At 63.7% G+C, this 57,671-nt stretch carries 44 protein-coding genes, 1 tRNA gene and 3 pseudogenes (2 of these 48 cut by a window edge); 27 read left to right on the top strand and 21 right to left on the bottom strand.

The window, feature by feature from the left end; translation table 11 throughout:
* Both P6U24_RS08985 and P6U24_RS08980 read left to right on the top strand, forming a co-directional pair.
* Window positions 1-761, top strand: the 3' portion of a protein-coding gene (locus tag P6U24_RS08985; RefSeq protein WP_407158773.1) for a glycosyltransferase. 262 nt of this gene lie to the left of the window's left edge; the window shows 761 of its 1,023 coding nt (coding positions 263-1,023); its start codon lies beyond the left edge, outside the window; its stop codon occupies window positions 759-761.
* 564 nt (window positions 762-1,325) lie between these two features.
* Window positions 1,326-1,700, top strand: a complete 375-nt coding sequence (locus P6U24_RS08980) for an H-NS family nucleoid-associated regulatory protein (RefSeq protein WP_407158772.1) — start codon at window positions 1,326-1,328, stop codon at window positions 1,698-1,700.
* Between the two features lie 424 nt (window positions 1,701-2,124).
* On the opposite strand, the gene P6U24_RS08975 is transcribed toward P6U24_RS08980, so the two are convergent.
* The 4 genes from P6U24_RS08975 to P6U24_RS08960 all read right to left on the bottom strand — a co-directional run bounded on the left by P6U24_RS08975 (window position 2,125) and on the right by P6U24_RS08960 (window position 10,345).
* Window positions 2,125-2,199, bottom strand: a tRNA-Thr gene (locus tag P6U24_RS08975).
* Window positions 2,200-2,387: 188 nt separating this feature from the next.
* The gene (locus P6U24_RS08970) at window positions 2,388-3,299 is read right to left on the bottom strand and encodes an alpha/beta fold hydrolase (protein ID WP_407158771.1); all 912 of its coding nucleotides are present in this window, start codon (window positions 3,297-3,299) and stop codon (window positions 2,388-2,390) included.
* Window positions 3,296-4,054, bottom strand: coding sequence for a serine aminopeptidase domain-containing protein (locus P6U24_RS08965; RefSeq protein ID WP_407158770.1), 759 nt, complete (start codon window positions 4,052-4,054; stop codon window positions 3,296-3,298). Before P6U24_RS08965 ends, P6U24_RS08970 begins: the two co-directional genes overlap by 4 nt.
* Window positions 4,055-4,075: 21 nt before the next feature.
* Window positions 4,076-10,345 (bottom strand): amino acid adenylation domain-containing protein, encoded by a 6,270-nt coding sequence (locus tag P6U24_RS08960; protein ID WP_407160403.1) that lies wholly within the window; start codon window positions 10,343-10,345, stop codon window positions 4,076-4,078.
* A 392-nt stretch (window positions 10,346-10,737) separates the two neighbouring features.
* Between P6U24_RS08960 and P6U24_RS08955 the strand changes: the two genes are divergently transcribed.
* From P6U24_RS08955 to P6U24_RS08945, 3 genes are all read left to right on the top strand, one after another.
* Complete coding sequence (locus P6U24_RS08955) at window positions 10,738-12,201, top strand: oligosaccharide flippase family protein (protein WP_407158769.1); 1,464 nt, start codon at window positions 10,738-10,740, stop codon at window positions 12,199-12,201.
* 255 nt (window positions 12,202-12,456) lie between these two features.
* On the top strand, window positions 12,457-14,346 hold the full coding sequence (locus tag P6U24_RS08950) for a hypothetical protein (protein WP_407158768.1): 1,890 nt from the start codon (window positions 12,457-12,459) through the stop codon (window positions 14,344-14,346).
* Between the two features lie 321 nt (window positions 14,347-14,667).
* Window positions 14,668-14,856, top strand: coding sequence for a hypothetical protein (locus tag P6U24_RS08945; RefSeq protein WP_407158767.1), 189 nt, complete (start codon window positions 14,668-14,670; stop codon window positions 14,854-14,856).
* A 122-nt stretch (window positions 14,857-14,978) separates the two neighbouring features.
* Here P6U24_RS08945 and P6U24_RS08940 read toward each other — a convergent pair whose 3' ends face one another.
* From P6U24_RS08940 to P6U24_RS08930, 3 genes are all read right to left on the bottom strand, one after another.
* Complete coding sequence (locus P6U24_RS08940) at window positions 14,979-16,643, bottom strand: thiamine pyrophosphate-binding protein (RefSeq protein ID WP_407158766.1); 1,665 nt, start codon at window positions 16,641-16,643, stop codon at window positions 14,979-14,981.
* Window positions 16,644-16,773: 130 nt separating this feature from the next.
* Complete coding sequence (locus tag P6U24_RS08935) at window positions 16,774-17,253, bottom strand: GFA family protein (RefSeq protein WP_407158765.1); 480 nt, start codon at window positions 17,251-17,253, stop codon at window positions 16,774-16,776.
* Window positions 17,254-17,398: 145 nt separating this feature from the next.
* Window positions 17,399-18,523, bottom strand: coding sequence for an alkene reductase (locus P6U24_RS08930; RefSeq protein WP_407158764.1), 1,125 nt, complete (start codon window positions 18,521-18,523; stop codon window positions 17,399-17,401).
* 99 nt (window positions 18,524-18,622) lie between these two features.
* Between P6U24_RS08930 and P6U24_RS08925 the strand changes: the two genes are divergently transcribed.
* The gene (locus tag P6U24_RS08925) at window positions 18,623-19,000 is read left to right on the top strand and encodes a winged helix-turn-helix domain-containing protein (RefSeq protein WP_407160402.1); all 378 of its coding nucleotides are present in this window, start codon (window positions 18,623-18,625) and stop codon (window positions 18,998-19,000) included.
* A 193-nt stretch (window positions 19,001-19,193) separates the two neighbouring features.
* Here P6U24_RS08925 and P6U24_RS08920 read toward each other — a convergent pair whose 3' ends face one another.
* Window positions 19,194-20,690, bottom strand: coding sequence for an aldehyde dehydrogenase family protein (locus tag P6U24_RS08920; RefSeq protein WP_407158763.1), 1,497 nt, complete (start codon window positions 20,688-20,690; stop codon window positions 19,194-19,196).
* A 207-nt stretch (window positions 20,691-20,897) separates the two neighbouring features.
* Between P6U24_RS08920 and P6U24_RS08915 the strand changes: the two genes are divergently transcribed.
* The gene (locus tag P6U24_RS08915) at window positions 20,898-21,749 is read left to right on the top strand and encodes an SDR family NAD(P)-dependent oxidoreductase (RefSeq protein WP_407158762.1); all 852 of its coding nucleotides are present in this window, start codon (window positions 20,898-20,900) and stop codon (window positions 21,747-21,749) included.
* Between the two features lie 233 nt (window positions 21,750-21,982).
* On the opposite strand, the gene P6U24_RS08910 is transcribed toward P6U24_RS08915, so the two are convergent.
* The 6 genes from P6U24_RS08910 to P6U24_RS08885 all read right to left on the bottom strand — a co-directional run bounded on the left by P6U24_RS08910 (window position 21,983) and on the right by P6U24_RS08885 (window position 26,743).
* Window positions 21,983-22,360, bottom strand: coding sequence for a hypothetical protein (locus P6U24_RS08910; protein ID WP_407158761.1), 378 nt, complete (start codon window positions 22,358-22,360; stop codon window positions 21,983-21,985).
* 464 nt (window positions 22,361-22,824) lie between these two features.
* A complete protein-coding gene (locus P6U24_RS08905) occupies window positions 22,825-23,031 on the bottom strand; it encodes a hypothetical protein (RefSeq protein WP_407158760.1) in 207 nt (68 codons plus the stop codon).
* 230 nt (window positions 23,032-23,261) lie between these two features.
* Entirely contained in the window at window positions 23,262-24,461 is a 1,200-nt protein-coding gene (locus P6U24_RS08900) for a hypothetical protein (RefSeq protein WP_407158759.1), read from the bottom strand.
* 30 nt (window positions 24,462-24,491) lie between these two features.
* Window positions 24,492-25,547 carry a hypothetical protein gene (locus P6U24_RS08895; RefSeq protein ID WP_407158758.1) on the bottom strand — a complete coding sequence of 352 codons (1,056 nt, stop codon included), beginning with the start codon at window positions 25,545-25,547 and terminating at the stop codon, window positions 24,492-24,494.
* Window positions 25,548-25,726: 179 nt separating this feature from the next.
* The gene (locus tag P6U24_RS08890) at window positions 25,727-26,002 is read right to left on the bottom strand and encodes a YiaA/YiaB family inner membrane protein (protein ID WP_407158757.1); all 276 of its coding nucleotides are present in this window, start codon (window positions 26,000-26,002) and stop codon (window positions 25,727-25,729) included.
* A gap of 45 nt (window positions 26,003-26,047) precedes the next feature.
* Window positions 26,048-26,743 (bottom strand): PspA/IM30 family protein, encoded by a 696-nt coding sequence (locus P6U24_RS08885; RefSeq protein WP_407158756.1) that lies wholly within the window; start codon window positions 26,741-26,743, stop codon window positions 26,048-26,050.
* Window positions 26,744-26,845: 102 nt separating this feature from the next.
* Between P6U24_RS08885 and P6U24_RS08880 the strand changes: the two genes are divergently transcribed.
* From P6U24_RS08880 to P6U24_RS08870, 3 genes are all read left to right on the top strand, one after another.
* Complete coding sequence (locus tag P6U24_RS08880; protein WP_407158755.1) at window positions 26,846-27,460, top strand: TetR/AcrR family transcriptional regulator; 615 nt, start codon at window positions 26,846-26,848, stop codon at window positions 27,458-27,460.
* A gap of 172 nt (window positions 27,461-27,632) precedes the next feature.
* A complete protein-coding gene (gene hydA, locus P6U24_RS08875) occupies window positions 27,633-29,087 on the top strand; it encodes a dihydropyrimidinase (protein WP_407158754.1) in 1,455 nt (484 codons plus the stop codon).
* A gap of 210 nt (window positions 29,088-29,297) precedes the next feature.
* Window positions 29,298-29,585, top strand: a complete 288-nt coding sequence (locus tag P6U24_RS08870; protein ID WP_407158753.1) for a hypothetical protein — start codon at window positions 29,298-29,300, stop codon at window positions 29,583-29,585.
* Window positions 29,586-29,618: 33 nt separating this feature from the next.
* Here the strand turns inward: P6U24_RS08870 and galE are convergent, their stop codons facing one another.
* Window positions 29,619-30,614, bottom strand: a complete 996-nt coding sequence (gene galE / locus P6U24_RS08865; RefSeq protein ID WP_407158752.1) for a UDP-glucose 4-epimerase GalE — start codon at window positions 30,612-30,614, stop codon at window positions 29,619-29,621.
* A gap of 310 nt (window positions 30,615-30,924) precedes the next feature.
* Here galE and P6U24_RS08860 point away from each other — a divergent pair, with 310 nt between their 5' ends.
* The 5 genes from P6U24_RS08860 (at window position 30,925) to P6U24_RS08840 (ending at window position 38,485) form a co-directional block, all read left to right on the top strand.
* The gene (locus P6U24_RS08860; RefSeq protein WP_407158751.1) at window positions 30,925-32,058 is read left to right on the top strand and encodes an HlyD family secretion protein; all 1,134 of its coding nucleotides are present in this window, start codon (window positions 30,925-30,927) and stop codon (window positions 32,056-32,058) included.
* Window positions 32,045-33,670 carry an MFS transporter gene (locus P6U24_RS08855; protein WP_407158750.1) on the top strand — a complete coding sequence of 542 codons (1,626 nt, stop codon included), beginning with the start codon at window positions 32,045-32,047 and terminating at the stop codon, window positions 33,668-33,670. Before P6U24_RS08860 ends, P6U24_RS08855 begins: the two co-directional genes overlap by 14 nt.
* Before the next feature lie 139 nt (window positions 33,671-33,809).
* Entirely contained in the window at window positions 33,810-34,748 is a 939-nt protein-coding gene (cysD, locus tag P6U24_RS08850) for a sulfate adenylyltransferase subunit CysD (protein ID WP_407158749.1), read from the top strand.
* Window positions 34,748-36,637 (top strand): sulfate adenylyltransferase subunit CysN, encoded by a 1,890-nt coding sequence (gene cysN, locus P6U24_RS08845; RefSeq protein WP_407158748.1) that lies wholly within the window; start codon window positions 34,748-34,750, stop codon window positions 36,635-36,637. The genes cysD and cysN overlap by 1 nt, the downstream gene beginning before the upstream one ends.
* A gap of 255 nt (window positions 36,638-36,892) precedes the next feature.
* Window positions 36,893-38,485 carry an OprO/OprP family phosphate-selective porin gene (locus P6U24_RS08840; RefSeq protein WP_407158747.1) on the top strand — a complete coding sequence of 531 codons (1,593 nt, stop codon included), beginning with the start codon at window positions 36,893-36,895 and terminating at the stop codon, window positions 38,483-38,485.
* Between the two features lie 510 nt (window positions 38,486-38,995).
* Here the strand turns inward: P6U24_RS08840 and P6U24_RS08835 are convergent.
* The 3 genes from P6U24_RS08835 to P6U24_RS08825 form a co-directional block, all read right to left on the bottom strand.
* Window positions 38,996-40,462, bottom strand: coding sequence for a M81 family metallopeptidase (locus tag P6U24_RS08835; RefSeq protein ID WP_407158746.1), 1,467 nt, complete (start codon window positions 40,460-40,462; stop codon window positions 38,996-38,998).
* A 204-nt stretch (window positions 40,463-40,666) separates the two neighbouring features.
* Window positions 40,667-41,701 carry an OpgC family protein gene (locus tag P6U24_RS08830; RefSeq protein WP_407158745.1) on the bottom strand — a complete coding sequence of 345 codons (1,035 nt, stop codon included), beginning with the start codon at window positions 41,699-41,701 and terminating at the stop codon, window positions 40,667-40,669.
* A gap of 245 nt (window positions 41,702-41,946) precedes the next feature.
* Window positions 41,947-42,135 (bottom strand): hypothetical protein, encoded by a 189-nt coding sequence (locus tag P6U24_RS08825; RefSeq protein WP_407158744.1) that lies wholly within the window; start codon window positions 42,133-42,135, stop codon window positions 41,947-41,949.
* Window positions 42,136-42,680: 545 nt separating this feature from the next.
* Here P6U24_RS08825 and P6U24_RS08820 point away from each other — a divergent pair.
* Together P6U24_RS08820 and P6U24_RS08815 are read left to right on the top strand one after the other, a co-directional pair.
* Window positions 42,681-43,658 (top strand): AraC family transcriptional regulator, encoded by a 978-nt coding sequence (locus P6U24_RS08820; RefSeq protein ID WP_407158743.1) that lies wholly within the window; start codon window positions 42,681-42,683, stop codon window positions 43,656-43,658.
* A gap of 219 nt (window positions 43,659-43,877) precedes the next feature.
* Complete coding sequence (locus tag P6U24_RS08815; RefSeq protein ID WP_407160401.1) at window positions 43,878-44,726, top strand: adenylate/guanylate cyclase domain-containing protein; 849 nt, start codon at window positions 43,878-43,880, stop codon at window positions 44,724-44,726.
* A 17-nt stretch (window positions 44,727-44,743) separates the two neighbouring features.
* Here P6U24_RS08815 and P6U24_RS08810 read toward each other — a convergent pair whose 3' ends face one another.
* Both P6U24_RS08810 and P6U24_RS08805 read right to left on the bottom strand, forming a co-directional pair.
* A complete protein-coding gene (locus P6U24_RS08810; protein WP_407158742.1) occupies window positions 44,744-45,136 on the bottom strand; it encodes a VOC family protein in 393 nt (130 codons plus the stop codon).
* 762 nt (window positions 45,137-45,898) lie between these two features.
* On the bottom strand, window positions 45,899-46,501 hold the full coding sequence (locus P6U24_RS08805) for a TetR/AcrR family transcriptional regulator (protein ID WP_407158741.1): 603 nt from the start codon (window positions 46,499-46,501) through the stop codon (window positions 45,899-45,901).
* 212 nt (window positions 46,502-46,713) lie between these two features.
* On the opposite strand from P6U24_RS08805, the gene P6U24_RS08800 reads away from it, so the two are divergent.
* The 10 genes and pseudogenes from P6U24_RS08800 to P6U24_RS08755 form a co-directional block, all read left to right on the top strand.
* On the top strand, window positions 46,714-47,952 hold the full coding sequence (locus P6U24_RS08800) for an efflux RND transporter periplasmic adaptor subunit (protein ID WP_407158740.1): 1,239 nt from the start codon (window positions 46,714-46,716) through the stop codon (window positions 47,950-47,952).
* Between the two features lie 310 nt (window positions 47,953-48,262).
* On the top strand, window positions 48,263-51,460 hold the full coding sequence (locus tag P6U24_RS08795; protein WP_407158739.1) for an efflux RND transporter permease subunit: 3,198 nt from the start codon (window positions 48,263-48,265) through the stop codon (window positions 51,458-51,460).
* A gap of 130 nt (window positions 51,461-51,590) precedes the next feature.
* Complete coding sequence (locus P6U24_RS08790; protein ID WP_407158738.1) at window positions 51,591-51,824, top strand: hypothetical protein; 234 nt, start codon at window positions 51,591-51,593, stop codon at window positions 51,822-51,824.
* Between the two features lie 64 nt (window positions 51,825-51,888).
* Complete coding sequence (locus P6U24_RS08785; protein WP_407158737.1) at window positions 51,889-52,929, top strand: ABC transporter substrate-binding protein; 1,041 nt, start codon at window positions 51,889-51,891, stop codon at window positions 52,927-52,929.
* Window positions 52,926-54,017: an ABC transporter ATP-binding protein gene (locus P6U24_RS08780; RefSeq protein WP_407158736.1), complete on the top strand. Its 1,092-nt coding sequence runs from the start codon at window positions 52,926-52,928 to the stop codon at window positions 54,015-54,017. The genes P6U24_RS08785 and P6U24_RS08780 overlap by 4 nt, the downstream gene beginning before the upstream one ends.
* Window positions 54,018-54,052: 35 nt before the next feature.
* Window positions 54,053-55,168, top strand: a complete 1,116-nt coding sequence (locus tag P6U24_RS08775) for an ABC transporter permease (protein ID WP_407160400.1) — start codon at window positions 54,053-54,055, stop codon at window positions 55,166-55,168.
* Window positions 55,165-55,944, top strand: a complete 780-nt coding sequence (locus P6U24_RS08770; RefSeq protein ID WP_407158735.1) for an ABC transporter permease — start codon at window positions 55,165-55,167, stop codon at window positions 55,942-55,944. Before P6U24_RS08775 ends, P6U24_RS08770 begins: the two co-directional genes overlap by 4 nt.
* Before the next feature lie 176 nt (window positions 55,945-56,120).
* Window positions 56,121-56,402 (top strand): annotated as a pseudogene (locus tag P6U24_RS08765) (biotin/lipoyl-binding protein); the annotation flags it as partial.
* Between the two features lie 63 nt (window positions 56,403-56,465).
* Window positions 56,466-56,672, top strand: a pseudogene (locus tag P6U24_RS08760) (ATP-binding cassette domain-containing protein); the annotation flags it as partial.
* A gap of 94 nt (window positions 56,673-56,766) precedes the next feature.
* A pseudogene (locus P6U24_RS08755) lies at window positions 56,767-57,140 on the top strand (ABC transporter permease); the annotation flags it as partial.
* Between the two features lie 103 nt (window positions 57,141-57,243).
* Here P6U24_RS08755 and P6U24_RS08750 read toward each other — a convergent pair.
* A protein-coding gene (locus tag P6U24_RS08750; RefSeq protein ID WP_407158734.1) for an NAD-dependent epimerase/dehydratase family protein crosses the window boundary here: on the bottom strand, window positions 57,244-57,671 show its final stretch. Its footprint extends 472 nt past the window's final position; only the last 428 of its 900 coding nucleotides appear in the window; its start codon lies beyond the right edge, outside the window; it ends in the stop codon at window positions 57,244-57,246.

Here is a 57,671-nt window from a genome sequence, read left to right as displayed (position 1 = left end):
ACGGCGACATGGAGCTCAAGGCCGATTTTCTGAAGAAGGCAGTCGCGATTCTGGACAGTGAGCCGGACGTCGCCGGCGTTGGCGGCCACATCCACGAGATGCGAGTGGACAATCTGGAAGTGAAAGGGCGGGTGAAGCGCCATAGCCGTGCGCGCGCCAAGAACATGCGCGATGTCGAGTGCCTGAACGGCGGCGGCCTTTACCGCCGCGCGGCGATCACCGCGGTCGGATACCTGTCGGACCGGAACCTCTACGCATTCGAGGAGTACGATCTCGGCGCGCGGCTGCGGAGCAAAGGATGGCGCCTGATGCTTCTCAAGGATAAGGCGGTCGACCATTTCAGCTACGAACTGGGCACGTGGCCGCTGCTGTGGCACCGGCTGCGCTCTGGTCGTTTTCTCAGCTCGGGCCAGCTGTTTCGTGCCGCCGTCGAGGGCCATTATGCTAGACAGGTCCTGCGTGAAGTCCGCACCGTTCCGATCGATCTCGGTATCTGGCTCTATTGGGCTTGCCTGCTTGTCGCGAGCTATGAGCTTGGCGCCCGCATCGTCATTCCGCTCGGCGTTGCAGTTCCCCTGCTCCTGATGACGGTCAGAACCGGCTCTTTGAAACTGGCACTGTTCAGCGTGCTGACCTGGCACATTTCGGCGGTTGGGTTCGTGCTCGGCTTCTTCAAACGCCGCAGGCAGCCGGCTGCAGCGGTCGAAAGCACGATCATCCAGCACGCCCCGGCCCACCGTTCCGTCGAAGTCGTGAACTGACGGCGCGCTCCCAAGCTGGGGGAAGCTCGGAAGCTCGCAATTGCTAAATCGTGTCTGAAGTTTTCGGAAAATCTTAGCCGACAGTTGAGTGCTTCAGAAACGACCAGTCACGATTCCAGAACAGCGAATCGCGGCCTTGGAGGCGGTTTTTGGGTCATCCGAAAGCAGGACCCGAACGGAAGATGTCCCGCACATTGGCTAAGCACGTTTCAGTGCGGCCTGGTTTCGGTCATCGCAGGTCTTTTTCTGGATCCTCGAACGTTGTCCCCGTCCGAGAGCATCGTTGCGGAAGCGCACTATTCCATCTGCAATGCAGATGTAACAGCGTTCGCCGCACAGGTATCCGTTAGCTAACGATGTTAAAAATCCATCTGCAACGATGACGATCAGCTGGATCGGCTCACGCGCAACTGCAGCTTGTACACATCAATATTTCTTGACTGCCGTTTGTTTTGCGGTCGAGGCATGACAATATCCAAACAAGTAAACGATTAAACGGTTGAACAATACCTGTGAACCGCTTATGTATTTGCCAGCAGCGAATCTCGGGTGATGTGAAGCGAGATGAGCCACGACCTGAGCGATATGAAGAGCTACAATCTTAAATCAATGTCCGTGGATCAGCTCTGGGACCTCCACGAGCGGCTGGTCGCCGAACTAGGCCGGAAGATCGCGGCAGAGAAGGCAATGCTTGAGGATCGCCTCAGCCAGCTCGCTTCGGTCAAGCGCCATTCGACTGCCTCCCACCAGATCAGTTCGGCTGCCGCCCAATTGCCTCACAAGGAAGCAAAGCGGGCTTATCCCAAGGTTCTGCCGAAGTATCGCAATCCACGAAACCCGGAAGAGACCTGGGCCGGACGGGGCAAGCAGCCTCGATGGCTGGTCGCCCAACTTCGCTCCGGTCGAAAGCTCGAAGATTTCCGTATCAAGGGCGCATAGTGCCGGGGTGCGGCACTAGCGAACACAGCTGGTGCACCGGACAAGGGGTGCCTGAGTTACTGTCGCTGGACTGCTGTCCCTAATTGGTCGACCCCGCATATTCGCGAAAGGTTCGAGCCTTTCGCGGGTTGTTGTTGCGCGGCATGCTCGGTGGCTATCCGCAATTTGGACCGTGAGCGCGCCAACAAGACGGCCCCATTACCGATTTCAAAATCCGTTTCGTCGGTGCTTTCGCACACGATCGCATTCACTTCAGGAAAGAGCCAGTTCGAGCCTTGAGCGAGAAGCCGCACCGGAATGCGCCTGGATCGAGCGCACCTGGCTTGTCAGTTTCATGCACGATTCATTTTCGAAATTTCGGCCCGGAGCAGAAAACCCACAGCTCCTCTGACCCGACTTGTCCCAGGAGATTGGATCCCGAGATTGGTGCCGGTTGAAGGGACTTGAACCCCCGACCTCCGCCATACGATGGCGGCGCTCTACCCTGAGCTAAACCGGCGAATGCGCGCGATTATATGGCAATTGCGTCTGCAAGTTAAGTCACAAATCCACGGCGGACGATATTGCGCTGATTAAAGATCGCGCGGCCGAAGTAAATGGCAGCTGAGACAATTGCGGCTACCCGACTCCATTAAACCGACGTCCATTCCATCGCGAGGTTTTCCGAAAACGTCGGGACAACAGCTTCTAGGCTGCGGAAATCTGCAGCATGGTGTCGCCGACGGTGGGAGGACGCGGCTCGAAAGCGGTGCTGCTGCACCACTGCTCAATCAGATCATTCAGCCTCTCTCGTTCGCGCGCTGAGCTGAACGTATGGTCTGCGTCTTCGAAGAACTCGAGTTGCAGCAGGTCACCAAACGGCACGGTTCGATAGGCCTTCACAAATTGCTCGCGATAGGTTTGCCGGGGAGCATCGTGCCGGCCTGTACAAATGACCAGAAGCCGCAAGCCGGCATCAACGGCTGCCTTGTATGCCCTCCCAAGCGATGCCTGCACGTCCGGCTGCTCGAAGCTCAGATGCTGCGGCTCGGCTTGCGCGCGCAATGCCTGCGAGATCCGCTCACCCAGCCGCCGCACGATCTTGCTGCGCCGGAAGCTGAAGCGCTTCCAACGCCTGAACTGCAGCAGGCGTCGGGAGATGTAGTGGACGAAGTACTGCACGGTCGCCGGAATGTAGGGGTCGATGAGCACGGTGCCGATCACCCGTGGATCGGAGTGCGCGTACAGGATCGAGTGGTCTGCTCCGGAGCAAAGTCCGATGAGGATCACGCGCCGCGCGTGGAATTTGGATTCAAGCAGGCTGAGCGCGGTGCCGATATCAGCGAGATTGGACTTGAGCAGCGATTGCCCGGAGGCATGTTTCGCACTGTCGCCGATGCCGGAAAAATCGAATCGCAGCACGGTATGTCCGGACTGCGCCAGTCTGCGGGACATCGCTACGTACATGCGATGATGCCCGACACGATGCACGGTCCCTGTATTCAGGATAACGATCGCGGGTCGAGCCTTATCGCGCGCCTGAGCAGGCTCGGTGACGATTCCGATCAAGGATCCGCGCGAGCCGAATTGGACAGTGCGCTCGACAACTTTTTTCGTCATCGAAGCCACTCTTGGATTTGTTCGTAGGCCTGTATGGGCAGAATGCCGCTCTCAATCTCGATGTCCTGCCAAGGCAGAACCGTTTCAACGGTCACAATTTGAGTGGCCTGCAACCGGGTGCAATTGGCCGGCGGCGGCTGCGAGAAGATCGTCAAGGTTGAAGGCGCAGTCGCTTGTCCCGAGCAAAGGTCGATCGCACGAAGGCCTTCGACAAAAGCAGATGAAACCACACGCCCCCGAATTTCCGCACTCGTCTCGTGGCCTTGAACCGGCGCGAAGAATCGATCCCCCATTCTATGCTGGACGGCCGCGGGCTCAAGTTCGGCCAAATAGTTCTCCCCGTTGACGATGGGATCCCAGAGAATGAGCCGATCGATATCTCCGGCCAAAGCGGGAGCAACCTCGGCAGCCAACGAGGCTCCCAGCCGCAATCCCAGCACCACCACACGAGGTGCGCTGCTCATCGCTTTGAGCTCTCCGATAGCGGTCGCGATGTCCTGCTTCCAGCCGTCGAGATCGGCATCGGTTGTCTCGCCTCCCGAATCGCCTTCGCCAAAATAGTCGAAGCGCAGCGTATCGAATCCTGCGGCACATAGTCGCTGCGCCAGCACGCGCAGAGCGTGGTGCGCGTTGACGTATTCCGCTCCCCACGAGTTGCACAGCAGGACCGCACGAGCGACCTTCGCGCGACGCTGGGCCGGCTCGTAGACGCCGAACAGGCGGCGCTCGGCTGATCCGAAGAACAATGGCAACATCGCAGCGCGCGACTCCTATAGCTACCGACCAGCAAGGTCTTCAGCAATTTGCCTCAGATTTTGGAAGTACAACCTCCGCGGGTCAAGGCGCTTGCCGGTACGCTTTTCCAACAGACGTGCCAGCCTTACTGCAAGGAGCGAGTGACCGCCCAATTCGAAGAAATTATCCCGCGCGCTGATAGTCTGGAGCTTGAGCAGCTCTCGCCAGATCTGGGCAAGGGTCGACTCCATCCCCTCCGCTGGCTGCTCGAATGCGTCGGTGATCTCGGTTTCCCGCAGGAAGGGATCCGGGAGCGCCTTGCGGTCGATCTTGCCATTAGGCGTCAACGGGATATCGTCCACCGCGACGATCAGTGCAGGGACCATGTATTCCGGCAGCGCTTCCCTCAGATAGGACCGGAGCTCGCTGCCGATCACGCCCGTATCGGAAACTACGTAGGCAACCAGACGCACGTCTCCGCCGGTCAGAGGGTAAGCCACCACGACGGCCTGGGCTACCAGAGGGTGCTTCCGCAGCAGAGCTTCGATCTCGCCGGCTTCGATTCGATGGCCACGAATCTTGACCTGGTTGTCGATGCGCCCGAGATGGTAAAGGCGGCCGTCGATCCCCCATTTGCCGAGGTCGCCCGTTTTGTAGAGACGCTTGCCCTTGCCCGCGAAGCGGTCGGACACGAAGCGATCTGCCGTCAATTCGGGGCGCGCGTGGTATCCTCGCGCGAGGCCATCCCCACCGATCAGGATCTCGCCGGGAATTCCGATGGGCGTCAATTCACCGTTCCGGTCGGTGATGTAGATCCTTGTGTTGGCAATCGGCGTTCCGATCGAGATGTCGGCATCACCGGCTTCGACGCGCGCCGCCGTGGACCAGATCGTGGTCTCAGTCGGGCCGTACAGATTCCAGAGTTCAGCCACGCGGCCGAGGAGCGCACCGGCGAGATCCTTCGAAAGCGCCTCGCCGCCACAAAATGCGCGGAGCGATGGTGCGCCTTCCCAGCCGCTGTCGAGCAGCATGCGCCATGTCGCCGGAGTCGCCTGGAGCACCGTCGCTTGGCTGTCGGAGATCAATTGCTTCAGCGCCTCGGCGCTCCCTGCCGTTTCCTTCGCAGCCAGCTCGACCCGCGCGCCGACGCTCAATGGCAGATAAAGCTCCAGGCCCGCGATATCGAACGCGATTGTCGTCACCGCCAGCAGCACGTCATCGCGGGCGAGGCCTGGATGGTGCGCCATCGAGGCCAGGAAATTGGACAGTGCGCCATGCTCGATCACGACCCCTTTCGGCTGCCCGGTCGAGCCTGACGTGTAAATCACATAGGCGACATCGGAAGGAACGACGCAAGCAGCCAGTCGCTCCCGATCCGTTGCAGCGGCAGCGGTCTTGAGCCGGGCAGAATCCAGTACCGCGACTGCCGCGGGCACATCGAAGCGCGGCATCGTTCCGGCGTCGGTCACGAGCGCGCCGACGCCGCTGTCCTCCAGCATGTACTGCAGGCGCTTGACCGGAAAGACGGGATCGAGCGGGACGTAGTAGGCGCCGACCTTCTGGATCCCGAGCAGAATTGCCACTAGGTCGATCGACCGGTTCATGAGGATTGCGACTCCGGTGCCGCGGCCGACGCCCGCTTCACGCAGATTCTGTCCGATCGCGCGCGCGGCAGCATCCAGTTCGGCATAGCTGATCGTTCTGCCCTCGAAGGAGATCGCCGGCGCATCGGGCTGCCGTGCAACCTGTCGCTCGAACATGGCGATGAAGGGTGGCCGGTCCTTATCCGCGGTCCCAGTCGCATTCCATTCCTCCAGCAACAATTGGCGCTCGCGCGGCGGCAGTATTGGCGCCGTGTTGATGCTGTCGCCGGGATTCTCCAGGATGCTTTGCAATATCTGGAGATACTGGGCCGCAAAACGCCCGACGGTGGCGGGCTGAAACAGGTCCGTATTATATTCGATGGTCACGCCTGGCTTGAGTTGCGTGTCCACCGATATGCTCAGCTCGAACTGTGCCCCGCCCCTGTCGACGATGATCGGCTCCCACGTGAGCCCGTCAAAGGAGACGCCGTGGAATGGTACGTTCGGCATGTTGAACATGACCTGCAGCAGCGGCGCCCGGCGGTCGTCTCGCGGGTACTGCACCTCCTGAACCAATTTATCGAACGGCACGTCCTGATGCGTGTAGGCCTCCAGCGCCACGGATCGCACGCGCTGCAGCAACTGCTGAAAGCTTGGGTTGCCGGATAGGTCGATGCGAAGAGCGAGCAGGTTGACGAACGTGCCGACCATGTTCTCCACGTCGGCCTGGGTCCGGTTTGCGATCGGCACCCCGATCGCAAAGTCCTGCTGCCCGGTCAGACGATAGAGCTGCAACGCGAACGCTGCCAGCATCGTCATGAACAGCGTGGAGCCCTCTTTCCGGCTGAGCGCGTTCAATTCCGCCAGCAGGCCGGGCGAAAGCGGCGTCTCATGGATCGCGCCATTGTGGCTGCGCAGACGCGGCCGCGGCAGGTCGATCGGAAGCTCAAGCGCCGGCACATCCTTCAGCCGATCGATCCAGTATGCGAGCGCCGGCTGATTCCTGTCCTCGAGATAGCGGCGCTGCCAACGTGCATAGTCGCGATAATGCAGATGGAGCGGCTTGAGCGGCAGCGGCTCGCCCTTCCCGATCGCATTATACAGGGCGGCGAGCTCGCGCCCGATCACCGCCATCGACCATTGGTCGCCCGAAATATGGTGCAAGTTGAGCTGCAACAGGTGCTCGTCGTCAGCGGTGCGATAGAGACAGATGCGCAGCACAGGGCCGCGCTCCAGATCGAACGGAGTGCGTGCATCGACCTCGACCCTTTTCAGCGCCTCGACCGAGGCGCCCTCGCCGAGAGACCGCAAGTCGATGACGGCCAGCTCTTCCGCCTGCCACGGCACGGTTCTCTGCCGTACCTCGCCCGCTTCCTCGAAGAAGACGCTGCGCAGATTTTCGTGCCTGCGACGCAAGATGTCGAACGCCTGCGCCAGCGCCGACCGATCGAGCCGGCCGGTCAGGCGCAGAACACCGCTCATGTTGTAGGCTGCGTTCTGTGTGTCGAGGGTCTGGATCAGCCACATTCGCTGTTGCGAATATGACAGCACGGATTGGTCATCACGCGCGTCGTCTGCAGCGAGCCGCATGGCGCGGTCTGAGGCGTGGGCCTCGCCGATCAGCGGCAGAAGTGGGCCTGGCTCGGACGCGCCAAGCGCTTCCTGAACGCTTGCTCCCAGGCGCTCCAATGTGGAGCATTCGAAAAGCACGCGCAGCGGCAGTTCGATCTTAAAGTCACGGCGGATGCGCGCGGCAGCCTGAGTTGCCAGCAGCGAGTGACCTCCGAGATCGAAGAAGTCGTCATGGCGGCCGATGCGTTCGACTTGCAGCAGCTCCGACCAGATCGCGGCCAGCGCCAGTTCGATCGGCCCTTGCGGCGCCTCGTAGCTGTGAACGGCAAATGCCGTCGCCTGGTCGGGAGCGGGAAGCGCCTGGCGGTCGAGCTTGCCATTCGGCGTCAACGGTAGCGCCGGCATATGCACATAGGCTGACGGCACCATGTAGTCGGGCAGCGACAACGCCAGATGGGCGCGCAAGTCCGCAGCCGCAATTCCCTGCGCTCCCGTGTAGTAGGCGACGAGGCGCTTGCCGCCGGGAAGATCCTCACGCGCCAGCACGGCCGCCTCCTGCACTCCGTGATGGCTGGAGAGCCGCGCTTCGACCTCACCAAGCTCGACGCGAAACCCGCGGATTTTCACCTGATGATCATTGCGCCCCAGAAACGCGATAGTGCCGTCCGGCAGCCATCGCGCCAGGTCTCCGGTCCGGTACATGCGCGCATTCGGATGCCTCGCCGCCTCCGCAAATGGATCGCGCAGAAAACGTTCGGCCGTCAGGTCGGGCTGGTTGAGATAGCCGCGGGCGACGCCGGCCCCGCCGATATGGACCTCTCCCACGACGCCCACGGGCACCGGGTGGCCGGCTGCGTCGAGGATGTAGATCCGCGTGTTCGCAATCGGACGGCCGATCGGCACCGGACCTGAGAGCGAGCACTTGGCGCAGCGCTGCACGCTCGCCCACACTGTGGCTTCTGTTGGGCCATATTCGTTGTAGAGGGTAGCGCCTGGCGCCCAGCGCGCAACCTTTTCGACGAGGTCGGAGGTACATGGCTCGCCGCCGGTCACGACCTGCTTCAACTCGAAGGCCGCCTCGGATGACCCTCTCTCGCAGAGCGCATTCAGGAACGACGGCACCCCGAGAATGCTCGTGATCTTCCATCGTTCCAATAATCCGGCGGTTAATTCCGGCGCGAGGGCCGCTTCGGAGCTGCTTACGATGAGCGTGCCGCCCACGGCGAGCGCTCCAAAAATCGCAGCGACCGAACTGTCGAAGCTGATCGACGCAGCGAGCAGGACCCTGTCGTAGCCGCCGTAATATCGCAGACGTGCATTGGTCGATGCTTGCAGCGACCGATGTTCGACCATGACGCCCTTGGGCGCTCCCGTCGAACCCGACGTATAGATGAGGTAGGCGAGGTGAGAGGGCGTCAGTCCCAGGGCCCGCGGGTCCGGATTCTCGGAGGAATAGCCGTGCCAGGCCTCCGGACCCATGTCGAGCGTCAACACGGACGTTCCGGAGAGCGGCCGTCCCAGCCGCGGCAGAATGCTCTCCTGCGTCAGCAGCACGCGCGGCGCACTGTCGCGCAACATGAATTGCAGCCGCTCCGCCGGATAGGTCGGGTCCAGCGGAACATAGGCGCCACCAGCCTTCAGCGTTGCCAGAAGCGCGACCACCATCTCGGTGCTGCGCTCCACGGCAATCGCCACCCGGTCGTCCGGCTTCACGCCTTCGGCGATCAGCCGGTGCGCCAGGCGGTTCGCCCTCGCGTTCAGCTCCGCATAGGTGATCGCTGCATCCTCGAATGCCACCGCAAGCGCGTCCGGCGTCTTCGCCGCCTGCTCCTCGATCAACTCGTGAATGCACTGCCCCGTCGGATGCTCCGCTTCGGTCGCATTCCACTCGTACAGAATGCGCTGCCGCTCCGCCGCTTGAAGCACGACGGCATCGCGGGATGCGGTTTCGGGCTGCGCCATGCACTGGGCCAACATCTCGCAAAAGCGCTGATGATGCGCTTCGGCTTCCGACAGAGCGTACCGAGCAGAGTTTGCAACGATGTAGAAGTGCTTGGTGACGGCCTTGCTTCCTCCGTAATAGAGAAACTGGATGTTCTCTTCACGCCCATTCGGCAGCTGCCTGAGACGGACACCGAATTCGCCAAATCTGATGTCGTCGCCGATCGGGACATAATTCACCAGCGCAGCAAAGGCAGCTCTGTTGCGCCCCGAAAGGCCGAGATCGCGCCTGAGTTCTTCCCACCGATAGCGCTGATGCCGGTAGCCCTCGCGCATGATGCGCGCGAGCTTCCGCGAAAGGGCCTCGAAGCTCTCATTCGCATCGATCGAGACACGAACGGGAATGACATTCGTCGCGAGACCGACGGTGCGGCGCAGCTTCTCGCCGAGCCGATTCGAGACCTGCATACCCAGTGTCAGATCGGCCGCGCCCGTCATCCGATAGAGGTAGGTCGCGACGCCTGCCATCAGAACTGCCGCAGGATTCAGTCCGCGGAGTTGTGCAAAGTCCTCGACATCCAATTTGGACGTAATCGCACCTGCGATCCGATGGACGCTCGATCCGAGCGCAGCACTCCGCGTTGCCAGATCCCCGCCTTCCGGATGTCCCTCAAGAGCCTTCAGCCAATAAGCTCGGTCGCGTGCATGGTGCTCAGAGTTCGCGTAAGCCCGCTCGGCATCCAGCAGGGCGTCGTGAGAACAAAGATCGCTCGCAGTGGGCCCGCAACCCGTCGCCAGGCTCGCATAGAGTTCGGCGATCCGACGTACGAACAGGCCGGCGCCGAAGCTGTCACAGATGATGTGATGGCCGGCCAGGTAGCAGAAGCAGCAGTCTGGCTCGATGCGAAGCATCGCAATGCGAAACAGCTGCTCGCCCGTCAGATCAAAGGGGCGAGCCAGATCGGCCCGCATCCACGCCTCGGCTGCCGCGCGGGAATCAGCCTCGGCGCTGAGATCAATGAAGGGCAGCGGCCAATGCTCGTCGAGATCATAATACTGCCGAGGCCCGCTCTCGGTGTCGATGAAACGCAGATGCAGCGCGTCGGCGTCCTTGACAGCCAGACGCACAGCCTGCTCGAACACTCTCCGGTCTACCGCCCCGTCGATTTCGACGCATTGGCCGATATTGAACGCAGGATCATCTCGGTCGAGCATCTGCGCGAACCAGACGCTCGCCTGCGCCTCATTCAAAGAACGCAGATCGGTCGGCAAGATCTTCAAGAGACGGCAATCCATTGACTGAATAATTCAAATCGAGCATAGGGCACAGATCCTAATCGTATTTCAATCTCTTCAGCCTCCAAATTTAACGGTTAGGATAACGGAATTCACAATAGATCAAAGAACGCTGCGACTCCATAGCGCAGCCTTTCTGAGCCATTTGCGCGGAAAAGCCGGAGAACAGGCAGCCGCGTCACACTCCGGCGTATCGCGGTATTAATTAGGACGGAAGGACAGGTCTCACTTGGCGGCCGCCTCGAGCACAAACGTGATTAAATCCGCCACCGGAACTTGCTCCGCTGCGCTGCGCCGACGAGGAACCTAGCATGGCGGGCGTCAGGCGCGCGTTCTTTTGGGCGACGTTCGGCCGTTACGTGGCGATGGCCATTAACCTTACCGTCACGATCCTTGCTGTGCGCGTGGTTCCGCCGGCCAGTTTCGGCGTTGCAGTTCTGAGCGCAGCCGCTTACGCGATCGCGGAGGCGGTCCGCGAGATCGGCGGCGGCGCCTATCTGATCCAGGAGCGCGAACTCACTGCCGACAAGATCCGCTCGAGCATAACGGTCAGCCTGATCGTGTCTCTGGCTCTGGCAGCCCTGCTATTCCTCGGCGCGCGCGTCATTGCCCGGTTCTACGGAGTTCCCGAGATCGAGCACTACCTCCATGTCGCCGTGCTCGGATTCGCCCTGGGGCCATTCGTCTTTCCGGCCCTCGCGCTGATGAGTCGCGAGCTGGCGTTCGGCTACCAGGCGCTCACCACCATCTCGATGGCGCTCGCCGGCGGAATAGCCACGATCGGACTGGCGGCCGGCGGATTCAGCTACATGGCCTTCGCCTGGGCGAACGTCGCGGCGGCGCTGGTCGGCAGTGTTCTGTGCTTCCTGTTTCGGCCCGATCTTTCCATCTATCGCTGGTCGCTGCGCGAATGGCGCGGTGTCGTCCGCTTCGGCCTGTTCGACAGCGCCACGGCGCTGCTCGCTGCGCTCGGCGAGCACGCGCCCTACCTGCTGCTCGGACGATTCCTGAACACCGCGGGCGTTGGAATCGCGCAGCGCGCGCTTCTGCTGTCCACCTTCCCGGAGCGGGTGATCCTGGCCGGGGTCGGCGCCGTTGCGCTTCCGGCATTCGCGCGTCGCGTGCGGGAAGGCGGCGACACCCGAGCGGCTTACTTGCGTGCGATTGAGATGATCACGGCCGTGCAATGGCCCTGCCTGATGCTGCTGGCGACGCTGGCCACGCCCTTGGTGCTCTTTCTGCTGAGCCCAAGATGGGCCGAAGTGGCGCCGCTGCTGCGGATTCTCTGCCTTGCGATGGCGTTCTCGTTTCCCTGGGCCTTGCAATATCCGGTTCTTGTTGCGCTTGGAGCGGTGCGGCTGCTGCCCTGGCTGGTCGCAGCGCAGGCACTCGTGAACCTCCTCGCCGTGGGCCTGACAGCACCTTATGGGCTGCACGCGGTCGCGTGGGGCCTGGTCGTCACCTTGCCTCTGAATGCATTGGCGGCGGTGACGATTGCGCGTGCTTATCTGAAATTTTCGTGGCTGGAATTTCTGCATGCGCTTATCAAGAGCGCGTTCGTCACAGCGCTGGCCGGGCTGGGACCGGCAGCGATGCTGCTGTTGCAGGGCGGCCTAGACGGCATATCGCTGACCGGCGGCTTGATCGCAACCATCCTGGCCGGGCTTGGCTGGTTGCTCGGCCTCTATGTAACGCGGCACCCGCTTCGGGACGAGGCGCTCCGCATTCCATCGCTGGTCCAGCGCGCCTTGTCGAAAGGCCAGCAGCCGGCGTAAGCGCAGGCGCGCTCAGCGACGAGAAAAACGACACGGCCACAATTTTCAGTTGAATGTCCGCGAGCGCAGTTCCGGATCGGAAACCCTTTGCGCCTGAATCTGGATGAGCCCGGTCGCACGTCAATTTAATGGCGCTTTTCAAAAAAATTAATGCCGATTTCGAGCGTGATTAACCTTTCAACGCGGAACCGGCGCGGTTATTTGACTCCCGATTAGAGTTACTGGAAGATTAAATACCTTCAGGGGGGATTTGTAATGTTCACTCCACTGATTCACAGCCGTTTCCACGGCTGGAAAATCGGCACCGACGATATTTTCACGGGCCTCGACAACGCCTACAACGTGTTCGTCGGTGATACCAGCAGAGGCCTGTCGGACCACGCGATCGGCGGCAACGACAGCTACACCGCCGGCAGCAATGCAACCAATCTGTTTTTCGGTGATGCGGTCCTCGACCTCAGCGGCTTCGCCAGAGGCGGCGCTGACACCTTCAATTGGGTCAAGCACGGCACGTCGAATGCCGAGACAACCAACGTCTTCTGGGGCGATGCGGGCGGCAGCCTGACCGGGCACGCCGTCGGGGGCAACGACAGTTGCAGCGTTACCGGCGGCCACTCGACCACCACGTTTTATGGCGACGCCGGCGCCAACATGTCTGGCTATGCCCATGGCGGCAACGACAACTTCCATGCCATGACCGCCGTCGGCGGCGTCAACGTTTTCTACGGCGATGCCGGCGGAGACATGTCCGGTCAGGCCCATGGCGGCTCCGACACCTACAGCTGTCGCGTCGAGTTCAGCAGCCACACATTCTACGGCGATGCCGGCGGCAACATGTCCGGCAACGCGGTCGGCGGGAACGATTCCGCGACGGCAATCGGCGGTGACGGCACCTTCACCTTTTATGGCGACGCCGGCAACAGCATGACGGGTCATGCACACGGCGGCGACGACAGCTTCCAGACCACCGGCCAAGGCCAGACCTTCTACGGCGATGCCGGCGGCGATATGTCCGGACACGCGCAGGGCGGCAACGACACCTACAACACCGGAACGATCTCGCCCATTCTTCACGCCGCGACCTTCTATGGCGACGCCGGTGGTGACCTGCACGGCTATGCGCACGGGGGCGACGACACCTTCATCACCAGCGCGACCAGCACCAAGTTCTATGGCGATGCGGGCGGCAGCCTCTATGACCACGCCAGCGGCGGCAACGATGTCGTCAACGCCGGTATCTCGCAAGGCGTGACCACGCCGACCGTCGCCGTGTTTTACGGCGATGCCGCCGACAACCTGTTCGGTGGGTCCCATGGCGGCAATGATCAGTTCACGCTCAATGCCAAAGGATCCAGCATCGTCGAGGTCTATGGCGACGCCGGCGGCAACATCTCCGACCACGCGGTCGGTGGCAATGATACGTTGAACTATACTGTCTCCGGCGGCAGTCCGAGTTGCACCTTCTATGGAGACGCCGGCGGCGCCCTCTATGGATACGCCAAGGGCGGAAACGACGCCTGCGTGATCACCGCGCAATCACTGCAACCGCTCTCCGCCACCAACACGTTCTATGGCGATGCCGGCATCGAGATGACCGGACATACCCTTGGAGGCAACGATACCTTCGCGGGCGGCGCGAACGAGACAAACGTCGCTTATGGCGACACGTCAAACATGTCCGACGATGCACATGGCGGCAACGACGTGCTCGCCGGCGGCAACGACACCGCCGCTCAGGCCAAGGGCATCTACGACAACACGCTGGTGGGCGATGCCCAGATCATGGCGGATCACGCCCGTGGCGGGAATGACACGCTGATCAGCGGCACCGGTAATGACGACATGTGGGGCGACGCGCAGCTCATGCTCGGCGCCGCCAAGGGCGGCAACGACACCTTCGTGTTCAACTTCAACAATGGCCACGACAAGATCGAGGATTTCGGCCAGGGCCGCCCCGGCGAGGGATCGAATCTCGGCATCGATCACATCGATGTCAGCGCGCTTGGAATCCACGACTTCAGCCAGCTGAACATTTCCGCGTTTGATCCGACGACGCACGAAAGCACAATCACGTTCAGTCCCGGCAATGACGTGGTGGTGCACAGCCAGGTGGCGTTGACAGCGCATGATTTCCTGTTCGCTTGATCTGCCATCGACCTGCGCGGCGAGCGATTTGCTGCGCAGACGAACTATCAGGCACCCGGATCTCGGACGCGGAAGAAGGGCCCCTCGGCCGCTACGGCGGTCGTGGCTTGGTTCAGTGGCCGGGCATCCGTGATCGTCATCGTGAACGGAATACGGTTTCTACGCTTGAACACGGTCCTCTAAACGCATGGCGTTGCGAGGCATCAGCCTCGTCATGAGGCTCTTGCTGTGCTCTACTGAATTACCGATTTCCGTGCTCCCAAAAAGGACTGTTGACGTTCCTCCGCTTCGATGCTGCACTCGCGTCATTGCGGTGCACCCATGAACGACATCATCGAAAGCGTTCTGAAGAACTCGGATCGTGAGGTTGGCGCTGAGACCCGCGAGAGGGTGGCAGAATACCTGCATATGCTTGCCCAAGCCGGCAAGACGAGGCGGCAGCTGATCTGGTACGGCACCGCCTACGTCAAAGAACTCTTCGAACCTGACCGTCGCTATAGCGGCTGCTGACCGCGCATCTCTGGCACGATCGCCTGTACAAACAGGCCGGTAGGCGGCAGTCCTCGCGCATCCTGAGATCTCGATCGCGGTCAAACATCATCCGATCTCTCGAGCACAGAGCGGCTCCGTCCTCAATTCACCGCATGGCTCACCATCACCTCAATCAGCTTCGCGCCCGGACGACTGAAGGCATCCGACAGTTTCGGCTTCAGCGCGCGCGGATCGGTGATTCGGATGGCTTCCAGGCCGAGCGACCGCGCCATCCCCCCGAAATCGACCGGCGGGTCGGCAAAGTCCATGCCGATGTAGTTGTCGTCGCCATGGAACGAGAGCAGCCGCTGCTTGATGATGCGGTAGCCGCCATTGTTGACGATGACGATCGAGAGCGGCAGCTTGTGATGCGCCGCGGTCCACAGCGCCTGGATCGAATACATCGCGCTGCCGTCGCCGGAATAGCACACCACGGGACGATCCGGATTGGCAAGGCTGACCCCGACCGAGGCCGGCAGGCCCCAGCCGATGCCGCCCGAAGCCAGGCCGTGATAGCTGTAGCGATCGCGATAAGGCCTTAAGCCCGTCATGTGGCGCGACGAGGTCAGGCCTTCGTCGACCAGGATTGCATGGGCGGGCATGGCGTCCGCCACCTGCAACGCGAGATAGTCGGGATCGATCGGCGAGGTCTCACTCGCCTTCCCAATCTGCTCGGCCAACGTCTTGCGCCGCGCGGTCCAGTTCCTGGATGAGAGCTCGGCGATGCCCTGCTTGGACCGCGCAGCGAGCGCGGCGCCGCCGCTCTTCCGCAGCAATGGCGTCAATGCCCGCAGCGTTTCGCGCACGTCGGCCTTGAGCGCGATCTCGGCGGCGAAATTCTTCGCCAGGTCCCAATCGACCAGGCCGACCTGCACGATCGGCAAGCCATCGGGTAGCGGCTCGACCTCGCTGTGCACGGACATTCGCAAGGGATCGGCGCCGAGCACGATCAGAAGATCATACGGTGCGAGCAGATCCCTCACCTGCTTCTGCGATCGTGACAACGCGCCGATAAAGCACGGGCTCTCCGAGAGGAAATGCGCGCCATAGGGCGTGGACTGCTGATAGGCGGGACAGCCCAGCGCCTCGGCGAAGTGCGCGGCCTCCGCAAGCGCATCGCTCTTGACGATCTCGTCCCCGGCAATGATGACCGGCCGCTGCGCCCTGAGGATGCGCTGCGCCAGCGCTTGCAGCGCCTCGTCCGATGGCTTGACGCGCGCATCGATGCGGGTCGAATGGCCGAGTTCGATGCCCGCTTCGGCGTTGAGGATGTCGCCTGGCAGCGAGATGAACACGGGCCCCGTCGGCGGCGTGGTCGCGACCTTGGCCGCGCGGCGCACGATGCGGGGCAAATCTTCCAGGCGTGTCACCTCGACCGCCCATTTCACCAGCGGCTCGGCCATCCGCACCAGCGGGCCATAGAGCAGCGGCTCCATCAGGCCGTGGCCCTGCTCCTGCTGGCCGGCGGTGAGGATCATCGGCGTGCCGGTGAACTGCGCGTTATAGAGCGAGCCCATTGCATTGCCGAGACCGGGCGCGACATGGACGTTACAGGCGACCAGCCGGCCCGAGGCGCGGCTGTAGCCGTCGGCGATCGCCACCACCAGGCTCTCCTGCATCGCCATCACATAAGTGAGGTCCGGATGGTCCTTCAGCGCATGCATGATCGGCAGCTCGGTGGTGCCGGGATTGCCGAACAGATGGGTGATGCCCTCGTCCTTGAGCAGCGCCAGGAAAGCCGAGCGGCCGGTGATACGGTTTTTCATTGATGTCCTCCGGCCCGCGATCATTGCGCAGGCGTGCCGCAATCCTTGCCGATCACGGCAACGGCTTCAACGGACTGCGCTCATGGCTGCAATGCAAGTGGCTACAATCCAGCGCCGACCGCACGCCGCATCAGAACATGCCCTCACGGTCGCTGCGCTTCTTGCGCTGCGCGCGCTGCCAGACCACGCCGGGATAGCCCTTCAGCGGCACCAACGGCGCACCGGTATAGGCCCAGTCCGGCGCCTCCTCGATCGCGATGTGATAGAGCGGCTCCCGCCCGGTGCGCGAAGTAAACAGCGCACGCGGAATGTTGATCATGTGGGCCGAGCGGGCGCGCTCGTAAAACAGCGGCGAGCCGCAGATGCTGCAGAAGCTGCGCACCGTCTTGGTGGCGTCGTCCTCGTAGCGCGAGATCGCCTCTTCGCCTGATGTGATGCGGAAGCGTTTGCGCCAGCTCCCGACATAGGTCGCGTAGGCCGCGCCATGAGCCCGCCGGCTCCCGGCAGAATGATCATGCCACGCCCACCGCGCCGGCACATCGATCTCGAAGGCGACGCGGCCGCAGAGGCACTGGCCGGCGGCAATGCCGGCGGGAGCTAGTTTAGACATGAGGAAACGCTCTCTCCGTCATTGCGAGCGAAGCGACGTGCCCGCCATAGCCCCAAGGGTGACGGCGGAAGCAGTCCAGCGCCACGCGAAGATACTGGATTGCTTCGTCGCTTGCGCTCCTCGCAATGACGCCGTTGAAACGGCGTCACGCATCGGCCATCTCGTCATACGCGGGATAGTCCGTATAGCCCTTCTCTGCGCCGCCATAGAAGGTCGGCCGATGATAGGGCGTCAGCGGGAAGCCGTGCTGCAGGCGGCGCGGCAGGTCCGGGTTGGAGATGAAATAGCGGCCGAACGCCACCGCGTCGGCGTGCCCCTCCGCGATCGCCGCATTGGCGCTGTCGCCGACGAAGCCGCCGGCCGCGATCAGCACGCCGTTCCAGATCGGACGGAACAACACCATCGCGGAAGGCACGTTCTGCCAGTTGACGTCGGCGCGGCCGGCACCGGAAGAGCGCGGCTCCAGCAAATGCAGATAGGCAAGGCCGAGCGGATTGAGCGCCTCGACGGCACAGGTGTAGAGCGGCATCGGGTCCGGCTCGCCGGAGCCGTTGGCGATGCCGTAAGGCGACAGCCGCACGCCAACGCGGTCGGCACCGTAGACCTCGATCACGGCCTGCGTCACCTCCAGCAGAAAGCGAATGCGGTTCTCGATGGAGCCGCCGTAAGCGTCGGCGCGCTGGTTGCTGCGCGACTGCAGGAACTGCTCGATCAGATAACCGTTGGCGCCGTGCACCTCGACGCCGTCGAAGCCTGCGGCGAGCGCGTTGCGCGCCGCTTGCGCATACGCGGCGACGATGCCGGGGATCTCGTCGGTCGCGAGCGCGCGCGGCGTCTCATAGGACGCGAGCCTGCCGTCCGACGTCATTGCCTTCAGGTCGCCGCCGATCGCGATGGCGGACGGCGCCACGGGCAGCGCGCCGCCCGGCTGGAACGAGGAATGCGACACGCGCCCGACGTGCCAGAGCTGCAGGAAGATGATGCCGCCTTTGGCATGGACGGCGTCGGTGACGCGCTTCCAACCCGCGACCTGCGCTTCGCTGTAGATGCCCGGCACGTTCGGATTGCCGAAGCCGGTCGACAGCACCGGCGAAGCCTCTGCGATGATCAAGCCACCCGGCGTCGCACGCTGCGCATAATATTCGGCATTGAGCGCACGCGGAGCCAGCGTGCCCGGCTCGGCGCGCATCCGCGTCAAGGGCGCCATCACGACGCGGTGTGCAAGCTCGAACGGGCCGATCTTGAGCGGCGAAAACAACGCAGGAAGCATCTCTCCCCCAATACTTGTCGTGTGATCCAGGTGCGCTCATCTTGTTCGCAAACGGCCGGAGTGGCAATGTCCAGCACGTCTTCGGAAAGCATCGCCTCCATGCCGAAATCGAGCGCCCTTCCCTCCCTCAGCCTGCGCATTGACCTCGATTCCGGCGAGCGGATCGGACCGGGCAAGATCGCGCTGCTCGAGAACATCGACCGTCACGGCTCGATCTCGGCGGCAGGCCGCGCCATGGACATGTCATACAAGCGCGCCTGGGACCTCGTCGACGAGATCAACCGCATCTGCCGCCAGCCGGTGGTAGAACGGCAGACCGGCGGCAAGAATGGCGGCGGCGCCGCGTTGACGGCATTCGGCGAGGCGCTGGTCGAACGCTATAGACGGATCGAGCGCAATGCGGCGAGCGCCGTGAAGAAGGATCTCGCCGCGCTCCGCAGCGATATCGAGAAGCCGAAGAAGGGCGGGGGAAAGTAGTTCAACTTCGCTTGTGCTATATGAGCGAGCCGATCTGCCGCCGCACCAGAGGTGCATTTCCTCCCCCTTGTGGGAGAGGGCTAGGGAGGGGGGTAAGCCACGAGCACCGTGCGCTTGGTACCCCCTCCCCAACCCTCCCCCACAAGGGGGGAGGGAGCACATCGCCGCTGTGGCTTAGAAAAAACGACTCAGATCAAGCCGTCTTGATCCAGACCGCCTTGACGTTGAGATATTCCTCGACGTGCTGCTTGCCGGACTCGCGGCCGTAGCCCGACATCTTGTAGCCGCCGAACGGCACCGCCGGATCCATCGCCTGATAGCAGTTGACCCAGACCGAGCCGGCGCGCAGCGCCTTCGCGACCTGGTGCGCCTTGCTGACGTTGGTGGTCCACACGCCGGAGCCGAGACCGAACATGGTGGCGTTGGCGCGCTTGATCAGCTCGTCGGTGTCCTTGAAGGAGATCGCCGAGATGACGGGACCGAAAATCTCCTCCTGCGCGATGCGCATGGAGTCCTCGACATTGGCGAACACCGTGGGCTGCACGAAATAGCCTTTGGCGAGCGCACCCTCAGTGAGCTTGCCGCCGCCGGCCACCGCGCGCGCCCCCTCCTTCTGGCCGATCGACAGATAATCGCTGACGCGATCATATTGCTGCTGCGACACCAGCGGGCCGACTTGCGTGTTCGGATCGAGGCCGTTGCCGACCTTGAGCGACTTGCCATACTCGGCGACGCGGTGGACGAACTCGTCATAGATCTTGCTCTCGACGAACAGGCGCGTGCCGGCGCTGCAGATCTGGCCTGAGTTGGCGAACACCGCCATCGCGGCGCCGGGGACTGCGGCATCGAGATCGGCATCGGCGAACACGATGTCCGGCGACTTGCCGCCGAGCTCGAGCGAGACGCGCTTGAGGTTGCCGGCGGACGCGCGGATGATCGACTGCCCTGTGATGTGCGAGCCGGTGAAGGCGACCTTGTCGACATCGGGATGCGAGGCGAGCGCGGCGCCCGCGGTCTCTCCATAACCCGGCACCACGTTGACGACCCCTGCGGGAATGCCGGCTTCCAGGCACAATTCCGCCAGCCGCAGCGAGGTCAGCGGCGCTTCCTCCGCCGGCTTCAAGACCACGGTGCAGCCGGTCGCAATCGCCGGGCCGATCTTCCAGATTGTCGCCGTCAGCGGCCCGTTCCAGGGAATGATGGCGCCGACCACGCCGACCGGCTCCTTCAAGGTGTAGGAGAAGATCTCACCCGGCAGCGAATTCTCGATGGTCTCGCCGTGCAGTGCGACAGCCTGGCCGGCATAATAGCGCAACATGCCGAGTGCGCGGCCGCGATAGGCGCGGGTGCGGCTGAGCGGCGCACCCATGTCGACGGTATCGAGCGCGGACAGCTCGTCAAAGTGCTTCTCAACGAGATCGGCGAGCTTGAGCAGCAGCATCTGCCGCTCATAGGGCCTGGCCTTGCTCCAAGGACCTTCGAAGGCGCGGCGCGCTGCCGCAACGGCGCGGTTGATGTCCTCGGCATCACCCTCGGCGACGGTGGCGAGCAACTCGCCCGTGGCGGGATTGTGAGTCTCGAAGCGCTTGCCGGATGCCGCATCGACCCATTTGCCGTCGATCAGCATCTGCTTATAGGAACCGTCGGCATAAGGATGGCGCGTGAGCGGAATGGCCTCTGTCACAGCCATGATGTTTCTCCCTGAGATGTGCTGATATCTGACGCGATGGCGCGGCGGCCCGTTATGTCGGCAAACCTACAACGCGCAGGCGATGACGTAAAGCAAACGGGCCTCTGCACCGGCGAAGATCACCCATGCCGAGAGCGTGGATGGCGATCGGGCGCTGTGGCATAGTTGCGGGCAGCATCACGCGCGCAACTGCCGGGAGTATTCAACGTGGCCCACCCCGCTCTGTCCCCCGATCACACTGCCGTCATCACCGGCGGCGCCTCTGGCATCGGGCTCGCCGCTGCCAAACGCATCGCAAGCCTTGGCCTGAACGTCTGCATTGCCGATGTCGACGCCGCCAGATTGAAGGATGCCGCCACGGATTTGTCATCAGCCGCCAAGCGCGGCGCGGACGCGATCATGACGGAGATCGTCGACGTCAGCCGCCGCGACAGTGTCGAACAGTTGGAACAGGCGGTGCGCACGCGCTTCGGAGCGACCCACGTGCTGATGAACAATGCTGGCATTCAGCCCGGCAGCAGGATGTTCGGCTCCGAGCAGACCTGGCAACGTATCCTCGGCGTCAATTTGTGGGGCATCATCCACGGCTCGCAGGTATTCGCGCCGAACATGATTGCGCACGGCCGCCCTTCGCTGATCATCAACACCGGCTCCAAGCAGGGCATCACCACGCCGCCGGGCGATCCCGCCTACAACGTGTCCAAGGCAGCTGTGAAGGCGTTCACCGAGGCGCTGCAGCACGAGCTGCGCAATACGCCGGATTGCAAGGTCTCGGCGCATCTGTTCATCCCCGGCTTCGTCTTCACCGCGCTGACGGCCAATGGCCGCACCGAGAAGCCAGCCGCTGCCTGGACGCCGGAGCAGACCGTGGACTTCATGCTTGAGCGCGTCGCGGCCGGCGACTTCTACATCCTCTGCCCCGATAACGACGTGCCGCGCGCGCTCGACGAGCGGCGCATCCTGTGGGCGGCCGGCGACATCGTCGAGAACCGCCCGCCCCTGTCGCGCTGGCATCCCGATTATGCCGAGGCGTTCGCAGCATTCGTGAAGGGAGAGTAAGCTCCGTCATTGCGAGCGAAGCGAAGCAATCCAGAATCAGGAAGGGAGTCTGGATTGCTTCGTCGCCTGCGGCTCCTCGCAATGACGCGTGGAGAAAGCACGCCATTATCTCAACGCTGTCATTCCGGGGCGCCGGAAGAGCGAGCCCCGTATCATACTCACGATGGTGGGTATGGATTCCGGTTTCGTGGACTGCGTCGCGCCCGGAATGACGATCGAGAGAGGTGCAAACGTCAATTCGCCCGGATCATCACCTGTGCTGGCTGCGCCGCCAGCGCCTCGCCGAGCTCGCTCTGCTGCTCGCGCGGGATCGAGAAGCACACCGAAAATCCGTCGACGGTGCGAAAGGTCAGCATGCCCTGGGTCGGATCGGAGGATTGCTCGACCGCCCATGAGGCCAAGGGATAGGCGTAGCGCAAGGACGCGTCGCCATAGCGGACCTGCAGCGCCTTGTCGATCAGGCCGGGCAGCGTCATCGCCAGCGCGCCGACCTGGTTCAGCGACAGCTTCAAACTGGCCGACCGCCCGTCCGCATCGATGAAACCGAGCGAGACGGCGCCGCCATCATCGGCGATTTCGCAAGACGTCAGCGAGCGCGATTCGATCTTCATCGGCCTTCTCCGGGCGGCATCGTTATATCTACTGGACTATATCGTCGCGATGAGCCAAGTCCAGCTATGATGCGCCAGTCAAGCGATCATAACAGCAATGAAGGCCCGCGGGCGGCACCCAGACCTATTCCAGTTTGGAATGATCCAAAGTTGCGCGATCGCGCAACGAGCTACGCCCTCGAGCGGCGGCTTCGCCGGCTCAATCAGCTTCTCTGGGCTGCATCAGCGTGAACTTTGCGACCTCGACGCGCTGGAGGCGCCGTGGCGCGTCTCGCGGCATTCTGCGCTGCCAAACGCGGAAGCGCACATCACGGTATGCGAGGCCGTGAAGCAGGCATGAAGGAGGGATCCGCGCTTCATCGTCATTGCGAGCGAAGCGAAGCAATCCAGACTGCCCCCTTTGATGCAATCTGGATTGCTTGGTCGCTGCGCTCCTCGCAATGACGCGAGACCTATCCCGGCGCCTACAGCGTCTCCTGCTTGTGGCCGCATTCCTTGCAGGCGAACTTGACGCGGGTGGCGCCGCGCTCGGCCGAGAGCCGGTTCGGCGCGCCGCATTTGCCGCACACGGCGTCGATCCGCGTGTTGCCCTGCTTGATCGCGAGCGTCCGCTTTTCCATGGCTTCGCGAACCAGCCGCTCCGCCTCTTCCCGCATCGACTGTTTCGACATGTCCCCGGCCCAGCTGAATCGAATGCCGATCACCTCTTGCCATGATGACATGACGGTTTGACAGCAGGCGCAGCACAGGTGTGGTCTACACGATGCGCGCTGCCACCGGCAAGGCAGTGCGCGGCAGCTGTGAAGAATCGGAAGCAGAATGCAACCTGGCCGGTAGCTGGTTCTGCCTCAGGCGATGTTCCGCACAAGCTCGCATCGCGGCAACGGCCGAAGACCGCCTCTCATGCCCGCTCCGGTGCCGAAGCCAGCAACCGCCGCACCAGCGCGAGCGCGGTTTCGGTGGCCGGATCGGCCGAGGTCACCGGCACCGCCAGCACGATCAGGTCGAGCGGATCGTGCGACAGCACGATCACGTGCGTGGCGCTGTTCGCCGTCATCAGCGACACCATGCGCTCGACCGGGGGGTCGGTCGCGGGCAATCCCCATGGCGCGTCGGGCCGGCGCAGCACCCGCCGTGCCGAGAGGAAATCGCGCAAGAGCGGAGGATCGTAGGCGGCCAGCTCGCTCTCGCGATAGCGGCGCGCGCTCTCGAAGATCGGATGGCGCGCGAGTTCGCAGATGAACTCGTCCCGGGTGCGTGCCGGAGAGGCCGCGAGCGAGTTCAACACGCCCGGCTCCTGGGATTCGAACAGCGCGCGCAGCGCATCGGTCATCAGACCGATGGTGAGCACGCCTGCAACCGCAACGGCACAGAAGCGGATGAGCTGCGCGGCGTCGACATCGCCTGCCATGAACGCCGCGGCGAGGCCGAGCAGCGCCGAGCTGATCAGCCGGAGCGCCATCAGGATGAGCCCGTGGCGGCGCGTCTCGGCGCCGCCGCCGGCGATCAGCATCACGGTGACGGTGAGCAGCGCGCCCAGCGCGCCGAGCCGGACCGGAATGTGAGGAAACAGCGAGCGGAAGTCGGTCAGGATGAAGGGCAGCACCAGCAGCGCGCCGACCGCGAGGCGCGCGACGCTGCGGTTCTCCGAGGCCATCAGATCAGCACGATCGCGCGTCGCGAGCAGGACGGCGCAAACCGCGATGCCGGCTAGTTGAAACAGCGACAGCGCGATCGCGTAAACCTTGTCGAATTGCGGCAGGCCGGGCAGGCCGGCAAGCGCCAGCAGGACGCCGCCGACCAGCACGATCAGCTTGATCGCGCGCGGGGCGTGCCGGCGCAGCATGCCCTCGGTCACGATCAGGGCGCCGAGCGGAATCAGCGCGGCAGGAATGACGGAGAAGCGATCCAGCCCGGTGCTGCCGGTCCACCACGCGGCACCCCGCACCAGGAACAGGGACGCGATCACGCCCAGCGCCACCAGCAGGCGGAACGTCAGCGGGCTCTTCGGATCGCGCCGGTAGAACGTCATCATCGCGACGCAAAGCCCGATCGCGCCGCAGAGATTGACGATGGAATCGGCGGTCATGCCCGGCGTCATCGGTGCCCCACCGTGATCACCAAACCGAGCTCAGCGCGCATCGCGTGCCTCCCGCGCCTCTCGATGTGCCCTGGGTCGCAGCGTGCCGAAGGCGCGGCTGTCATCCAGCCAATGGATGAGCGGCAGCAGCAGTCGCTGCAGCGCCAGCACGGCAGAGGTGGCGAGCAGCGCCGGCAGCGAGCCGGATGGCACTTCGCGTAGCAGGTAGCGCCGCGCGCCGGCGAGATCGATGCGTCCGATCTGCAGCACATCGTCGCCTCTGACATAATCGAGCTCGCGCGCACAGAATTCGTTGTAGATCGCGCTGCGATGCTTCGGCGCGACCTCGAATGTCTTCTTGAGCGCATCGGAGCCGCCGGTATAGGCATCGGTGATGACGAACCTTGTCTCGTCGAAACCGGCCTCGGCGCCGACGCCGAACACCGCGCGATGCCGCGCCATGATGCCGCGCGCAAGCTGCAGATGGGCAAAGCTCTGGCGGCTGCCCGGCAGCGGCGACGGAAACACATCGGAGAAGGTGTCGCTGACCATGCCGACCACGGCCGGCACCTGCGTGACGTTGGATATCCATTTCGGCCGCAGGCCGTCGCGTGCGAACAGCACCAGCGCGGTGAGGCCATAGAGCACCCAGGACAGACCCTGCCCGCGCACATCAGGATCGACCATCACGAGGCCAAGATGCGTCACCGCGACCGGCTCGCCATCGAGCCCGACATCCATCACCGACAGCGCGTTGAAGGCGATCGGCTGGCCTGTCTCCTCGTCGCAAATCAGGGTGATGATTGCGCGCTTCAGCCGCTCGGGCTCGCCGGAAAAGACGCCGTAGGTCAGGCTCTCCGCCGGCAGCGTCTTGGCAGCGACCATCCGCAGTTGCGCAACCAGCGTGTCGAGTTCGTCGCGCGGCAGCGACAGGCCCGGTGATTCGATGATGCGGGTGAGCTGGCGCGTGCCGGTGCGCAGCCTGAGATCGATGGTGGGCTGCGACAGAGCCTTCAGCCAGAAGGCGACATAACCGCGCAGCCGCGCGAGGGCCGCGAAGCTCGATCTCCTCCGTACCGTCGGATCGTCGTTGTCGAGAGACGCCATCGCCTGCCCCTGATTGCGCGCGATCGTCGCCGCCCCGCCCTAAAGGACATTGAGCGTCACCCGGCACGATCATCACAGGGTAAACGATATCTTGCGCCGGGCCTTGCAAAGCAAGCGCGACAGCGGATGCGATACGCATCCGCTGTCGTTGTTCTGTCGGTCTCGACTGGCGAGCGAAATTACGCCGCCTTGGAGACTTCCATCAGCAGTCGCTCGGCCTTGGCATCCTCGATCCGGTTCACGAGCTTGCTGCTCTCGTGATTGTCGCGCACCGTCTTGGTCAGCGTGACGCAGGTCTGCACCAGCATGACGATGCCCATCGCGAGATAGCCCTTCATCCAGAGATCAATCGGCAGGAAGAACACGCCGACGGCAACCAGGAAAGCCGATGCGGCGAAGGACGCATAGGTGAAGGTGACCCAGGCACCGGTGTGAGCTTGGACATTCTGGTTCATGACAATCTCCTTTAAGGCTTGGATTGGGTTGATCGATGGTTCAGGTCAGGCGGCGGTGGTGCGGCTGGCCTTCAACCGGGCCAGCACGTCGTCTGCGGTGGTCTTGATCCGGGGGCCGAAGCCCTGTTCGGCGAGCCGTTCGGCAACGCTGAGCGGACCAGTCGCGGCATCGAGCTCCATGAGCGCCTCGTCCGCGGCCTGGGCCTCGATCTGGCGCTCGCGCAGCCGCTTCAAGGTCGCCTCCGCTTCCGGCAGCGTGCATTCGTAAGGACGCGCCGCCTCGATGCCGCCGCGCCGCAAGTTACGCACGGCCTCCGCGGCGCGCGCGATGCGCCGGCCGCGATCGAGCTCGCCGATCCGTGCTTCCGCGCCTGCAACATGCCGCTTCAATCGCGCGATCTCGGCGGCGAACAGCGCGCGCGCCGTCCTGGCGGCATCACGCTCGGCCTCGAGATTGGCGATCGCCTGCGCGGCCTCGCGGGCGAGATCCTCGCGTCCGGCGTCGAGCGCGGCACTGGCGCGGACCTCGACGTCGGTGATGCGGGCGCATGTCGCCTCGAGGCGCTTGCCCTCCTGCTGATCCTGCGCGATGGCCAGCGCCAGCGCGCGCTTGCTGCGCTCGACCGCGGCAGCGGCATCGCGCATCTGCTGGTCCAGGATCACGAGCGCCGTCCGATCCTGCAGCTCCTCCTCCGCCACGGCCACGGTGCCGCGAAAAAGGGTCAAAACGGTCTTGAACATTGTTGGCTCCCTGCTATGAGCATTGCTCATGCAAGGTTTGTAGCTCAGATTTGAGCGACGCTCAAGAGATATTTTGAGCAATGTTCAGGGGTATGGTTAACGATGTCCAAAACATTGGAGCGGCGCGCCAAGCAGCGCGAGGCGCTGATCGAGGCCGCAGAGCGGGCGATGGCCGCGCGGGGTCTGGCCGGGCTCAAGACGCGCGACCTTGCCCAGGAGATCGGCGTCGCCAACGGCGCCGTCTACAATCTTGTCGCCGACGTCGACGAACTCGTGCTCATGGTCGGCTCGCGCACGCTGGCGCGGCTCGATACGGCCCTCTCGGACGCCGAGGGTAATGGCCCGCCAGCGCCGGCCGAGACGCTGGTCCGCATCGCGATTGCCTATTGCGATTTCGCGGCTGCCAATCTCGAGCTGTGGCGCGCGCTGTTCGAGCACCGCATGGCGCCGGACAAGCCGCTGCCGGACTGGGCCATCAGCGACCAGATGCATCTGTTTCGTCATATCCATCAGCCGCTCGCGGTGCTGTTCCCACGGCAGCCGGCACAGGAGATCAGCGTGACCGCGCGCAGCCTGTTCTCGGCCGTGCATGGGATGGTGGCGCTCGGGCTGGAGCAGAAACTGATCGCGGTGCCGCTCAGCGCTTTGCGAAAGGAGATCGCGACCATGGTGCAGGCGATGGTCACGGGGCTGGTGGCGAACGCAAGCTCGGGCTGATAGCAGCCGGTGCCGCGGCGATTCTGGAATGAAGGCGTAAGCCCTCGCACGCCGGCCGGTCACCATCTGACTAAAATTTCGGCTCCGAAGCGATCTCGTCGCGCGCTAGGCTGCAAGCGGCGGCCGATCAGTTGCGCCGCCACATCTCTGTCATTCGTGCCGGAAACATCTCATGGCCCTTCTCATTCGCGGCGGCACGGTGGTGAATCATGATCATTCGCGCCGCGCCGACGTCCTGATCGACGGCGAGCGCATCGTCGCCATTGCGCCGGCGATCGATCCACCCTCCTCCGCCGACATCATCGATGCCGGCGGCGCCTACGTGCTGCCCGGCGGCATCGATCCGCACACCCATCTCGAAATGCCGTTCATGGGCACCGTCACCGCCGACGATTTCGAATCGGGCACCAAGGCCGCGCTCACTGGCGGCACGACGATGGTAGTCGATTTCTGCCTGCCTGACCCCGGGCAATCCATGCTCGCGGCGTATCAGGACTGGCGGCGCAAATCGGAACGGGCTGCCGCCGACTACGGCTTCCACATGGCGGTGACCTCGTGGTCGAAGCAGATATACGACGAGATGGAGACGGTGGTCAGGACCTACGGCATCAACACCTTCAAGCATTTCATGGCCTACAAGGGCGCGCTGATGGTGAACGACGACGAGCTCTACAACTCGTTCGCCCGCTGCGCCCAGCTTGGCGCGATGCCGCTGGTGCATGCCGAAAATGGCGACGTGATCGCGCGCATGCAGGAGGCCTTTCTTGAGCGCGGCGTCACCGGCCCGGAAGGACATGCGTTCTCGCGGCCGCCCGAGGTCGAAGGCGAGGCCACCAATCGCGCGATCATGATCGCCGACATGACCGGTGCGCCGCTCTACGTGGTGCATACGAGCTGCCGGCAATCGCTTGAGGCGATCGCGCGGGCACGCGCCGCCGGGCAGCGCGTCTATGGCGAGCCGTTGATCCAGCATCTGCTGCTCGACGCGGACGAATATCGGTCTGGTGACTGGGACCATGCGGCCCGTCGGGTGATGTCGCCACCGTTCCGCGACAAGGTGCATCAGGACAGCTTGTGGGCTGGCCTGCAGTCGGGTTCGCTGCAGGTGGTGGCGACCGATCACTGCGCCTTCACCACCGAGCAGAAGCGGCTCGGCCGCGACGACTTCCGCAGGATTCCGAACGGGACCGGCGGGCTCGAGGACCGCATGCCGCTGCTCTGGACCGCGGGCGTGACGACCGGCCGGCTGACGAAAGAGGAGTTCGTGGCGGTGACCTCGGCCAATATCGCACGCATCCTCAATATTTTCCCGCGCAAGGGAGCCGTTGCGGCGGGCTCGGACGCCGATCTCGTGGTGTGGGATCCCGCCGCCCGCAAGACCATCAGCGCGAGTCGTCAGTTCAGCCGCATCGACTACAACGTGTTCGAGGGCTTCACCTGCCAGGGCGGCCCGGCCGTGACGCTGTCGCGCGGTCGGATTGCGTGGGCCGATGGCGAGCTGCGCGCCGAGGCCGGCGACGGCCGCTATGTCGAGCGCCCGGCCTTCCCGCCCGTGCATGTTGCCAATTCGACCTGGAAGCAGCTCACCACGCCCGCGGCCGTGCAGCGCGGCGCCATCACGCCCTGAGCTATGTCGTCTGCAGACGGTTCAAAAGAGATCTCCGAGGTGTCATTGCGAGCGAAGCAATCCGGTAAGAAAATGAAGTCTGGATTGCTTCGTCGCTGTCGCTCCTCGCAATGACGACGCTTATAAGCTCCGGCGGCTGCCGGGCCATTCCTCTCAGAACAATGGGCATTTACAACCGAGCGTACGGCCAAATTTACCGGTCGGAAAGGCTTGCTGGCGTTCAATTGCGCCATGGCACAGATACGCATGGACGTTCGCGATTCGCACGGGCAGCCGCTGCCGGCGCTTTGTGACGAGTTTCTCGACCTCGGGCTCCCGGTCGATCATTCGCGCCTGGCGCAGAGCCTGCTACAGATGATCCGGAGCGAACGCGGCCAGTCCTTGGCCCATAGCGTCCACCTGATCCGCGATGGCGAGGAGATCGGGTCCTGGTCGGTCGAGCGTGAACGCGCCGACGCCGCGCGCGCGGGCAAACGCACGTCTCCCGTTGCCGCCTGAGCCGAGATAACGACGTCTCCTGCCGGTCGCGCCTCAGCCGCGGCGCGGATGGGCCTTCTGATGCCAGGCCCAGGCCGAGCGGATGATGTTCGGCAGGTCGGAATGTTGCGCCTTGAAACCAAGCTCGCGTTCGGCATGTGCGGGATCGGCGACCAGGATGGCCGGATCGCCGGCACGGCGCTCGCGCATCACCACCGGGACGGCCTCGCCGGTCTCGCGATGGATCGCATCGACGATCTCCTTGACCGAATAGCCGGTGCCGGTGCCGAGATTGTAGACCCCGCCGGGCTGCCCCTGCAACAGCCGGTCGAGCGCGGCGATATGGGCAACCGCGAGATCGTCGACGTGGATGTAGTCGCGCACCGCGGTCCCGTCAGGCGTGTCGTAATCGGCTCCGAAGATCGCGAAATCCCCGACATGGCCCTGCAGCGCCATCAGCGCGCGCGGGATCAAATGGGTTTCCGGCTCGCGCATCTCGCCGATCACCGCAGAGCTGTCTGCACCGCAGGCATTGAAGTAGCGCAATGCGATCGAGGCGAAACCATAGGCGGCGCGGTAGTCGGCCAGAATCTGCTCGATCATGTATTTGGAGCGGCCGTAAGGGTTGACGGTCGGCCCGGCCGCGCTCTCCGGAATCGGCTCACGCCCGGCATTGCCATAGACCGCGCCTGTGGATGAGAACACCAGCCGGTCGCAGCCGGCGGCGCGCATGCCCTGCAGCAGGCCGAGCGTGCCGGCGACATTGTTCAAGTAATAGGCCTGCGGGTCGGCGACGGATTCGCCGACCGCGCTCGATGCCGCGAAATGCATCACGGCCCGCACGTCATATTTCTGGATTGTCGTAGCGACCTTGATGCTGTCGGCGACGTCGCCGACCACCAGCGGTCCCCATTGCACGAAGCTGCGATGGCCTGTCGCCAGATTGTCGTAGCAGACCGGCAGGAATCCGGCATCAGCCACCGCCTTGCTGCAATGAGATCCGATATAGCCGGCGCCGCCGGCGATCAGAATCGCGCCCTTGCTTGCCATGAATGCGAAACGCCTCTCTTGAAATCACTGGACAGCCGGGCGCCCCGGCGAAATGCGCCGCACCATAGAGCATTGTCGGCCGCGATACAAAATGCCCCTCCGCACAGCGTTAATCGGCCTGGATCGAAGCATCCGATCGACAGGCGGGGCGGTTCCAGATTTTCTCAAAGTGCACGATGCGGCGGACGCGCCGCGGCCCAGCCGCTCCGGGTGCGGCTGGTCCATATCGCGAATTTGCCTTAGAGAATCATCATATCCCGATGTTCGTCGCGACCAGCCTTTCGCGCGGCATGGCCATGGAGAGACATTCTTGAGTCGAGAATCGAGCGTCGCCGCCGCTCCCCAAGCGCCTGCAGCGGCTCCAGCCGCGCCGCCTCACCCGCATGGCGCGCTGGCGCGGCTCGTGATCCCGCTGCTCGCCATCATCATCGCTCTCGGTTTCGTGGCACTGGCGACGCTGCGGTGGGATGCGTGGGTCGGCAATGCCGGGACACAGACCACCAACGATGCCTATGTGCGCGCCGAGATGGCAAGGCTTTCGAGCCGCGTCGCCGGCGAAGTGCTGAAGGTCGAGGTCACCGACTTCCAGCGCGTCAAGGCTGGCGATCTCCTGGTGCAGATCGATCCCGCTGACTACGAAGCACAGGTCGCACAGGCCGAAGCTGCGGTAGAGGCCGCACAGGCCACGCTCGACAATCTGAGCAACCAGATCGAGCTGCAATATGCCACGATCGCGCAGGCCCAGGCTTCGCAGGTGGCCGCGTCCGCGGCCGATGTCGAGGCACGCCAGGAACAGGAACGCCAGCAATCGCTCTCGCAGACCGAGGCCGGCACAAGGCAGAAGCTGGAGCAGGCGACCGCTGCCTACGCGAAAGCCGAGGCTGATCTGCGCGCCAGCCGCGCCGTGATCGCCGCGCAACAGCATCAGCTCGAGGTGTTGCAAGGCACGAAGAAGCAGCGAGCGGCGGAGATCGCCGGCGCCAAGGCGCAGCTCGCTGCGGCCAAGTTGAAGCTCGGTTATACCAAAATCCTGGCACCGTTTGACGGCGTCGTCAGCGAGCGCCAGGTGCAGCCCGGCGACTACGTCAACATCGGCAGCAATTTGATCGACGTGGTGCCGCTGCCGCACGTCTATGTGATCGCGAACTACAAGGAGACGCAGCTCACGCATGTGGTGCCGGGCCAGCCGGTCGAGATCACGGTTGACAGCTTCCCGGGACGGACGCTGCACGGCCACGTCGAGCGGATCGCGCCGGCCTCGGGCTCGCAATTCGCGCTGCTGCCGCCGGACAATGCCACCGGCAATTTCACCAAGGTCGTGCAGCGCATCCCGGTGCGCATCGCGTTCGACGACAACCAGCCCTTGCTCGAAAAGCTGCGCCCGGGCATGTCGGTCGTGACCCACATCCATATCGACGGCGATCGCGGCGATGGCAGAAAATGACGCGGCGAGCCGCGGGCCGGTCTCGCGCGGCGAGGTCGCGCGCTATCCGCTGTTCGCCGTCGGCGCGGTGCTGCTCGGCGCCTTCCTTGCCAATTTCGACAGCCGGCTGACCACCGTCGGCCTGCCCGACCTGCGCGGCGCCTTCTCGCTGACCTTCGACGAAGGCGCCTGGCTCTCCACCGCCGCAATCGGCTCGCAGATACTCATCGCGCCTGCTGTGGCCTGGCTCGCCACCGCGTTCGGGCTCCGCCGCGTGCTCGGCATCCCCAGCCTGATCTATGCCGCGGTGTCGCTGGTGATCCCCTTCGTCCACCATTTTCCGACCCTGATCGTGCTCAGCGTCCTGCATGGCATGCTGCTCGGCACCTTCGTGCCGGCGACGTTGATGATCATCCTGCGCAACCTGCCGATTCGCTGGTGGCTGCCTGCCATCGCGATCTATGCGATCCGCGTCGGCTTCGCGCTTGACAGCTCGACTTCGCTGGTCGGCCTCTATGTCGAGCATCTCGGCTGGCAATGGCTCTATTGGCAGGGCGTGGTGATCGCCCCGCTGATGGGACTCATGGTCTACCTCGGCACGCCTGCTGAAGAGGTGAATCACGAGTGCCTGAAGGACGCCGATTGGGGCGGCATGCTGCTGCTCGGCACCTCGATGGCAATGATCTATGCCGGGCTCGACCAGGGCAATCGGCTCGACTGGCTCAACTCCGGCACCGTGATCGCGCTGCTGTTCGGCGGTGCCTTGCTGTTCGTCTGCTTTCTGGTCAACGAGGCGCTGGCTCCGCAGCCATGGGCTCATTTCAAGATATTGTTCTCCCGCAATATCGGGCTCTCGCTCGCAATCCTGCTGCTCTACACGATGACCGGCCTGTCCAACGCATCGCTGGTGCCGAACTTCCTCGGCACCGTCACCCAGCTCCGGCCGGAGCAGAGCGGCGCGCTGCTGTTGGTCTGGGGCGCGCTGCCGATGTTCGTGCTGGTGCCGGCCTCGATTGTCCTGCTTCGCCACTTCGATTCGCGTCTCGCCATCGTGATCGGCTTCACGGCTTTCGCCACGGCAAATCTGCTGGGAACGCAACTGACGCACGACTGGGCACGCGAGGACTTTACACTCATCGTGGCGCTGCAGTCGGTCGGACAGGCCTTCCTGGTGCTGCCGATCATCATCACGTCGCTGGCCAATTCCGACCCGACCCGCGCCACGGCCTATGCCGCCTATATCCAGGTCATGCGGCTCGGCGGTGCCGAGATCGGCGTGGCGCTCATGGGCACCTGGCTTCGGGTGCGCGAGCAGGTCAACTCGGCCTATCTCGGCCCGCATGTGCAGAGCGGCGATCCCGACGTGATGAAGGTGCTGCAGGCGCTGATCAATCACTTCACGAGCTTTGGTGCCGGCTCGGCGCAAGGTCGCGCGATCGGCACCCTTGCCGCGGAGGTGCAGCGCGAGGCCAATGTGCTGGCCTATATCGACGCTTTCTGGCTGTGCTTCTACTTTGCGATCGCCGGGCTCGTGCTGACGGCGCTGCTGACCCGCGCACCGCAAGGGCCGCTGTCGCAGACGCCGCTCAATCTCGGTGCGATGTTCCGTGGTCTGCGGCCGCGGCCGCGCTGACCCCCGGGCCCTACGCCGGCCAAATTGACAGGATCGTTTGGCTGCGCAAGACACGCGCCGGCAGGCCTACCCCCCGCGGTTCCGCGACGTTGCGGACCTCGCCATCGGCCGGTATAGCAGCTCAGATGCACGGACGGACATGAACGACGCCTCGACCACAGCGGCCCCGCGGCCCCGCAAATTGCCTGCGCATCTCCGGCGGCTCGAGGCCGAGTCGATCGAGATCATGCGGGAGGTGGTCGCGGAGTTCAAAAAGCCTGTCATGCTGTACTCGATCGGCAAGGACTCCAGCGTCATGCTGCACCTGGCGCTGAAGGCGTTCCATCCGGCCCGGCTGCCGTTTCCTCTGCTGCACGTCGACACCACCTGGAAGTTTCGCGAGATGATCGCCTTCCGCGATGCGACGGCGCGCAGGCTCGGGCTCGACCTGATCGTGCATGTCAATCAGGACGGCGTTGCGCGCGGCGTCGATCCGATCAGGTCCGGCTCGTCGTTGCACACCCATGTGATGAAGACCGAGGCGTTGAAGCAGGCACTCGACCTGCATGGCTTCGATGCCGCCTTCGGCGGCGCGCGGCGTGATGAGGAGAAGAGCCGAGCAAAGGAGCGCATCTTTTCGTTCCGCTCCAAGGGGCATGTCTGGGATCCGCGCAATCAGCGGCCCGAGCTGTGGAACCTCTACAACACGCGGATCGCGCCGGGCGAATCCATCCGGGTGTTTCCACTATCGAACTGGACCGAGCTCGACATCTGGGACTACATCGCCTGCGAGGCCATCCCCGTGGTGCCGCTCTATTTCGCTGCCGAACGCCCGGTCATCAATCGCGACGGCACCTTGATCATGGTCGATGACGAGCGCCTGCCGCTCGCGCCGGGCGAACGGCCGCAGCTGCGCCGCGTGCGCTTCCGCACCCTTGGCTGCTATCCCTTGACAGGCGCGATCCTGTCCGACGCGACCAGCCTCGACGACATCCTGGCAGAGATGCGCGTCACACGCTTCTCGGAACGGCAGGGGCGGCTGATCGACAGCGACGAGAGCGCGTCGATGGAGAAGAAGAAGAAGGAGGGCTATTTCTGATGACCTCCTTGGCGCCGATGGATAAGGCTATTCGATCCAGGGACAGCCGCAAGGACCTGCTGCGCTTCCTGACCTGCGGCTCGGTCGACGACGGCAAGTCGACCCTGATCGGGCGCTTGCTGCACGATTCCAGGCTGCTCACCGAGGACCAGATGTCGACCCTGGCGCGGGACTCGGCGCGGCACGGCACCACCGAGGACGAGCTCGACTATGCGCTGCTGGTCGACGGGCTGGAAGCCGAGCGCGAGCAGGGCATCACGATCGACGTTGCCTATCGCTATTTCACCACCGCGCGGCGCAGCTTCATCGTCGCCGATACGCCGGGCCACGAGCAATATACGCGCAACATGGCGACGGGCGCCTCCAAGGCCGATCTCGCGGTGCTGCTGGTCGATGCCCGCAAAGGCATTCTGGTGCAGACGCGCCGCCACTCGCTGATCGCTGCGATGCTCGGGCTGAAGCACGTCGTGCTCGCGATCAACAAGATCGATCTGGTCGGTTTCGATCCATTGACCTATGAGCGGATCGTCGCCGACTACACGGCCTTTGCCGCCCCGCTTGGTTTCGCCTCCGTCGTCGCGATTCCCATCTCGGCGCGCCACGGCGATAACGTGACCCGGAGCTCGGCGAACACGCCCTGGTACAGCGGCCCTGCCCTGCTCGATCATCTGGAGACGGTCGATGTCACGAGTGACACGAGCGCGCGGCCGTTCCGCTTTCCAGTGCAATGGGTGAACCGGCCGAACCTCGATTTTCGCGGCTATGCCGGCACGGTTGCGTCGGGAGCGATCCGCATCGGCGATCCCATCGTGGTCGCCGGCTCCGGCCGCGCATCACGCGTTCGGCAGCTCGTGACCTTCGACGGACCGCTCGATGAGGCCCGTGCCGGCGATGCAGTGACCATCGTGCTCGAGGACGAGATCGACGTCGCGCGCGGCGATCTTATGGCTGCGCCGCAGGCGCGCCCCGAGGTTTCCGACCAGTTCGCCGCTCACGTCATCTGGATGAGCGAGCACGCGCTGATCCCCGGCCGCTCCTATCTGGCGCGCATCGGCACCCGGACCACGCCGATCACGGTCACCGCGATCAAGTATCGGATCGACGTCAACACGCGCGAGCACCTGGCGGCGACCACACTCGCGCTGAACGACATTGGGCTGTGCAATCTCGCGACCGACAGCCCGGTGGCGTTCGACTCCTACGAGGCCAACCGCAGCACCGGCTGCTTCATCATCATCGATCGCTACAGCAACGCCACCGTCGGCGCCGGCATGATCAGCTTCGGCCTGCGCCGCGGCACCAATGTGCATTGGCAGCCGCTTTTGATCGGCAAGACCGAGCGCGCCCTGCTGAAGCAGCAGCGGCCGGCGATCCTGTGGTTCACCGGGCTATCGGGCGCCGGCAAGTCCACCGTCGCCAATCTGGTCGAGCAGAAGCTCCATGCCGCCGGCGGCCATACCATGCTGCTCGACGGCGACAACCTGCGCCATGGCCTCAACCGCGATCTCGGCTTCACCGAGGCGGATCGGGTCGAGAACATCCGCCGCGTCGGCGAGGTCGCCAAGCTGATGACCGACGCCGGGCTGGTGGTGCTGTGCTCCTTCATCTCGCCCTACCGTGCCGAGCGCGAGGCGGTGCGCAGCCTGGTCCCATCAGGCGACTTCATCGAGATCTTCATCGACACCCCGATCGAGGAATGTGTGCGGCGCGACCCGAAAGGGCTCTACGCCAAGGCCAAGGCCGGCACGATCAAGAATTTCACCGGCTTCGATGCGCCCTACGAGGCACCGGAACATCCCGAGCTGCACGTGACGACGGTCGGCCGAACGGCCGAAGAGCTCGCCGACCTGATCATCGCGGAGCTGAGGCTGCGCGGCATCACGCGCTGATCGTCAGATAGGCGATCATCTTCGCAACCGACCGACACTGCGCGGCCGGACTGCATGTTGCTGTCCAGCGACACCAGGAACCGAAGGCATCATCGAACGAGATGACAGTTATCATATGATAGCTGCCAGCGCGGTCACGTGGTTTCGTGTAGGTCGAATCGCGCATCGCGCTTAGGCTGTCGCATGACAGTCACCGGCTTTTTCTAGTTTTTACGCTGTTGGATGGGTGACCCATCGCGATAAGGGGGGTTCAATATGAGCATACGAACGGTAACGGCGGCGGCCGTGGTGGGTCTCGTCACGGCTGCATCAGCGCCGGCGCAGGCGGCGGGAGATAACGACGCCGAGATCGCGCTGCTGAAGCAGCAGCTCAAGATCATGGAGCAGAAGCTCGACCGGCTGCAGAAGCAGTCCTCGGCCAACGCGGCCGCCGCGGCGAGCGCGAACGCCAAGGCAGAGACGGCGAAGGCCGAAGTCAAGACGGCGGTCATGAGCGCCAATGCAGCCTATCCGGTGAAGGGAACGGCGCCGATCTCAGGCGTGGTCGTGACCATGCCGAACAACCGGCCGACCATCTGCACCGCCGATGGCGAGAACTGCATCTCGCTGACCAGCCGCGTGCATTGGGACGTGGGCGGCTATGATTATCGGCCGAACAGCGCGGCCACCTCGCCACAGAAGCTCGACAGCGGCGAAAACCTCCGCCGCGCGCGCATTGGTGTGATTGGCAAGTTCTTCGGCGACTGGAATTACGCGCTCATCTACGATTTCGGCGGCTCCTCCGACGGCTTCGGCAGCACGGCGGCCGGATCGCTTCCGGGCGGCGGCACGTCGGGCGTCGAGAATGCCTATCTGAGCTACACCGGCTTCAAGCCGTTCGGCGGCAAGATGGCGATCGAGGGCGGCGTCATGGACCTCGCCTGGACGCTCGACGAGGCGACGAGCTCCAACGACCTCCCGTTCATGGAGCGCGCCTCGGTCGGGATCATTGCCCAGAATATCGCCGCCGGCGACTTCCGCTCGGCTTTCGGCTCGCGCTGGTGGAACGACCGGTTCTGGGCCGGTGCCTATGTCACGGGTCCGACCACCGGCCAGATTCACTCGGCTTCCAGCGTCACGCCCGCCGGCATGAGCGAGCAATATGGTGCGACGGCACGCGTGGCCGGCCAGATCGTGAACGGCCCGGACTATTCGGTCCATCTCGGCGCCGACGCGGAATGGCTGATCCAGCCGCCGCGCAATCTCGTCACGCAGGCACAGACGCTGACCTTGAGCGACCGTCCCGAGCTGCGGATCGATCCGACCGCGCTGATCTCGACCGGCGCGATCGCCAACGTCTCCGGCGCGCAGGTCTACGGCGTCGAGGCGGCCGCGACCTATGGCTCGTTCTTCGCCCAGGGCGAATATTACTGGTTCAACGTCGACCGCACCGCCAACACCGGCCTGCCACCAACCGGCGCGTCGAGCCTCAATTTCCAGGGCGGCTATGTCGAAGCGACCTACATCCTGACCGGAGAGAGCCGCAAGTACAACGCCGCGAATGCCGCCTATGGCGGCGTAACTCCGGCGCATCCGTTCTCGTGGCAGACGGGGGGCTGGGGAGCCTGGGAAATCGCCGGGCGTTTCAGCAGGATGGACCTGAATGATCAGCTCGCGACCGCTGCCGGCATCGCAGGCGGCAAGCAGAACATCTACACTGCAGGCCTGAACTGGTACGTCAACGGCAACGTGCGCTTCCTGTTCAACTACCTGCATGGCGATATCGCCAAGCAGGTCAGTTCCACCAACGCCGCCGATGCCGGTTCGCACTTCGATGCGTTCGCATTACGAACGCAGGTCGCGTTCTGATCTGAGCGCACCAGGACGGCATGACCTAAAGCCCGGCGCTCACGCCGGGCTTTAACTTTTGTGACGACTTGTATCAGTCGGCGAGTCCGGATTCCGCGGCCCGCTATGGCGTGCCCCTTCGGCAGAGCCCGACATCTGGCGTGAACAAGTCGTGCACCTGGCACCGCAAGCGATTCGGACCTGCTTCGTTCCGAGCGCGTTCCGGAAGTTAAGAGCCGCGCGCATCACGTGTCATTTTGAAGCATCTGATGTGCGCGACGGCTCGTGCTTGCCGCAGCTCAGCGATCGCCGATCGTCGTCGAAAATCTTAATTTTTGAAGCTCGTGCTGAGCGGCCGCATCGGGCTCCATTGGCCGGATCTGGTGTGCTGCTTCGGCGGAGCCCGACATCTGGCCGTGAACAAGTCACGTACCGAGCCTCTCTACCGATTCGGACATGCTTCGTTCCGACGGCGTTCCGAAGGTTAAGAACCAGCAGCAACGGCGTCGCATTTCGAGACAGCGGCGCTCATCATGCCTCCGGCAGTTCATCCAAAGGCCATTTCGGTCGCTGGATCTTCTTGTAGCGCAGCAGCGTGAGGTCGCGCGCCACCACGCCGGGCGCCTCGACCATGATGATCTGCTTCGCAATCGGCGCGAAGGCAGCGCGGAAATGCTGCGCCGATTTGACGCCGACCAGCTTGCGTGCGCGCGGATCGCAGCCGAGCTGGGTGAAGACATCGACCCCGAACGTCTGGCAGCGGAAGCTGGTGATCACGACCTCCACGCCGCCGCTTTCGATCAGCGCGCTGTCGCCGAGCTTGGCCGGCGTGCCGGCGAGTCCGGTCATCACCATGTTCTCTTTCAGCGCCTTGACCTCCCAGACCGCGTCGATGGGATCGCCGGACAGCAACCCGATCTTGCCGCCGATCCGCAGCGGCAGTTTCGCACCCACGCCGGCATCGAAGGCGATCCGCACTGCGATCGGGTCCCATAGCGGGCCGAGACAGGCATTGCCGATTCCGCGCTCCAAGAGCCGGCGCAGGATGTAGGTGGAATCGCCCGGCGCGCCGCCGCCGGGATTGTCGCTTGCATCGCCAAGCACGACGGTGCCATCGATCGAAAGCGCCTGGTCGATGGCTTCGTCGATTCCTGGCGTGGCCTCGGTCAGTTCGCCGCGCATCGCGATCAGCTCATCCGCCAGCTGTTGCGCCAGCGCCTTGGCGCGTGCGCCGTCGGGATCGACAGCCGCATCGCTGTAGACCAGCACCTTGGTGCCCATGTCAGGCGTGTCGCCCCAGGCAAAGCCGTGCACGATCGAGACCGAGACGATGCCGTCCTTGCCTTCCAGCGCGCTGACGCGGTCGACGAAGCTGCGCACCGGCTCGCGCGTGGTGTGCAGCGTGATGATCATGTTGCTGTCGACCAGCGCGTGGCGCAGCTTCAGCCGCTTCTCGGCGAGGTCTGTGCAGCGCGCGACCAGCTCTTGCCCGCGCTCGAGGATGTCGGTGTGCGGATATTCCTTCCAGCAGATCAACAGATCGGCGCCTTCGACCATTGCAGCGCTCATATGGCAGTGCGGATCGAGCGTGCCGCCGATCACGACGTCGGGCCCGACGATCTCGCGCACGCGCGTGATCAGCTCGCCCTCGCAATCATCATAGCCGTCGGCGATCATGGCGCCGTGTAAGCCGAGCAGCACCATGTCGACGGGCAGCGCGGCGCGCAAGTCGGCCAGGATCTGGTCGCGCATGGTCTCGAACGCGGCACGGGTGACGATGCCATTCGGCACCGCCGCGGCGACCAGCCCCTCGATCAAGGTCCAACCGCGTGAGGGACCGACCTGGCGCGCCGCCCAGAGCGGCCCGCCATGCATCTGCATCTTATCCGGGTGCTGGCCGGCGGGATAAAATGCACGCTCGTGGAAGGTCGCGATGCCGGTCGGCATCGGCGCGAAGGTGTTGGTCTCGGTGGCGAGAGCGGCGGAGAAGACACGCATGGAGGCTGAACCTGATTGGTCGCGGGGAAAGGCAGGCGCATATCGTCCCGGCCGACGATGCGGACCCACAGAGAAGCGGAGCGCATCGATGCGCGCAAGAGACCGATGCGAAGGGTAACCGCCGCGCTGCGCATAGGCGGACCGCACCGGACGCTCGGCTTCCCGATCAAGCCGATCGCGCGCCGAGGCATGGGCTCGCGTGCATTACCTCGATAGCGTCCACCGAGGCTGACGCCCGCGCTTGCTGCCGATCGCGTTCAGCAGCGCCGCGACGACGATCATCACCAGGATTCCAATCAGGCTGATTCCGATCTGCATCGCGAGCCGGTCCGAGATCTCGAGCAACGTCAGCTGGCTGGCAAGCGCCAGCAGGACTCCGAGACAATATATCGGGAGCGAATTCTCGCCGCAGCACCTCGCGCAGCGCATCACCGGCGTGGATAGTCCTCGCCAATCCCGAGGAATGAGCCGAGATGCCACCACTGCAAGCGCAAGGAAATGCAGCAGCCGCAACGGACCGAGATTCGATTTGTCCAGCGAGAAGAAGCCGTTCGCCAGTGATCGCGGGACCGGCGGCCTGATGTTCCAGCTCAGCGCAAGGACCAGCCCAAGGGCCAGACAGAGGACGGCGAGGACAAGCACCGGGCGCCACGCCACCCACGGCTGGATTTTGTCTCCCTGGATGACGCACCACGCGCCAAGGACGACCAGAAGCTGCCAAGCCAGCGGATTGAAATACCAGACGCTGTGCGGCCAGGCTGGAACGCTCCAGCCGAAGATTTGCACGAGCGTATAAAGCAACAAGGAAAGGCCAAGCGTCACGTTCGGCGCTCGCAGCAGCAGCCACAACAGCGGAGCGAACAACACATGGTAGATCACGAAAACCGGCAGGACATCGGTGTTGACCGGACGGTATTGCAGGATTGCAGCGTGCTCGAGCGCGGCGCCCGGCTGCTCCAGCAAAACCCGCGTATTGCTCTCGTCGGCCAGATGATCGGTGCCGGCGAGGTAGACGAGGACGGTGCACGCGACCGTCAGCAAGAGAAACGCGGCATAAATGTCCCATCCTCGCCGGAGCGACCGGCCGATCATGCCGCTCCAACCCTCGCGCTGCTGTGCCCTGCCATAAGCGAGCGCGCAGGTCACGCCCGAGATGAACATGAAGATCTCGGCGGCATCGCACAGGCCGTAGCTGCGCGGTGTCAGCCAGCTTCCGATGTTGTTGGGAACATGATCCAAGAAGATCCACCACAATGCGAGGCCGCGACAGATATCGAGGCGGAGGTCGCGGCCGGATCCCCCCAGCTCGGGCGGAGTTCCGCCGATCAATCGCTTCGCCGTTTGAGTTCTATCGTGCATTTGTCGACCTGTCTGGCGTGCGCGCATGCTCTCATCGGTATGGGGCGGACGAGACACTCGGGTGCTTCGGGACTCCCGCGTGCCGAGCGGATGTTCGACCAATCGACGCAGTTACTAGCCGCGGGCTAGCCGACGGTTGGAGGTTCTTTCCCCACCCCGTTGCTACCTAGATCATCCGGGTCGCAAGGCTCGCGGTCCACTGGAGGCACTTGCTGGATTCCGTCGCTGGCCGCCGATATCAAGAGCTGCTTGCGCATTTCGGCGAGGCGAGCACGGCAATACTCCCGGTAAAGCATGTCGATGATGATGGACATGATCGAACCCCTCGCTTGATCGTTGCCGGTAACGCCCGGCGCAACAGCTTTCGACCATTTCAACCGGCGACTCGACGGCGGCGCCGGTAATAGTTGTGTCCGACAAACCGAACGATGTGGCTGTCGAGGCACGATACGAATTCGGTATCGGAGGACAGCCGGATTTGCGTTGTAATCTGCCCGCAGATCGTTGAGTTCGATCAATCGCGAAGAACGTCATTAAGGTGCATTGGCGCTTGCACCTTGCCAGGAGTGTCTGAACTGGATTCGATGGCAGCAATTAGAGATAGAGCCATCATGTTCGTCTCTTCCTAAACGAGTTTTTTTCTCAAAATCATTATAATGCTGATTTGATGGCCACTACGTAAGCCAGTTCACATACGCATCAATCACAGGTGAATGAGACTATCAGGCCAAGGGTATAGCGTCTTGGACTCGTGCGCACGGCTCTAGAGAAAGCGGGTGCGCGAACTGCAAACTTGATTACCAGAAGTAGATTGTCGCTGCATTTTCATCACGAGGTCTCATCAAGGCTGGAGGTCCCCATGTGCAAGGACGCAGCCGAATTCGAATCACATCAGTTCTCCACACGCGACCTTCCGGAGCGGATGCGTCTGCCGCTGTGGCGCGACTACTTTGGCCAAGGTCTCGTTCGCGCCGAGATCGAGCTCTTGTCGAAATCCCCGTTTCAGGCCGACGCAACGCTGCAAGCGATCCGAGGCTTGCGCAGGCTCGCGCTAAGAGGCTCCTCCATGCGCTTCATGCGTTTGCGGGCAAACCTCGCTGATGGTGATGACTCGATCGGAATCATCGTGTGCTCGCCTGGCAAGTGCCAGCTGTCGCAGCGTGGCCGCGACATTGACCTTCGGACCGGCGATGCCGCCGCATTTCTGCATTCGGACATCGCCTCGGTCACCTATATCGATGGATCGTTGTTAGGCCTGGTGGTGCCGCGCGAGGCGCTTGCAGAGCGCGTGACGAATGTCGAAAGGCTCACGATGCGGCCTGTTCCGCACCGGACTGAAGCGCTCCGGCTCCTCATGGCTTACCTGAAGTCGACATTCAACGAGAGCGTTCTGGCCGCTCCCGAACTGCGTGATGCGGTCGTAGCTCACATCCATGATCTCGTGGCGATCGCAATCAGCGCGTGCGTCCCCTTGGGCGAAAGCAGCACGAGCGCGGTGGTCGCCGCGCGCCACAGCGCCGTCCTGGACTACATCGCAACGCATTTTCAGGAGCCAGAGCTCAGCGTCCAGATGGTCGCTCGTTGCCAAGGCATCTCGCCTCGCTATCTGCAGCGCCTGATCGCGTCATCGGGATCGTCGTTCACCGGATACGTGAATGAGTTGCGGCTCCAACAAGCGCTGAGGCTGCTGACCGAATCTGGCGACAGCACGCAGCGCATCTCCGATATCGCGCTGCAGGTCGGCTTTTCGGATGTGTCGCATTTCAATCGCCTGTTTCGAGCTCGTTTTGGCGATTCGCCGCGCAATGTCCGTTATACCCGAAAGGATTCCTGCTGAGCGGAATGCTCCGGAGCGGCGCGCGCGGGAGTTGCTGCAGGGGAATGTCTGCCGTGGGTCGATAGAAATTCAAGAGACATACGCCCAGTGCGCTCCTGGGAGCCGAACAGCGAAGTCGTCCTGACCTTCAACGCCCCGGGACCAAGCTCGGCTCTTAATCGCTACGACGCCAAAAGATGCCTGATGCATTTGGCAGTCAGTGAGGCTACCATGTGCTCGATGACGGACGAAAAGTTGAAGCGGCGATTGACGACCGTGCTGTGCGCTGACGTGTACGGCTATTCTCGCCTTATGGCAGCAGACGAAGCGGCAACGCTGGAGACACTGCGCCGCTACCGCACGGCCGTTGCTGGATTGGTGGAGCGCCATGAGGGGCGCATCGTGAATACCTGGGGCGATGCCGTGATCGCCGAGTTCGCCAGCGTCGTCGAGGCCGTGCAATGTGCGGTCGAGATTCAGCAGGAAGTCTCGGGCCAGACATCGAACCCGCCTGACGCGAACCAGATGCGGTTTCGCATCGGCATCAATCTGGGTGATGTCATGGTGGACGGCTCCGACATCTTTGGCGACGGCGTCAACATCGCCGCGCGGCTGCAGGAATTGGCCGAGCCCGGCGGCATCGTGGTCTCCGCCCCCGTCTACGATCAGGTGCACAACAAGCTGTCTGTTGGCTTTGACTGCCTCGGCCAGCAGCAGCTCAAGAACGTTGCTCCCGTCACAAGCTACCGGGTGACCGTGGGCGGCCGGGCCGGCAGCCGGCCTGGCGTCCCGGTTGACGACACCCCTCTTAAGGCCAGGGCCTTCGCGGGTTCGGAATCCGGCGTTCAATCGGTTCGCGACAGTTACAAGCCATCCACGTGGATGACCACCATCTCGGATCACTTCGCGCGCCTGCCTCGTCCTCTCGCGGGAGCCCTCACAGTTTCGGCCTTTCTGTTTCTGATCAATGCCTTCACCGGCCTGCACAGGATGTGGTTTCATTGGCCCGTCGCGGCATTGCTGTTCGCCGCCATCATGCGGTCGGTGCTCCAGGACAGGCCTCGTTCGGATCGAAACGAGCGGCGCTGAACCGGGCTGGGCCAAGCCTATCGCGTCAGGTGCAACAGATCCCAGCGATTTCCATAAAGATCATCGAACACCGCAACGATTCCATAGGGCTCCATGCGCGGTTCTTCCTGAAACAGCATGCCATTCGCGCGATAGGCTTCATAGTCGCGCCAGAAATCGTCCGTGTGCAAGAACAGGAACACGCGCCCGCCAGCTTGATCACCAATGTGTTGCGTCTGATCCGCCGTGGTCGCCTTTGCCAGCAGGATGCGGGTCTCTTGAGAGCCCGATGGAGCGATCAGAACCCATCTTTTATCGTTGCCGAGATCGGTGTCCTCAACCAGATCAAAGCCCAGCTTTGCGGTGAAGTACGAGATGGCTTCATCGTAGTCGCGAACAAGAAGGGCGATATATCCGATGTGCTGCCGCATGGGGGATCAGTCTACGCAACCGGATCTGGTCTGCAATGGCCCAACGCGGAAGGTCAAGGTGAGGATGACCGGTCCGCTTGCGGGTGCGTCGCGACCGGAGGATGGAAGAGCTTGGCGATGATTGGTGACCCTGAAACAGGCGGACTTGCTGGTGGTTGATTCGCGCGCCGGCGATTGCCACGAACGTCGAAATTCGCCCGCCGCATCAAACGGGTAATACCAGTCAAGATCATCGCGCAAAATATATCTATTTCTTTTTTTCGTAAATCGTGCTTTGATATCGCCATCCTGCCTCATCGAAAAGGGACGTACGCGTCGTCACGATACGTAGAGGCGGGCTGCGATGGACGTGCGAGCGGCGGCGGACGACCGACGCAAGCACGGACGGCGAAGTCGTGTGGTCCTGGCATCCCGGTGCTGATGCCAAGCTCGCGGCGCTTTGACGAGCGCGCGGGCGACGGGGGCAACAAAGCCGGTCCCCGGGGAGAGCTCGTATAAGCGTTAAAACCATCGCGCAGGGAAGGCCGGGTGATTTCGGTCGAACCTGTGGTGACTGCCGCCTGCTACTCTTTCTGCAGGCGGGCCATGGGTGCGGCCAGCATCCGGCCTTCCCTGCGCCCTCGGTCTTCGAGGGCGCTCTGCAAGGACACTCGGACGCGATACGCGCCGCGAGAACGCCACGTCGTGTCTCGGGTCTGGCTGACATTGAGCGAGCTTCGCAACCGACGCTGCTTTCGAACTGCATGTCGATCCCGGCAGGGCTTACGCGCGCACCGACTGCTCCTCGATCGCCTTGATCGCAACGGAGGCGACCTCGCGCAGCGCATCGCGATCGGCGCCGGACGACGCCATCACGCCCATGCCGACGGAGACCGCCGAGACGTAGCGCGCCAGCGCCGCCGGATCGACCGACGGCTTCAGGTCGCCCTCGTCACGGGCGCGCACGAAACGGTCGCGCAACTGGTCCTCGGTCTGCGCCCTGCGCGCGGCAAGCTCGAACGGCACGCTGGCCGAGCCGGTGCCGCAGGCAATGCCGCCCTGGACCAGCAGGCAGCCGGGCGGATTGGCCGGATCGGTCTGCTTGTCGGCAACGCCCATCAGCATCCGCTCGGCGACCTCGCGTGCGGTGGGCGCGCTCAGCACCTCGTCCATCCAGGCAGCGCGCCGCTCCGTGTAGCGGTCGAGCGCGGCCTTGAGCAGGCCTTCCTTGCTGCCGAAGGCGGCATAGAGGCTCGGCGGATTGATGCCCATCGCTTCGGTGAGCTGCGCGATGGTCGCGCCCTCATAACCGTGGCGCCAGAACACCTCCATCGCCTGATCCAGCGCGATGTCGCAGTCGAATGTCCGCGGCCGTCCCATACCCATAGCTCCTACTCCTGCTTCGCTCCCTCGCGCCGGTGGCCGCCCGATGCCGGCGGCTGGATCGCTATCCTATTGTTCTTCCGACGTCTTTCTCTGATCCGGATCAGTTTCCCACAGCTGGGCTACCATTTTTATAATATCTGCTACATAAGTATCTTGCAGAAGGCACACCAGAGCTACATCTGTAGCGCGCACTACATTAATGGAGCGCGCTAATGCCTTCGCCCGAAAATCCTCATTCCGGCCGGTTCCGGCAGGTCGCCAGCACCCTCGTGATCGCCGGCATCCTCATCGTCGGAGCCTCGGTCGCCGGAAGTCGTTATTTACATACCTCCCCGAATGCGGCCCAAGCCGCAACGCCCGAGCAGGCAGTCGCCGTGACGGTTGCAGTGGTCGAACCGCGGCAGGCGAGCCTGTGGGACGAATTCTCCGGGCGGCTGGAGGCGGTCGACCGCGTCGAGATCCGCCCCCGCGTCGCCGGCGCCATCCTCGCCACCAATTTCACCGAAGGCGCGCTGGTGAAGGCCGGCGATGTCCTGTTCAAGATCGATCCGGCGCCCTACGCGGCCGAGGTCGACAAGGCCGTGGCCCAGCTCGAAGCCGCCAAGGCGCGCGCCGCCTTTGCGGCGAGCGAGCTCGAGCGCGGCGCCCAGCTGGTCGGCAATGCGGTGGTGACCCGCCGCGACTACGATCAGCGCGACAACGGCAATCGCGAGGCGATCGCCAACGTCAAGGCGGCCGAAGCCACCTTGCAGACCGCCAAGCTCAACCTGGACTACACGGAAGTGCGCGCGCCGGTCGACGGCCGCGTCGGCAAGATCGAGGTCACGGTCGGCAATCTCGTCGCCGCTGGGTCGGCATCCCCTGCCCTGACCTCGCTGGTCTCGGTCAACCCGATCTATGCGAGCTTCGACGCCGACGAAGAGGTGGTGCTGCAGGCGCTCAACTCGATCGCGGACGCTTCAGGCAAGCGCGGCAATCTCGATCGCATTCCGGTCGAGATGACCGTCTCCGGCGGCACCTCCGCCAAGGGCCACATCCAGCTGATCGACAACCAGGTCAACGGCCAGAGCGGCACCATCCGCGTCCGCGCGGTGTTCCGGAACGACGACGGCCGGCTGATCCCCGGTCAGTTCGCCCGCGTGCGGATGGGCCAGCCGAAGCAGCAGACCTTGGTGCTCGTCGACGAGCGCGCCATCGGCACCGACCAGGACAAGAAGTTCGTCATGGTGGCCGGCGACGACGATCGCGCCGCCTACCGTGCGGTCACGCTTGGCGGCAATGTCGACGGCCTGCGCATCGTGACCTCGGGGCTCAAAGCCGGCGACCGCGTCGTCGTCAACGGCCTGCAGCGCGTGCGTCCGGGTGCTCTCTTGAAGACGCAGGTCGCCGCAATGGGCGCACGTGATGATGTGGCGGCTTCTTCCAACAGCAAGCAATTGGCGGAGCGCTGACAGGCGGAGCGCCGAGCATGATGAAGGGAAGCCGGTTCTGCGAGTCCGGTGCACCCTCTCCCCTTGTGGGAGAGGGTGCCTGAGATGCGAAGCATCGAAGGCGGGTGAGGGGTCTCTCTCGGCTCGCTCGGATGTGGAGGCAGACCCCTCACCCGGCGCCTTCCGGCGATGCCTCGCATCGCCTGACGGCGCCACCCTCTCCCACAAGGGGAGAGGGTGCACCACCGGCGCAGCAACCACTGCGATTCAAGTTGCCGTCGGCACCGGCCGGCGCTGATTCCGAGAGACACGTTTACACACGAGACGAGCCATGAATCTCTCCAAGTTTTTCATCGACAGGCCGATCTTCGCGGGCGTGCTGTCGACCCTCATTTTCCTCGGCGGCCTGATCTCGCTGTTTGCGATGCCGATCTCGGAATATCCCGACGTCGTGCCGCCGTCGGTCGTGGTGCGCGCGACCTATCCCGGCGCCAATCCGAAGGTGATCGCCGAGACCGTTGCGACCCCGATCGAGGAGCAGATCAACGGCGTCGAGGACATGCTCTATATGAGCAGCCAGGCGACCACCGACGGCGCGATGACGCTGACGGTGACGTTCCGTCTCGGCACCGATCCGGACAAGGCGACGCAGCTGGTGCAGAACCGCGTGCAGCAGGCCGAGCCGCGCCTGCCCAACGTGGTGCGCCAGCTCGGCATCATCACCAAGAAGAGCTCGCCCGACCTCACCATGGTCGTGCATCTGATGTCGCCGAACGGTCGCTATGACATGACCTATCTGCGCAACTACGCGGTGCTCAACGTCAAGGACCGGCTGGCGCGCATCGACGGTGTTGGCGACGTGCAGCTCTACGGCGCGGGCGACTATTCGATGCGGGTCTGGGTCGATCCGCAAAAGGCGGCCGAGCATGGCCTGACCGCAAGCGACATCGTCAAGGCGATCCAGGCGCAGAACGTCGAAGCCGCGGCCGGCGTGGTCGGCGGCTCGCCGAATGTGAAGGGCATCGATCTGCAGCTTTCGGTCAACGCCGAAGGCCGCCTTTCCAACGAGGAGCAGTTCGGCGACATCGTGGTCAAGACCGGTGCCCGCGGCGAGGTGGTGCGGCTGCGCGACGTCGCCCGCATCGAGCTCGGCGCCTCGGAATACGGCTTGCGCTCGCTGCTCGACAACAAGCAGGCGGTGGCGATCCCGATCTTCCAGGCGCCGGGCTCCAACGCGCTGCAAATCTCGGACAATGTCCGCGCCACCATGGCCGAGATCAAGAAGAACATGCCTGAGGGCGTCGATTATCGGATCGTCTACGACCCCACGCAGTTCGTGCGCTCCTCGATCGAGGCCGTCGTGCACACGCTGCTGGAAGCCGTCGTGCTGGTGGTGCTGGTCGTGATCCTGTTCCTGCAGACCTGGCGCGCCTCGATCATTCCGCTGCTTGCCGTCCCCGTCTCGATCGTCGGCACCTTCGCGGTGATGCACCTGTTCGGCTTCTCCATCAACGCGCTCAGCCTGTTCGGCCTGGTGCTCGCGATCGGCATCGTGGTCGACGACGCCATCGTCGTGGTCGAGAATGTCGAGCGCAACATCGAATCGGGTCTTTCGCCGCGCGACGCCACTTATCAGGCGATGCGCGAGGTGTCGGGCCCGATCATTGCGATCGCGTTGGTCTTGATCGCGGTGTTCGTGCCGCTCGCCTTCATCTCCGGCCTCACCGGCCAGTTCTACAAGCAGTTCGCGCTGACCATCGCGATCTCCACGGTGATCTCGGCGATCAACTCGCTGACCCTGTCGCCGGCGCTGTCGGCGCTGCTGCTGAAAGGCCATCACGATCCGAAGGATCGGCTCACTTTGATCATGGACAAGGCGCTGGGCTGGTTCTTCCGCGGCTTCAACCGCGCCTTCGTCCGGGCCTCGAACAATTACAGCGGCAGCGTCGGCAAGGTCATCACCGGCAAGGTCGCCGTGCTCGGACTCTATTTGCTCATGATCGCGGCCACCGCAGTGCTGTTCAAGCAGGTGCCAGGCGGCTTCGTGCCCGCGCAGGACAAGCAATATCTGGTCGGCTTCGCGCGGCTGCCGGATGCGGCCTCGCTCGACCGGACCGAGGAAGTGATCCGCAAGATGGGCGACATCGCGCTGACGCAGTCCGGTGTCGAGAGCTCAGTGCAATTTCCGGGCCTCTCCATCTCCGGCTTCACCAACTCCTCCAACGCCGGCATCGTGTTCTCGACCTTGAAGCCGTTCGACGAGCGCAAGGAGCCGCAGCTGTCCGGCGGCGCCATCGCGATGGAGCTGAACAAGAAGTATGCCGGCATCCAAGATGCCTTCATCGCCATGTTCCCGCCGCCGCCGGTCAACGGCCTCGGCACCATCGGCGGCTTCAAGCTGCAGATCGAGGATCGTGCCGGCCTCGGCTACGAGGCGCTGAACGATGCGACCAAGGCGTTCATGGCGGGCCTGTCGAAGCAGCCGGAGATCGCCGGCCTGTTCTCGAGCTTCCAGGTCAACGTGCCGCAGATCTTCGCCGATATCGATCGGACCAAGGCGCTGCAGTTAGGCGTGCCCGTGACGGAGGTCTTCAACACGCTGCAGATCTATCTCGGCTCCTACTACGTGAACGACTTCAACAAATTCGGCCGCACCTATTCGGTCCGTGTGCAGGCCGATGCGCCGTTCCGCGCCCGCGCCGACGACATCCGCCAGCTGAAGGTGCGCGCGGCCTCCGGCGACATGGTGCCGTTATCGGCGCTGCTCAAGATCCGCCAGAGCGCAGGACCGGAGCGCGCCATCCGCTACAACGGCTTCCTGTCCTCCGACGTCAATGCCGCACCGGCGCCGGGCTATTCCTCTGGCCAGGCGCAGGCGGCCGCCACGCGCGTCGCCGCCGAAACGCTGCCGCCGGGCTTTGCCTTCGAATGGACCGACCTGACCTATCAGGAGTTCATCGCCGGCAATTCCGGCATCTGGGTGTTTCCGCTCGCGATCTTGCTGGTGTTTCTGGTGCTGGCCGCGCTGTACGAAAGCCTGACCCTGCCGCTGTCGATCCTCCTGATCGTGCCGATGGCGCTGCTGGCTGCGATGTTCGGCGTCTACCTGTCCAAGGGCGACAACAACATCTTCACCCAGATCGGGCTCATCGTTCTCGTCGGCCTCTCGGCAAAGAACGCGATCCTGATTGTCGAATTCGCGCGCGAGCTCGAATTCGCCGGTCGCAAGCCGATCCAGGCTGCGATCGAGGCGAGCCGGCTGCGGTTGCGGCCGATCCTGATGACGTCGATGGCGTTCATCATGGGCGTGCTGCCGCTGGTGCTCTCGACCGGCGCCGGCTCGGAGATGCGGCGGGCGATGGGCGTCGCGGTGTTCTCCGGCATGATCGGCGTCACCGTGTTCGGCCTGTTCCTGACGCCGGTGTTCTACGTGCTGCTGCGGACCATCACCGGCATGAAGCCGCTGACGCATCATGGCGAGAGCACGGTCGGTCACGCGGAGAGCCACGTCGCACAGGCTGCGGAGTGACGAACACTGTGACTTGATTGGACGGAATGCATCGACGAACCGGAGGACGCCAACTCAGGGATCGCCGTGCAGACCCGGTGGCCGGACCCGCACCCGGCCGCCGGGTCATTTTCATTGAAGGACCAAGACAATGGAACTGTTGAATCATTTTGTCGCTGCCCGCCTCATGAAGGACGCGCAGCTGTTCGAGCGCATCGGCCGGTATGATGCGACGAGGCCCCGATTGCCCAAGCCGCGCAATACCGCCCTGCCAACCACCGATGCTGCCACAGAAATGCCCGAAGGAGGCGCGGCCGAAAGCACCCGGCCCGCGCGCGCTGACCGTCGTGCGCTCCCGGCGGACTGCCCGCACGAACAACGTTAGCCTTGACTTCCGGTGCTCGCGAGCGATGATTTGGGTCAGTGGGGTTATCGCGGAGGGGGCATCGATGAAGGTCTTGCAGGCGGCGCTGGTGACTGCGGCCGCATTGATGAGCGCGGTGCTGCCCTCTCATGCACGCGATCTGACTGTCGTCTCCTGGGGCGGCAACTACCAGGACGCCCAGCGGAAGATCTACTTCCAGCCGTTTGCCGCCAAGCTCGGCGCTCCCGTGCTCGACGAAAGCTGGGACGGCGGTTACGGCGTGCTGCAGGCGAAGGTCAAGGCCGGCACCCCGAACTGGGATGCGGTGCAGGTCGAGGCCGAGGAGCTCGAGCTCGGCTGCAGCGATGGCATCTATGAGAAGATCGACTGGCAGAAGATGGGAGGCAAGGACGCCTTCATTCCGGCCGGGGTCAGCGACTGCGGCGTCGGTGCGATCGTCTGGTCGACCGGCATCGCCTATGACGGCGACAAGCTCAAGGATGGGCCGAAATCCTGGGCTGACTTCTGGGACACCACGAAATTCCCGGGCAAGCGATCCCTGCGCAAAGGCGCCAAATATACGCTCGAATTCGCGCTGATGGCCGACGGCGTCCCCGCGACGGATGTCTACAAGGTGCTGAAGACGCCGGAGGGCGTGGATCGCGCCTTCAAGAAGCTGGACGCGCTCAAGGGTGACATCGTCTGGTGGGAGGCTGGCGCGCAGCCGCTGCAGCTGCTGTCATCGGGACAGGTCGTGATGACGTCGGCCTATAATGGCCGCATCAGCGGGATCAACCGCTCCGAAGGCAAGCATTTCGGTTTCGTGTTTCCAAACAGCATCTACGCGGTCGATAGCTGGGTCATCCTGAAGAACTCGCCGAACAAGGATGCCGCGATGAACTTCATCGCCTTCGCCAGCCAGACCGAGAACCAGGCGAAGCTTCCCGAATACATCGCCTATGGCCTGCCGAACATCGCCGCGGCGAAGCTCGTGCCGGAAAAATACGCGGCGGAGCTGCCGACCACGCCTGACAACCTCAAGCAGGCGATCCCGCTGGATGTCAGCTTCTGGACCGACAATTCGGAAGAGCTCTCCAAGCGTTTCAATGCCTGGCTCGCACGTTGATATCGTTCATCTCGTTCAAAGAGGTCACCAAGCGCTTTGCCGCCCTGACGGTCGTCAATCATCTCGATCTTGACATCGCACGCGGCGAATTCGTCAGCCTGCTGGGTCCGTCCGGCTCCGGAAAGACCACGCTTCTGATGATGCTTGCCGGTTTCGAGCAGCCGACCAGCGGCACCATCCATGTCGACGGCCGGCGCGTCGACGAGCTGCCGCCCTACAAGCGCAACATGGGCGTGGTGTTCCAGAGCTATGCGCTGTTTCCGCACATGAGCGTGCGGGACAACATCGCCTTTCCCTTGAAGATGCGCGGCACGGCGAAAGGCGAGATCGCAGAGCGCGTCGCGCGCGTGCTCGATATGGTCAAGCTCGGCGCGATGGCGGATCGGAGGCCCGCGCAGCTCTCGGGCGGTCAGCAGCAGCGCGTGGCGCTGGCGCGAGCTCTGGTGTTCGAGCCGCAGGTCATCCTGATGGATGAGCCGCTCGGTGCGCTTGACAAGAAGTTGCGCGAGCAGATGCAGCTCGACATCCGCGACCTGCATCGCCGGCTCGGCCTCACCATCGTGTTCGTCACCCATGACCAGGACGAGGCCTTGACGATGTCGGACCGGATCGCCGTCATCAACCATGGCAAGATCGAACAGATCGGCACGCCGAGGGAGATCTACGACCTGCCGCGGACGTCGTTCGTCGCGGAGTTCATCGGCGAGACCAACCTGCTGCCGTGCATGATCTCCGAGCGATCGGGAGACACGCTCCGACTGACGTCGGAGTCCGGCCTGACATTGTCTGCGCAGGCCGGCTCCGACGGCATCGATGACGGCCGCGTCCAGATCTCGATCCGGCCGGAGGCAATCAGGATCAACGAGCCGGCGATCGCGACGAACGGCCTGACAGGCCGCATCGTCGACGCGGTCTATTTTGGCGACCATATCCGGCTGATTGCCGCGGTCGGCGCGCAGCGCCTGATCATCAAGAGCGAGCGCGCGCGGCACTTCGGCCAGGTCGGCGACGAGGTCGCGATCTCCTTTGCGCCGTCGGACGTGTGGGTGGTGGGATCATGCGCCGGCCAAACGTCGTCCAACGCCTGAGATCGCTGCTGCTGCTGGCGCCGCTGCTGGCCTTCATGATCTGTTTCTTCGTGATGCCGCTCGTCACCATGATGACCTCAGCGGTATCGGATCCAGTGGCGACCAACGCGCTGCCGCGCACGGCGCGCGCGCTGGCGCGCTGGGACCGCGCCGCCCTCCCGGCCGCAACGCAGCAGGCGGCCTTCGTTGCGGATATCCGCGCGCTCAGCAATGACGAGCAATTCGGTGATCTGGTACGGCGGCTCAACAGCGCCCAATCAGGTTTCCGCAGCCTGCTCGGCAAGACCCGCCGCGCGCTCGGCACCTCCAATGGCGATGTCGATCTGGCGGCGATCGATCCACGCTGGAGTGAGGTCTCCTACTGGACGACGATATCGGATGCCGTGGCATCGAGCTGGACCGACAAGAACCTGCTTGCCGCCGTCGATCTCGAGCGCAATGCGGCCGGTGATATTGCCGTAATGCCGGAGGGCGCTTCGGCCAATCGCCTGATCCTGATCCGCACCTTCGTGACCGCGGCGACCGTCACCATCGCCTGCATCGCGATCGGGCTGCCCTTTGCGATGATTGCCGCATCGGTGCAGGGCTGGCGGCGTCAGTTATTGCTCGGCGCAGTGCTGCTGCCGCTCTGGACCTCACTGCTGGTCCGCACCGCGGCCTGGTATATCGTGCTGCAGGACAACGGCCTGATTAACGCAACGCTGAAGGGCCTGGGGATCATCTCCAGTCCGATTCCGCTGATGTTCAACCGCCTCGGCGTCGTCATTGCCATGACGCATGTGCTGTTGCCCTTCATGGTGCTGCCGATCTTCAGCGTGCTGATCGCGATTCCAAGAAACCTGATGCCGGCCGCGGCGTCGCTGGGTGCGCATCCGCTGCGGGCCTTCCTTCACGTGCTGCTGCCCCTCTCCATGCGCGGCGTCACCTCGGGCAGCCTGCTCGTCTTCATGGCCGCGCTCGGCTACTACATCACGCCGGCCCTGATCGGCGGCGCCAATGACCAGATGATCTCCTCCGTCATCGCCTATTACGCCACGGCGGCGGCCAATTGGAGCATGGCGGGCGCGCTCGGCCTGGTGCTGCTGGCTATGACCATCCTGCTCTATGCCGTCTACATCAGGCTGGCTTCGGAAGAGGAACAGCCGGCATGAAGGCGCTCGCTGCCACGAAGTTCCTGTTCGCCAGCCTTGTCGTGGTATTCCTGCTCGGCCCGCTGGTTGCGGTGCTGCCGCTCTCATTCACCGACAGCGTCTTCATCAATTATCCAATCCCGGGCTATTCCACCCGCTGGTTCCGCGAACTGATCGAGGCCGAGTCCTGGCGGCGGTCGATCGTTAACAGCCTGATCATCGGTAGCGGCACCACCGCGCTGGCGACGGCGCTTGGTACCCTCGCCGGCCTTGGCCTGCGCAAAACGCGGACCTCCTTGCTGTTCTCTTCGATGCGGACGCTGTTCCTGCTGCCCATGGTCGTTCCGGCCGTCGTGCTCGGTGTCGGCATGCAGCTGCTGTTTGCGCGCTATGAGCTGGTCAACACTTATCTCGGCGTCATCATCGCGCACACGGTCGTGGCGGTCCCGTTCGTGCTGGTCAACGTGTCCACGGCCCTGCAGGGCGTCGATACACGGCTGGAGCATGCGGCGGCGAGCCTGGGCGCATCGCCGCGCACGGTGCTGTTCTGGGTAACACTACCGATCGCGCTGCCCGGCATCGTCTCGGGCGCGCTGTTCGCGTTTGCAACCTCGCTCGACGAGGTCGTGCTGACATTGTTCGTGGCCGGGCCAAATCAGCGAACGCTGGCGCGACAGATGTTCTCCACGATTCGGGAGAACACCAGCCCGGCCATCGTTGCTGCGGCCGCTGTCTTCATCGTCGGAACGATCGTGCTGGCGCTGTGCCTGGCCGCGATCAGGCGCCGCCCATCCTGAGATCGCGTCAGCCGACGTCCATGCGCGCAAACTACGGTTTCGCGTCGATATCAAGGGCCGTCTGGTAGATCGGAATAGAATCAGAAGATTCCTCCCATTTTACCCAGGGTTTCATCCGATGCCGCTTTTGCCAGTCGGACTCAACATCACGGACGTGCCTTGGCCGGGTCGAACCGATGACAACCAGTCGAAAACGCTGGCTGACCGCGCTCCTCGTACTGGTTCTTGCGGCAGGCGGGTACTTCCTCTGGCAGAAGCTCGGCAGCGACAATCTCCCACCAGGAATTGCCAGCGATAACGGCCGCATCGAGGCAACTGAAATCGACATCGCGAGCAAGACGCCTGGACGCATCCAGGACATCCTGGTCAGGGAGGGCGATTTCGTCACGGCGGGTCAGGTCTTGGCGCGCATGGACGCGACTCAGCTGGAGGCGCAACTGCGGCAGGCCAAGGCCCAGAATGCCGAGTGGCCCGCGTTTCTGACCGAATGATTGGTCGAATGAACCGGTCACACATCGGAGATGCCTCGCGCAATCCCACCCCGGTGGCGCGCCTGGGATGCCGTCGAGCTGTCCTACGGCAGCACGCGCGCACTCGATGCCATTACGCTCGACATCCACGGCGCACGCATGGTGGGATTGCTCGGCCCCGACGGTGTTGGCAAGTCCAGCCTGCTCTCTCTCATTGCCGGCGCCCGCGCCGTTCAAGACGGGCGCGTCCATGTGCTCGGCGGTGATTTGGCGGATGCCGCGCATCGCCGTCTGACGTGTCCGAAGATCGCCTATATGCCCCCAGGGCCTCGGCAAGAATCTTTATCCGACGCTGTCTGTGTTGGAGAATGTCGATTTCTTCGGCCGCCTCTTCGGGACGGCGCTCAATCTCTTCGCCATGACCAGCACGGGCATCTTCCTTGCCACCGCGGCGGGAGCATGCCGCAGTTCGGCCTCCTGCTGATGCTCGTCCTGATGCCTCTCCAGATGCTCTCGGGCGCCATCACTCCAAGGGAGAGCATGCCCCAGATCATCCAGGACATCATGCTCGCGGCGCCGAACACTCATTTCGTCATTCTTGCGCAGGCCGTGCTGTTCCGCGGCGCCGGGCTCGCCGTGGTCTGGCCTCAGTTCGCCGCCCTGCTGGTGATCGGCGCGATCCTGTTCTTCTTCTCCCTTCGGAGCTTCAGAAACGTTCTCCGATAACGAAGAGCGATGCCTAAGCGGATCGGATGGGCATGGTGTCGCGAGCGGCCGCTTCGGCGCCGAATAGCCGAGGGTTGGTGCGGCGATGAAACGCTCGCAGCCGCTACCCGGCCTTGACGTATTTCCGCCAATTGTGCGCTTCCCTGAATCCCAGCACCTCGCGCGCCTTGCGGTTCGAGAGCGGCGCCTCGTTGTCGCCGAGTTCGCGGGTCACCGGGACGTTGGGACAATAGCGGCTCAGCACCTCGCGCGTCGGAATGTCGGCGGTGATGGTGTCATTGACGGCGTTGAACACCTGGAAGCCGAGCCCATCCTTTTGGATCGCCAGATGCACGATCTCCCCGAGGTCGCGGGCGTCGATATAGGACCAGGCATTGCGTTTTCGCGACGGAAGATTGGCGATGAAACCGGGGAACATGTCGTATTCATGCGGCTCGATGACATTGCCGATGCGCAGCGCATAGACATCGATGCCATAGCGCATGGCAAAGGCGCGCGCGGTCTTTTCGTTCACGACCTTGGACAATCCGT

The sequence above is a fragment of the Bradyrhizobium sp. STM 3557 genome, from assembly GCF_045571465.1.
Lineage (GTDB): Bacteria > Pseudomonadota > Alphaproteobacteria > Rhizobiales > Xanthobacteraceae > Bradyrhizobium.
The sequence above is the reverse complement of the archived record's forward strand: the minus strand, read 5'-3'. Positions and strand labels throughout refer to the sequence as shown.

Coding starts and splice junctions, on each gene's coding strand:
- P6U24_RS08940 (WP_407158766.1), bottom strand. CDS start 16,643: ATGAAAAACCGTATCACCGGCCGCTCGGCTTTCCTGGCGCTGCTCAAG.
- P6U24_RS08795 (WP_407158739.1), top strand. CDS start 48,263: ATGAATCTCTCCAAGTTTTTCATCGACAGGCCGATCTTCGCGGGCGTG.
- P6U24_RS08920 (WP_407158763.1), bottom strand. CDS start 20,690: ATGGCTGTGACAGAGGCCATTCCGCTCACGCGCCATCCTTATGCCGAC.
- P6U24_RS08790 (WP_407158738.1), top strand. CDS start 51,591: ATGGAACTGTTGAATCATTTTGTCGCTGCCCGCCTCATGAAGGACGCG.
- P6U24_RS08825 (WP_407158744.1), bottom strand. CDS start 42,135: ATGTCCATCATCATCGACATGCTTTACCGGGAGTATTGCCGTGCTCGC.
- P6U24_RS08950 (WP_407158768.1), top strand. CDS start 12,457: ATGTTCACTCCACTGATTCACAGCCGTTTCCACGGCTGGAAAATCGGC.
- P6U24_RS08890 (WP_407158757.1), bottom strand. CDS start 26,002: ATGAACCAGAATGTCCAAGCTCACACCGGTGCCTGGGTCACCTTCACC.
- P6U24_RS08810 (WP_407158742.1), bottom strand. CDS start 45,136: ATGCGGCAGCACATCGGATATATCGCCCTTCTTGTTCGCGACTACGAT.
- P6U24_RS08800 (WP_407158740.1), top strand. CDS start 46,714: ATGCCTTCGCCCGAAAATCCTCATTCCGGCCGGTTCCGGCAGGTCGCC.
- P6U24_RS08820 (WP_407158743.1), top strand. CDS start 42,681: ATGTGCAAGGACGCAGCCGAATTCGAATCACATCAGTTCTCCACACGC.
- P6U24_RS08930 (WP_407158764.1), bottom strand. CDS start 18,523: ATGCTTCCTGCGTTGTTTTCGCCGCTCAAGATCGGCCCGTTCGAGCTT.
- P6U24_RS08770 (WP_407158735.1), top strand. CDS start 55,165: ATGAAGGCGCTCGCTGCCACGAAGTTCCTGTTCGCCAGCCTTGTCGTG.
- P6U24_RS08905 (WP_407158760.1), bottom strand. CDS start 23,031: ATGTCGAAACAGTCGATGCGGGAAGAGGCGGAGCGGCTGGTTCGCGAA.
- P6U24_RS08775 (WP_407160400.1), top strand. CDS start 54,053: ATGATCTGTTTCTTCGTGATGCCGCTCGTCACCATGATGACCTCAGCG.
- P6U24_RS08855 (WP_407158750.1), top strand. CDS start 32,045: ATGGCAGAAAATGACGCGGCGAGCCGCGGGCCGGTCTCGCGCGGCGAG.
- P6U24_RS08960 (WP_407160403.1), bottom strand. CDS start 10,345: ATGCTCGACCGAGATGATCCTGCGTTCAATATCGGCCAATGCGTCGAA.
- P6U24_RS08895 (WP_407158758.1), bottom strand. CDS start 25,547: ATGGCGTCTCTCGACAACGACGATCCGACGGTACGGAGGAGATCGAGC.
- P6U24_RS08835 (WP_407158746.1), bottom strand. CDS start 40,462: ATGCGTGTCTTCTCCGCCGCTCTCGCCACCGAGACCAACACCTTCGCG.
- P6U24_RS08880 (WP_407158755.1), top strand. CDS start 26,846: ATGTCCAAAACATTGGAGCGGCGCGCCAAGCAGCGCGAGGCGCTGATC.
- P6U24_RS08935 (WP_407158765.1), bottom strand. CDS start 17,253: ATGTCTAAACTAGCTCCCGCCGGCATTGCCGCCGGCCAGTGCCTCTGC.
- hydA (WP_407158754.1), top strand. CDS start 27,633: ATGGCCCTTCTCATTCGCGGCGGCACGGTGGTGAATCATGATCATTCG.
- P6U24_RS08900 (WP_407158759.1), bottom strand. CDS start 24,461: ATGACGCCGGGCATGACCGCCGATTCCATCGTCAATCTCTGCGGCGCG.
- P6U24_RS08925 (WP_407160402.1), top strand. CDS start 18,623: ATGCCGAAATCGAGCGCCCTTCCCTCCCTCAGCCTGCGCATTGACCTC.
- cysN (WP_407158748.1), top strand. CDS start 34,748: ATGACCTCCTTGGCGCCGATGGATAAGGCTATTCGATCCAGGGACAGC.
- galE (WP_407158752.1), bottom strand. CDS start 30,614: ATGGCAAGCAAGGGCGCGATTCTGATCGCCGGCGGCGCCGGCTATATC.
- P6U24_RS08785 (WP_407158737.1), top strand. CDS start 51,889: ATGAAGGTCTTGCAGGCGGCGCTGGTGACTGCGGCCGCATTGATGAGC.
- P6U24_RS08970 (WP_407158771.1), bottom strand. CDS start 3,299: ATGACGAAAAAAGTTGTCGAGCGCACTGTCCAATTCGGCTCGCGCGGA.
- P6U24_RS08840 (WP_407158747.1), top strand. CDS start 36,893: ATGAGCATACGAACGGTAACGGCGGCGGCCGTGGTGGGTCTCGTCACG.
- P6U24_RS08980 (WP_407158772.1), top strand. CDS start 1,326: ATGAGCCACGACCTGAGCGATATGAAGAGCTACAATCTTAAATCAATG.
- P6U24_RS08805 (WP_407158741.1), bottom strand. CDS start 46,501: ATGGGTATGGGACGGCCGCGGACATTCGACTGCGACATCGCGCTGGAT.
- P6U24_RS08945 (WP_407158767.1), top strand. CDS start 14,668: ATGAACGACATCATCGAAAGCGTTCTGAAGAACTCGGATCGTGAGGTT.
- P6U24_RS08815 (WP_407160401.1), top strand. CDS start 43,878: ATGACGGACGAAAAGTTGAAGCGGCGATTGACGACCGTGCTGTGCGCT.
- P6U24_RS08955 (WP_407158769.1), top strand. CDS start 10,738: ATGGCGGGCGTCAGGCGCGCGTTCTTTTGGGCGACGTTCGGCCGTTAC.
- P6U24_RS08885 (WP_407158756.1), bottom strand. CDS start 26,743: ATGTTCAAGACCGTTTTGACCCTTTTTCGCGGCACCGTGGCCGTGGCG.
- cysD (WP_407158749.1), top strand. CDS start 33,810: ATGAACGACGCCTCGACCACAGCGGCCCCGCGGCCCCGCAAATTGCCT.
- P6U24_RS08910 (WP_407158761.1), bottom strand. CDS start 22,360: ATGAAGATCGAATCGCGCTCGCTGACGTCTTGCGAAATCGCCGATGAT.
- P6U24_RS08965 (WP_407158770.1), bottom strand. CDS start 4,054: ATGTTGCCATTGTTCTTCGGATCAGCCGAGCGCCGCCTGTTCGGCGTC.